At 71.4% G+C, this 54355-nt stretch carries 57 protein-coding genes and 5 pseudogenes (1 of these 62 cut by a window edge); 38 read left to right on the forward strand and 24 right to left on the reverse strand.

What is annotated here, in order from left to right:
- Positions 1-347: 347 nt before the first annotated feature.
- A complete protein-coding gene (locus ABZ823_RS18360) occupies positions 348-917 on the reverse strand; it encodes a DinB family protein (RefSeq protein ID WP_361660830.1) in 570 nt (189 codons plus the stop codon).
- A gap of 230 nt (positions 918-1147) precedes the next feature.
- On the opposite strand from ABZ823_RS18360, the gene ABZ823_RS18365 reads away from it, so the two are divergent.
- Complete coding sequence (locus tag ABZ823_RS18365) at positions 1148-1828, forward strand: PadR family transcriptional regulator (protein ID WP_361660833.1); 681 nt, start codon at positions 1148-1150, stop codon at positions 1826-1828.
- Between the two features lie 74 nt (positions 1829-1902).
- Here the strand turns inward: ABZ823_RS18365 and ABZ823_RS18370 are convergent.
- A pseudogene (locus tag ABZ823_RS18370) lies at positions 1903-2146 on the reverse strand (SRPBCC family protein); the annotation flags it as partial.
- Between the two features lie 206 nt (positions 2147-2352).
- On the opposite strand from ABZ823_RS18370, the gene ABZ823_RS18375 reads away from it, so the two are divergent.
- From ABZ823_RS18375 to ABZ823_RS18385, 3 genes are all read left to right on the forward strand, one after another.
- On the forward strand, positions 2353-3030 hold the full coding sequence (locus ABZ823_RS18375) for a Clp protease N-terminal domain-containing protein (RefSeq protein ID WP_361660836.1): 678 nt from the start codon (positions 2353-2355) through the stop codon (positions 3028-3030).
- A gap of 52 nt (positions 3031-3082) precedes the next feature.
- Complete coding sequence (locus ABZ823_RS18380; RefSeq protein WP_361660840.1) at positions 3083-4081, forward strand: EamA family transporter; 999 nt, start codon at positions 3083-3085, stop codon at positions 4079-4081.
- 179 nt (positions 4082-4260) lie between these two features.
- Positions 4261-5211 (forward strand): EamA family transporter, encoded by a 951-nt coding sequence (locus ABZ823_RS18385; RefSeq protein ID WP_361660843.1) that lies wholly within the window; start codon positions 4261-4263, stop codon positions 5209-5211.
- A 213-nt stretch (positions 5212-5424) separates the two neighbouring features.
- On the opposite strand, the gene ABZ823_RS18390 is transcribed toward ABZ823_RS18385, so the two are convergent.
- Complete coding sequence (locus ABZ823_RS18390) at positions 5425-6105, reverse strand: pyridoxamine 5'-phosphate oxidase family protein (RefSeq protein ID WP_361660846.1); 681 nt, start codon at positions 6103-6105, stop codon at positions 5425-5427.
- 36 nt (positions 6106-6141) lie between these two features.
- Here ABZ823_RS18390 and ABZ823_RS18395 point away from each other — a divergent pair, with 36 nt between their 5' ends.
- Positions 6142-7473: an aminotransferase class I/II-fold pyridoxal phosphate-dependent enzyme gene (locus ABZ823_RS18395; RefSeq protein WP_361660849.1), complete on the forward strand. Its 1332-nt coding sequence runs from the start codon at positions 6142-6144 to the stop codon at positions 7471-7473.
- Here the strand turns inward: ABZ823_RS18395 and ABZ823_RS18400 are convergent.
- Positions 7470-8432 (reverse strand): DMT family transporter, encoded by a 963-nt coding sequence (locus ABZ823_RS18400; RefSeq protein WP_361660852.1) that lies wholly within the window; start codon positions 8430-8432, stop codon positions 7470-7472. The genes ABZ823_RS18395 and ABZ823_RS18400 overlap by 4 nt on opposite strands.
- A 74-nt stretch (positions 8433-8506) precedes the next feature.
- On the opposite strand from ABZ823_RS18400, the gene ABZ823_RS18405 reads away from it, so the two are divergent.
- Entirely contained in the window at positions 8507-9415 is a 909-nt protein-coding gene (locus tag ABZ823_RS18405) for a LysR substrate-binding domain-containing protein (RefSeq protein WP_361660854.1), read from the forward strand.
- A 33-nt stretch (positions 9416-9448) separates the two neighbouring features.
- Here ABZ823_RS18405 and ABZ823_RS18410 read toward each other — a convergent pair whose 3' ends face one another.
- Complete coding sequence (locus ABZ823_RS18410) at positions 9449-9916, reverse strand: pyridoxamine 5'-phosphate oxidase family protein (protein WP_361660857.1); 468 nt, start codon at positions 9914-9916, stop codon at positions 9449-9451.
- A 64-nt stretch (positions 9917-9980) separates the two neighbouring features.
- On the opposite strand from ABZ823_RS18410, the pseudogene ABZ823_RS18415 reads away from it, so the two are divergent.
- A pseudogene (locus ABZ823_RS18415) lies at positions 9981-10604 on the forward strand (isochorismatase family protein).
- Here the strand turns inward: ABZ823_RS18415 and ABZ823_RS18420 are convergent.
- Entirely contained in the window at positions 10591-11097 is a 507-nt protein-coding gene (locus ABZ823_RS18420; protein ID WP_361660860.1) for a Rieske (2Fe-2S) protein, read from the reverse strand. The pseudogene ABZ823_RS18415 and the gene ABZ823_RS18420 overlap by 14 nt on opposite strands.
- 220 nt (positions 11098-11317) lie before the next feature.
- On the opposite strand from ABZ823_RS18420, the gene ABZ823_RS18425 reads away from it, so the two are divergent.
- From ABZ823_RS18425 to ABZ823_RS18460, 8 genes are all read left to right on the forward strand, one after another.
- Positions 11318-12082, forward strand: coding sequence for a HipA family kinase (locus tag ABZ823_RS18425; RefSeq protein WP_361660864.1), 765 nt, complete (start codon positions 11318-11320; stop codon positions 12080-12082).
- The gene (locus tag ABZ823_RS18430) at positions 12079-12495 is read left to right on the forward strand and encodes a DUF3037 domain-containing protein (RefSeq protein WP_361660867.1); all 417 of its coding nucleotides are present in this window, start codon (positions 12079-12081) and stop codon (positions 12493-12495) included. The genes ABZ823_RS18425 and ABZ823_RS18430 overlap by 4 nt, the downstream gene beginning before the upstream one ends.
- Positions 12496-12657: 162 nt before the next feature.
- On the forward strand, positions 12658-13419 hold the full coding sequence (fabG, locus tag ABZ823_RS18435) for a 3-oxoacyl-ACP reductase FabG (protein ID WP_361660870.1): 762 nt from the start codon (positions 12658-12660) through the stop codon (positions 13417-13419).
- Between the two features lie 19 nt (positions 13420-13438).
- Positions 13439-14200: an SDR family oxidoreductase gene (locus ABZ823_RS18440; protein WP_361660874.1), complete on the forward strand. Its 762-nt coding sequence runs from the start codon at positions 13439-13441 to the stop codon at positions 14198-14200.
- 191 nt (positions 14201-14391) lie between these two features.
- Positions 14392-15972, forward strand: coding sequence for an ABC transporter substrate-binding protein (locus ABZ823_RS18445; protein ID WP_361660877.1), 1581 nt, complete (start codon positions 14392-14394; stop codon positions 15970-15972).
- Between the two features lie 91 nt (positions 15973-16063).
- Positions 16064-16747, forward strand: coding sequence for a uracil-DNA glycosylase (gene ung, locus ABZ823_RS18450; RefSeq protein ID WP_361660880.1), 684 nt, complete (start codon positions 16064-16066; stop codon positions 16745-16747).
- Between the two features lie 169 nt (positions 16748-16916).
- Positions 16917-17474 (forward strand): hypothetical protein, encoded by a 558-nt coding sequence (locus ABZ823_RS18455; protein WP_361660883.1) that lies wholly within the window; start codon positions 16917-16919, stop codon positions 17472-17474.
- Positions 17475-18207: 733 nt separating this feature from the next.
- On the forward strand, positions 18208-19119 hold the full coding sequence (locus ABZ823_RS18460; RefSeq protein ID WP_361660886.1) for a Gfo/Idh/MocA family oxidoreductase: 912 nt from the start codon (positions 18208-18210) through the stop codon (positions 19117-19119).
- Here ABZ823_RS18460 and lnt read toward each other — a convergent pair.
- The 4 genes from lnt to ABZ823_RS18480 form a co-directional block, all read right to left on the reverse strand.
- Positions 19037-20611: an apolipoprotein N-acyltransferase gene (gene lnt / locus ABZ823_RS18465; protein WP_361660889.1), complete on the reverse strand. Its 1575-nt coding sequence runs from the start codon at positions 20609-20611 to the stop codon at positions 19037-19039. The genes ABZ823_RS18460 and lnt overlap by 83 nt on opposite strands.
- An 89-nt stretch (positions 20612-20700) precedes the next feature.
- A complete protein-coding gene (locus ABZ823_RS18470; protein ID WP_361660891.1) occupies positions 20701-21183 on the reverse strand; it encodes a nuclear transport factor 2 family protein in 483 nt (160 codons plus the stop codon).
- 186 nt (positions 21184-21369) lie between these two features.
- Positions 21370-21963 carry a hypothetical protein gene (locus ABZ823_RS18475; protein ID WP_361660894.1) on the reverse strand — a complete coding sequence of 198 codons (594 nt, stop codon included), beginning with the start codon at positions 21961-21963 and terminating at the stop codon, positions 21370-21372.
- A gap of 585 nt (positions 21964-22548) precedes the next feature.
- Positions 22549-23340, reverse strand: a complete 792-nt coding sequence (locus tag ABZ823_RS18480; RefSeq protein WP_361660897.1) for an IclR family transcriptional regulator — start codon at positions 23338-23340, stop codon at positions 22549-22551.
- A 246-nt stretch (positions 23341-23586) separates the two neighbouring features.
- Here ABZ823_RS18480 and ABZ823_RS18485 point away from each other — a divergent pair, with 246 nt between their 5' ends.
- The 3 genes from ABZ823_RS18485 to ABZ823_RS18495 are packed head-to-tail and all read left to right on the forward strand — an operon-like array spanning position 23587 to position 27737.
- Positions 23587-24927 carry an MFS transporter gene (locus ABZ823_RS18485; protein ID WP_361660900.1) on the forward strand — a complete coding sequence of 447 codons (1341 nt, stop codon included), beginning with the start codon at positions 23587-23589 and terminating at the stop codon, positions 24925-24927.
- 10 nt (positions 24928-24937) lie between these two features.
- Positions 24938-25732 carry a fumarylacetoacetate hydrolase family protein gene (locus ABZ823_RS18490; protein WP_361660902.1) on the forward strand — a complete coding sequence of 265 codons (795 nt, stop codon included), beginning with the start codon at positions 24938-24940 and terminating at the stop codon, positions 25730-25732.
- 16 nt (positions 25733-25748) lie between these two features.
- The gene (locus ABZ823_RS18495) at positions 25749-27737 is read left to right on the forward strand and encodes a PfkB family carbohydrate kinase (protein ID WP_361660905.1); all 1989 of its coding nucleotides are present in this window, start codon (positions 25749-25751) and stop codon (positions 27735-27737) included.
- Between the two features lie 121 nt (positions 27738-27858).
- Here the strand turns inward: ABZ823_RS18495 and ABZ823_RS18500 are convergent, their stop codons facing one another.
- On the reverse strand, positions 27859-28038 hold the full coding sequence (locus tag ABZ823_RS18500; protein WP_361660908.1) for a hypothetical protein: 180 nt from the start codon (positions 28036-28038) through the stop codon (positions 27859-27861).
- Between the two features lie 470 nt (positions 28039-28508).
- Between ABZ823_RS18500 and ABZ823_RS18505 the strand changes: the two genes are divergently transcribed.
- Positions 28509-28679: a hypothetical protein gene (locus ABZ823_RS18505; RefSeq protein WP_361660911.1), complete on the forward strand. Its 171-nt coding sequence runs from the start codon at positions 28509-28511 to the stop codon at positions 28677-28679.
- A gap of 97 nt (positions 28680-28776) precedes the next feature.
- Here the strand turns inward: ABZ823_RS18505 and ABZ823_RS18510 are convergent, their stop codons facing one another.
- Both ABZ823_RS18510 and ABZ823_RS18515 read right to left on the reverse strand, forming a co-directional pair.
- The gene (locus ABZ823_RS18510; protein WP_361660913.1) at positions 28777-29325 is read right to left on the reverse strand and encodes a carbonic anhydrase; all 549 of its coding nucleotides are present in this window, start codon (positions 29323-29325) and stop codon (positions 28777-28779) included.
- Positions 29326-29767: 442 nt separating this feature from the next.
- Complete coding sequence (locus tag ABZ823_RS18515; RefSeq protein ID WP_361660916.1) at positions 29768-31354, reverse strand: Na+/H+ antiporter; 1587 nt, start codon at positions 31352-31354, stop codon at positions 29768-29770.
- A gap of 386 nt (positions 31355-31740) precedes the next feature.
- Here ABZ823_RS18515 and ABZ823_RS18520 point away from each other — a divergent pair.
- A pseudogene (locus ABZ823_RS18520) lies at positions 31741-31926 on the forward strand (cupin); the annotation flags it as partial.
- Between the two features lie 41 nt (positions 31927-31967).
- Here ABZ823_RS18520 and ABZ823_RS18525 read toward each other — a convergent pair.
- Positions 31968-32450, reverse strand: coding sequence for a helix-turn-helix domain-containing protein (locus tag ABZ823_RS18525; RefSeq protein ID WP_361660919.1), 483 nt, complete (start codon positions 32448-32450; stop codon positions 31968-31970).
- Between the two features lie 114 nt (positions 32451-32564).
- Here ABZ823_RS18525 and ABZ823_RS18530 point away from each other — a divergent pair, with 114 nt between their 5' ends.
- Positions 32565-33737 carry a thiolase family protein gene (locus tag ABZ823_RS18530; protein WP_361660922.1) on the forward strand — a complete coding sequence of 391 codons (1173 nt, stop codon included), beginning with the start codon at positions 32565-32567 and terminating at the stop codon, positions 33735-33737.
- Positions 33738-33946: 209 nt separating this feature from the next.
- Here the strand turns inward: ABZ823_RS18530 and ABZ823_RS18535 are convergent, their stop codons facing one another.
- Entirely contained in the window at positions 33947-34801 is an 855-nt protein-coding gene (locus ABZ823_RS18535) for a TVP38/TMEM64 family protein (protein WP_361660925.1), read from the reverse strand.
- Positions 34802-34922: 121 nt separating this feature from the next.
- Between ABZ823_RS18535 and ABZ823_RS18540 the strand changes: the two genes are divergently transcribed.
- The 5 genes from ABZ823_RS18540 to ABZ823_RS18560 all read left to right on the forward strand — a co-directional run bounded on the left by ABZ823_RS18540 (position 34923) and on the right by ABZ823_RS18560 (position 39688).
- Positions 34923-35579 (forward strand): DNA alkylation repair protein, encoded by a 657-nt coding sequence (locus ABZ823_RS18540; RefSeq protein ID WP_361661304.1) that lies wholly within the window; start codon positions 34923-34925, stop codon positions 35577-35579.
- Between the two features lie 300 nt (positions 35580-35879).
- On the forward strand, positions 35880-37049 hold the full coding sequence (gene tuf / locus ABZ823_RS18545; RefSeq protein ID WP_361660928.1) for an elongation factor Tu: 1170 nt from the start codon (positions 35880-35882) through the stop codon (positions 37047-37049).
- Positions 37050-37253: 204 nt separating this feature from the next.
- Entirely contained in the window at positions 37254-38099 is an 846-nt protein-coding gene (locus tag ABZ823_RS18550; RefSeq protein ID WP_361660931.1) for a fused MFS/spermidine synthase, read from the forward strand.
- Between the two features lie 81 nt (positions 38100-38180).
- Entirely contained in the window at positions 38181-38618 is a 438-nt protein-coding gene (locus tag ABZ823_RS18555; protein WP_361661307.1) for a DUF4442 domain-containing protein, read from the forward strand.
- Between the two features lie 419 nt (positions 38619-39037).
- Positions 39038-39688: a DedA family protein gene (locus ABZ823_RS18560; protein WP_361660933.1), complete on the forward strand. Its 651-nt coding sequence runs from the start codon at positions 39038-39040 to the stop codon at positions 39686-39688.
- Between the two features lie 27 nt (positions 39689-39715).
- Here the strand turns inward: ABZ823_RS18560 and ABZ823_RS18565 are convergent, their stop codons facing one another.
- A complete protein-coding gene (locus tag ABZ823_RS18565; RefSeq protein ID WP_361660936.1) occupies positions 39716-40249 on the reverse strand; it encodes a gamma carbonic anhydrase family protein in 534 nt (177 codons plus the stop codon).
- Between the two features lie 105 nt (positions 40250-40354).
- On the opposite strand from ABZ823_RS18565, the gene ABZ823_RS18570 reads away from it, so the two are divergent.
- Positions 40355-41119 carry an acyltransferase gene (locus ABZ823_RS18570; protein ID WP_361660939.1) on the forward strand — a complete coding sequence of 255 codons (765 nt, stop codon included), beginning with the start codon at positions 40355-40357 and terminating at the stop codon, positions 41117-41119.
- 2 nt (positions 41120-41121) lie between these two features.
- Here ABZ823_RS18570 and ABZ823_RS18575 read toward each other — a convergent pair whose 3' ends face one another.
- On the reverse strand, positions 41122-41979 hold the full coding sequence (locus ABZ823_RS18575) for an EamA family transporter (protein ID WP_361660942.1): 858 nt from the start codon (positions 41977-41979) through the stop codon (positions 41122-41124).
- A 93-nt stretch (positions 41980-42072) separates the two neighbouring features.
- On the opposite strand from ABZ823_RS18575, the gene ABZ823_RS18580 reads away from it, so the two are divergent.
- Both ABZ823_RS18580 and ABZ823_RS18585 read left to right on the forward strand, forming a co-directional pair.
- Positions 42073-42645: an XRE family transcriptional regulator gene (locus ABZ823_RS18580; protein ID WP_361660945.1), complete on the forward strand. Its 573-nt coding sequence runs from the start codon at positions 42073-42075 to the stop codon at positions 42643-42645.
- Positions 42646-42685: 40 nt separating this feature from the next.
- Positions 42686-43240, forward strand: a complete 555-nt coding sequence (locus tag ABZ823_RS18585; protein ID WP_361660948.1) for a YbaK/EbsC family protein — start codon at positions 42686-42688, stop codon at positions 43238-43240.
- Between the two features lie 29 nt (positions 43241-43269).
- Here ABZ823_RS18585 and ABZ823_RS18590 read toward each other — a convergent pair whose 3' ends face one another.
- On the reverse strand, positions 43270-44451 hold the full coding sequence (locus ABZ823_RS18590) for a cation diffusion facilitator family transporter (RefSeq protein WP_361660951.1): 1182 nt from the start codon (positions 44449-44451) through the stop codon (positions 43270-43272).
- A gap of 62 nt (positions 44452-44513) precedes the next feature.
- Between ABZ823_RS18590 and ABZ823_RS18595 the strand changes: the two genes are divergently transcribed.
- Complete coding sequence (locus ABZ823_RS18595) at positions 44514-44903, forward strand: metalloregulator ArsR/SmtB family transcription factor (RefSeq protein WP_361660954.1); 390 nt, start codon at positions 44514-44516, stop codon at positions 44901-44903.
- A gap of 145 nt (positions 44904-45048) precedes the next feature.
- Here ABZ823_RS18595 and ABZ823_RS18600 read toward each other — a convergent pair.
- The 4 genes and pseudogenes from ABZ823_RS18600 to ABZ823_RS18615 form a co-directional block, all read right to left on the reverse strand.
- Positions 45049-45264: pseudogene (locus tag ABZ823_RS18600) on the reverse strand (polyphosphate kinase 2); the annotation flags it as partial.
- Between the two features lie 64 nt (positions 45265-45328).
- Positions 45329-45562: pseudogene (locus ABZ823_RS18605) on the reverse strand (hypothetical protein).
- Positions 45563-45581: 19 nt separating this feature from the next.
- Positions 45582-46736: an inorganic phosphate transporter gene (locus tag ABZ823_RS18610; protein WP_361660956.1), complete on the reverse strand. Its 1155-nt coding sequence runs from the start codon at positions 46734-46736 to the stop codon at positions 45582-45584.
- A gap of 250 nt (positions 46737-46986) precedes the next feature.
- Positions 46987-47544, reverse strand: coding sequence for an NADPH-dependent FMN reductase (locus ABZ823_RS18615; RefSeq protein ID WP_361660959.1), 558 nt, complete (start codon positions 47542-47544; stop codon positions 46987-46989).
- Positions 47545-47694: 150 nt separating this feature from the next.
- Here ABZ823_RS18615 and ABZ823_RS18620 point away from each other — a divergent pair, with 150 nt between their 5' ends.
- The 6 genes from ABZ823_RS18620 to ABZ823_RS18645 all read left to right on the forward strand — a co-directional run bounded on the left by ABZ823_RS18620 (position 47695) and on the right by ABZ823_RS18645 (position 52377).
- Positions 47695-48363 (forward strand): TetR/AcrR family transcriptional regulator, encoded by a 669-nt coding sequence (locus tag ABZ823_RS18620; RefSeq protein ID WP_361660962.1) that lies wholly within the window; start codon positions 47695-47697, stop codon positions 48361-48363.
- Between the two features lie 49 nt (positions 48364-48412).
- Positions 48413-48964 carry a DinB family protein gene (locus tag ABZ823_RS18625; protein WP_361660965.1) on the forward strand — a complete coding sequence of 184 codons (552 nt, stop codon included), beginning with the start codon at positions 48413-48415 and terminating at the stop codon, positions 48962-48964.
- 192 nt (positions 48965-49156) lie between these two features.
- Entirely contained in the window at positions 49157-50167 is a 1011-nt protein-coding gene (locus tag ABZ823_RS18630; RefSeq protein WP_361660968.1) for a cation diffusion facilitator family transporter, read from the forward strand.
- Positions 50168-50250: 83 nt separating this feature from the next.
- Positions 50251-50706 carry a MarR family transcriptional regulator gene (locus ABZ823_RS18635; RefSeq protein ID WP_361660971.1) on the forward strand — a complete coding sequence of 152 codons (456 nt, stop codon included), beginning with the start codon at positions 50251-50253 and terminating at the stop codon, positions 50704-50706.
- The gene (locus ABZ823_RS18640) at positions 50703-51557 is read left to right on the forward strand and encodes an ATP-binding cassette domain-containing protein (RefSeq protein WP_361660975.1); all 855 of its coding nucleotides are present in this window, start codon (positions 50703-50705) and stop codon (positions 51555-51557) included. Before ABZ823_RS18635 ends, ABZ823_RS18640 begins: the two co-directional genes overlap by 4 nt.
- Positions 51517-52377 (forward strand): ABC transporter permease, encoded by an 861-nt coding sequence (locus ABZ823_RS18645; RefSeq protein ID WP_361660978.1) that lies wholly within the window; start codon positions 51517-51519, stop codon positions 52375-52377. The genes ABZ823_RS18640 and ABZ823_RS18645 overlap by 41 nt, the downstream gene beginning before the upstream one ends.
- Positions 52378-52426: 49 nt before the next feature.
- Here ABZ823_RS18645 and ABZ823_RS18650 read toward each other — a convergent pair whose 3' ends face one another.
- Both ABZ823_RS18650 and ABZ823_RS18655 read right to left on the reverse strand, forming a co-directional pair.
- Entirely contained in the window at positions 52427-52588 is a 162-nt protein-coding gene (locus ABZ823_RS18650; protein WP_361660981.1) for a hypothetical protein, read from the reverse strand.
- A 454-nt stretch (positions 52589-53042) separates the two neighbouring features.
- A complete protein-coding gene (locus tag ABZ823_RS18655) occupies positions 53043-53450 on the reverse strand; it encodes a CoA-binding protein (protein WP_361660984.1) in 408 nt (135 codons plus the stop codon).
- Positions 53451-53615: 165 nt separating this feature from the next.
- Here ABZ823_RS18655 and ABZ823_RS18660 point away from each other — a divergent pair, with 165 nt between their 5' ends.
- Together ABZ823_RS18660 and ABZ823_RS18665 are read left to right on the forward strand one after the other, a co-directional pair.
- Positions 53616-54299, forward strand: coding sequence for a hypothetical protein (locus tag ABZ823_RS18660; protein ID WP_361660987.1), 684 nt, complete (start codon positions 53616-53618; stop codon positions 54297-54299).
- A protein-coding gene (locus ABZ823_RS18665; protein ID WP_361660990.1) for a histidine phosphatase family protein crosses the window boundary here: on the forward strand, positions 54296-54355 show its start. The gene runs 483 nt beyond the window's last position; the window shows 60 of its 543 coding nt (coding positions 1-60); the start codon lies at positions 54296-54298; the stop codon falls past the right edge of the window. Before ABZ823_RS18660 ends, ABZ823_RS18665 begins: the two co-directional genes overlap by 4 nt.

Genomic DNA, 54355 nt, shown 5'->3' on the forward strand with positions numbered 1-54355 from the left:
GGCGTTGAAGCCGGGCAAGAGCGAGAAGAACGCCCAGGGACTGCCCGCGATCGTGCTGACCCTCGGCAAGGACTTCAAGGGCGCCGGGGCGCCCCGACCCGCAACGAACCCCTTGAAACACCACGCTGCCCAGTCTGTTCAGGCCCTATGCCAGAAGGAAGCCACAGGTCACAGCGCCGGACATGCTCCCAACGCTGCCGCCAGAAGGCATATCGCCGACGGAAGACGACGCTGTCCTGTCCCGAAGAAGAACGTGGGGAAGGTTGAAAGGCCTCTCGGCGGCAGCAGCCACGGAGCGTCACGGAGTCCACGTAGGTTTCCGAAGCTCGATCGCCGGTTACCGAAAGTCATATTCGGCGCGGTACGGCTCCGTCCTGCCAGCGGTAGAGGTCGCGCAGCAGGGAAATCTCGGCGCCGTGATGGATCAGCTCCCTGTTGACGTGCAGGACCCTGTTCTCCATGGGAAACCGCTCGGGACCCATCGCGGGCGGGTTCTCCAGGTCGGCGTCCGAGAGCTCGCGGACCCCCGCGTTCCATCGCCCGTACATGTCATCGAGCTGTTTCAGCGCCTCGTCAGCGGTCCCCGCGTAGGCGAACGCCTCGGAGTCGAAGTCCCGGCCGCCGAAGTACCACTCGACTCGATAGGCCAGGCACGAGACGATGATGTGCCCAAGGCGCCAGGCGATCGTGGTCACCGGCGCCGGTTCCGGCACCAGGTCGGGGGACGCGTAGTCCAGCGTCCATTCCCCCGAACCGTCCGACATCGGTGCGGCCGACATGCCACGTGGGCGGATGTTCCAGCAGCCGCGCACCGGCTCCCAGAAGTACTCCTCGTCAGTAAGACCGTCCAGCCGTGGCCGCAGGTTCTTGCGCCAGTACCAGTCCAACTGCTCAGCGAGCCGCTCGCTTCTTGTCATTGCCGCACACTACAGACCCGTCGAGCAGAGTGATCGTCGCCGTCTGCGGTCATCCTCGACTGTCACAAACCCCGCAGACAGTCATCCCTAACTGGCACAGAAGTCAATTGATCGGCCTTCGCTGGCAATCGATCAACACCCACTGACACAGGTCAGCTGGGCCGGAGCAGCGAAGGCGTTGCCATGCGAGTTGTTCCGATATATCGTTGAAGCATCGCGACCGATCTACGATGGATGGAGTGATTGCGATGCGTTCCCGTGGAGAGGACTACGGATTCGAACGGCACGGACATCGTGGCGGCCACGGTCGTCACGTTCGGGGTGCTGGCTCCGGCTTCGAGCAGCGCGCGGCCTTCGGGCCTTTCGGGCCGGGCGGTCCCGGGGGACCCGGCGGTCCCGGTTTCGGGGGGCCCGGCTTCTTCGGTCCCGGCGGCCCCTGGGGTGGCCGAGGCCGGGGCGGACACCGCGGCAGGGCACGGCGCGGTGATGTACGGGCGTCGATCCTGGCGCTCCTCAAGGACCGGCCCATGCACGGCTACGAGATGATCCAGGAGATCGCCGAGCGCAGCGGCGGGGCGTGGAAGCCCAGCCCGGGCTCGGTCTACCCCACCCTCCAGCTGCTGGAGGACGAAGGGCTCATCGCCAGTGAGAGCGAGGGCGGCAAGAAGCTCTTCTCGCTCACCGAGGCGGGTCGCGCCGCAGCGGACGAGGGCCCGGACGCCCCGTGGGAAGAGGCCTCGCGCGGCGTCGACTGGGAGGCGCTGCACGAGATCCGGCAGGCCGGCTTCGGTCTGATGGAGGCCTTCGGCCAGGTCTGGAAGACCGGCAGCAAGGAACAGCGCGACAAGGCCCTCGCGGTCATCAACGAGGCTCGCAAGAAGCTGTATCTGATCCTCGCCGACGAGAGCTGACGGCACGGCGGGTCACGGCTCGTGCGGGCGCCGCGTGGCACATGACCGCGGGGTGCCCGTGTGCCGGCCGGATTCAGGACACCAGTGCCCCGAGCCGGCAGTGACTCCTGGAGCGCCGCCGTCGCCGAGTCCTTCGGCTTGCCCGCCATGAGGGAGACCGCCGCGCCGGTGAACTCGCCCTCGATGCGTACCGAGGTGGCCTCGCCGTCCGATGTCAGCGTGTAGCGCCTGGCGACGTCCACGGTCATCGGGGCCCTTGCCGCGGACGGCCAGGACGCGCCCGGGTACGGGTTCGTCGATGATCCGGGCGACCTCGGCGCAGCCACGGTGTCGCGGAAGATGGCGGCGGCGCCCGGAACGTTCAATGCTGATGCTCCGTCAGGTAATCGGCGTGGTTCGCGCAGTGGCAGGGGCAAGGCGGCGCGCGGTTCGTCAGGGAGAACGGCACGATCTCATCCGTAAGGAGGAGAAGCCGGTCAGCCGTCCCCAACCTGTGTCGGATGCGAAGATGCTGCCCGCCGGGGATGACCCGGGCCGCCGGGACTGATGGGGTGGGGGATGTGACACCCCGTCATTCCCAGCGGGCGGCCGCCGAGCCCGCCGCGCAGCGTACACACCTCGATGCCAGGCTCACCGCCGAGCTGGCGGCGGTGGTCGCGGGTGCCCGCAGAAGGGCGGTGCGGGACGGTGACCGGCAGACCGACACAGCGCATCTGCTGCACACGCTCCTGGAGTCCGACGCCGAGGTGAGGGCCGTTTTCGACGGCCCGCAGCTCGCACGGCTGCTCGGCTATCTGGTCCAGCGGACCATCGGCTACGGCATGCGCTGGCAGAGCACGGTCGAGGACTCCGGCGCCCTGCCGGTGCTCGGCGAACCGGAGTGCTGGTCGCCGGCGGCGGCGAGCGCTCTGAACGAGGCCTGCGTGCGCGCGGACCGGCGGCGCGCCGCACGTGCGCGGGGGCTCGACCTGCTCGCGGCGATCCTGGCGGACCCCGAGTCGCGGGCCGTCGAGGTCCTCCGCCGCGCGGGCGTCGACGTACGGGCCCTGGACGCGCGGATCGAGGCGGGGGCCGCGGTGGGGGAGCACACCGCCGCGCCTCCGGCGGCGGGGGGTGCCCGGAGGGGGGAAGGGGCGCTGCCGCCCCCGCGGGTGCCGCCCTGCCGGGGGTCCCGCCCGGGCGCCCCGACGTCCAGCCCCTGAGACAGGTCCTACCGGGGGTGACGGTCATGTCGTCGCCTGTCATCATGTGCCGATGCATACGTCTCAGGGGGCCCGGGGCAACCGTGGCCGGGGCGCCGGCCTGGGGCTCGCCCTTGCGTCGGCGCTCGCCTTCGGTGGATCCGGTGTCGCGGCCAAGCCGCTGATCCAGGCGGGTCTCGACCCGCTCCACGTGGTGTGGCTGCGGGTCGCGGGCGCCGCGCTCGTGGTGCTCCCGCTCGCCGTGCGCCACCGCGGGCTGCTGCGCGAGCGCCCCGCCCTGCTCACCGGTTTCGGGCTGCTCGCCGTGGCCGGCGTGCAGGCCTGCTACTTCGCCGCCCTGTCCCGAATCCCCGTGGGTGTCGCCCTGCTCATCGAGTACCTCGCGCCCGCGCTCGTGCTCGGCTGGGTCCGTCTGGTGCAGCGGCGGCCCGTGACGCGCTCGGCGGCGATCGGCGTGGTCCTCGCGGTCGGCGGGCTCGCCTGTGTCGTGGAGGTGTGGTCGGGGCTGAGCTTCGACCCCCTCGGAGTGCTGCTCGCGCTCGGCGCCGCCTGCTGCCAGGTCGGCTACTTCGTCCTGTCCGATGAGGGCAGCGAGGCGGGCGAGAAGGCCCCGGACCCACTCGGCGTCATCGCGTACGGACTGCTCGTCGGGGCCGCCGTGCTCACCGTCGTCGCCCGCCCGTGGAGCATGGACTGGTCCGCCCTCGCCGGCACCGCGGACATGAACGGCACCTCGGTCCCGGCCGTCCTGCTGCTGGCCTGGATCGTGCTGATCGCCACGGTCCTCGCCTACGTCACCGGCGTGCTGTCCGTGCGCCGCCTCTCCCCGCAGGTGGCAGGCGTGGTGGCCTGCCTGGAAGCGGTCATCGCCACCGTCCTCGCGTGGGTGCTGCTCGGCGAGCACCTCTCCGCGCCGCAGCTCGTCGGTGGCGCGGTGGTCCTGGTGGGCGCGTTCATCGCCCAGTCCTCGGCTCCCGCGAAGGGTTCACCGGACCCGGTCGCGAGCGGGAGCGCCGAAAGGGAGTTGTCGGCCCGGGGTACGGCCGCCTAGGGTGTCGATCATGCATTCCGACGCACTCGTTCTTCCGCCCCCGGCCGCCTGAGGGCGGGCCCTCCGGAATCCACACCCGGCACGCCGCCGGGCGGAACGGTGCTGCCCGCAGAAGAAGTCCACGGCCCCGACGCCTCGGGGCCCTTCCCGAACTTCTGCGTATCTGCGGAGACCACAACATGCCAAATGCCGTCTCCGGCCTGCCCGTCGGGCGAGGCCTGCTGTATCTGATCGTCGCCGGTGTCGCCTGGGGCACCGCGGGCGCTGCCGCCTCCCTGGTCTACCGGGCCAGTGACATGGGGCCCGTCGCCCTGTCCTTCTGGCGCTGCGCGGCAGGGCTCGTCCTGCTGCTCGCCGCCCGACTGCTGCGCCCGCGCCCCCGCACCGCCGTGCCGGAACCATTCGGGCGCAGGGCGCTGCGGGCGGGAGCGACCGGCCTCGGGCTCGCCGTCTTCCAGACCGCCTACTTCGCGGCGGTCTCGGCCACCGGACTCGCTGTGGCGACCGTCGTGACCCTCGGCGCCGGCCCCGTGCTCATCGCGCTCGGCGCCCGGCTCACCCTGGGGGAGCGGCTCGGCCGGGGCGGAGTGACCGCCGTCGTCGGTGCGCTCGCCGGGCTCGGGGTGCTCGTACTCGGCGGCGAGGGAGCGACCGTGCGACCGTGGGGCGTGCTGCTCGCGGTCGCGTCGGCGGCCGGCTACTCGGTCATGACCCTGCTCACTCGTCGGTGGGGCAGAGACGGCACGGCCGACGTGTCCGGCACCACGGTGTCGGCGTTCGCGGTCACCACCCTGATTCTGCTGCCGTTCGCCCTGGCCGAAGGGCTGGTGCCGCACACCGCCGAACCGGTGCGCCTCGGGTGGACGGTGGCGTATATCGCGGCGGTCCCCACGGCCCTGGCCTACGCCCTGTACTTCGCGGGCGCGGCCGTCGTACGGTCCGCCACGGTGTCCGTGGTGATGCTGCTCGAGCCGGTCAGCGCGGCAGTGCTGGCCGTCGCCCTGCTCGGCGAGCGGCTCACGGCGGCGACCGCCGTCGGCACCGCGCTGATGCTCGGCTCGGTCGCGGGACTCGCCCTGGCGGAGGCGCGCGGGGCAGGGGTGGCGGAAGAGGAGCCGGTCCTCGTGTGACGGGACCGGCACAGGACAAGTCATCGGCCGGCGGGGCGAGGCCGCCGACGGGACGACCGGTCCGGCGGGCGTGTGGGTGCGGGGGACCGGTGGGGGCCCGCACCCCCGCCGGTCAAGCCCCGCGTCCGCGCTACGAGTACTCGCGGGCCGCCGCCTCCCCAGACCGCTCCCCGCCGGCGTGACCGTGCCACGTGTCGTGGGGGTGGATCGGCGTCACAGGGCTGTCAGGTAGTCCGGCAGTGCGATGCCGGACGGCAGATCGGGGTCGGCCTGCGGGGCGCCGTACTCCCTGCGGACCGGGATCACGCCTGCCCAGTACGGGAGGGAGAGGTCCTCGGGCTCGTCCTTCACGCCTCCGGTGCGCACCTTGGCGGAGACCTCCTCCAGGTCCAGCCGGATCACGGCCGTGGCGGCCAACTCCTTCTTGTCGGCGGGACGCGAGTCCCGCGAGCGGCCCGGGACGACATGGTCCACCAGCGCGTCGAGGGCCATCCGCCTCTCCTGGGGGTCGGTGACCTGGTGGGCGATGCCGTGCACCACCACCGACCGGTAGTTGACCGAGTGGTGGAAGGCCGAGCGCGCCAGGACCAGACCGTCGACGTGCGTCACCGTCAGACAGACCGCGAGGCCGCCGTCCGTCGCGCCCGACATCCGCAGCGGACGTGAACCCGTAGAGCCGTGGACGTAGAGCCGCTCGCCGACCCGGCCGTACAGCGTGGGCAGGACGACCGGCGCGCCGTCGCGGACGAAGCCGAGATGGCAGACATAGCCCTCGTCGAGTATCGCGTGCACCAACTCCTTGTCGTGCGACGCCCGCTCCGCGGAGCGCGTGGGGACGGTGCGGTCGGTCGGAGTGTAGGCGGCGGGCGGCGACGTCGGCTCGGTCCCTCGCATGGACTCTCCTGATTGAACTAGTGCATAATCTTCTTTGTGCTAGGAGAGTATCGGATCGAGGGGCGACGCGCAGCGGAGATTGCGGCGAGCGTCGAGCGCGCGGTGGGCGCCGGGGACCTGGAGCCGGGTCAACTACTTCCACCCCTGCGGGAGTTGGCGGTCGAGCTGGGTGTGAATCCCAACACCGTCGCCGCCGCGTACCGCGTGCTGCGCGAACGTGGGGTCATCGAGACCGCCGGACGGCGCGGAAGCCGGGTGCGGTCGGCACCGGCCACGACCGGCCGGGACCACATCCATGTGGACGTGCCCGAGGGGGTGCGTGATGTGTCGAGCGGGAATCCGGACCCCGCGCTGCTGCCGCCGCTGGCAGAGGCGTTCGCGGCCGCGGCGGCCCGGGGCGACCGCGCACCGGTGCTGTACGGAGACGTCGCCGTGGAGCCGGAGCTGGCCCGCCTGGCACGAGCCGGTCTCGATGCCGACGGGGTGCCGGACGGGCCGCTCGCCGTGGTCTCAGGATCGCTGGACGGCGTCGAACGCGTCCTGGCGGCCCATCTCAGGCCTGGGGATACGGTCGCGGTCGAGGACCCGGGCTGGGGCAGGACCCTCGACCTCGTCCCGGCACTCGGGCTGCGCACGGTCGCAGTCCGCGTCGACGACGAAGGGCCGCTTCCGGACGGCCTGCGCGCCGCCCTGGACGCCGGGGCCCGCGCTCTGATCGTCACGGACCGGGCGCAGAACCCGACCGGTGCCGCGGTGAGCGCCCCACGCGCGCGTGCCCTGCGCTCCGTGCTACGGGAGTACCCCGGGACCCTGCTGATCGAGGACGACCACGGTCACGGGATCGTCGACGTGCCTCTCCATCCGCTCGCCGGGGTCACCCGGCACTGGGCCTTCGTGCGCTCGGCCGCCAAGGCCTACGGACCCGACCTGAGGCTCGCCGTCCTCACCGGCGACCGTGTCACCGTCGACCGGGTCCGGGGGAGGCAGCGGCTGGGCCCGGGGTGGGTGAGCCGGATCGTTCAGCGGGCCCTGGTGCGGCTGTGGGCCGACGGTGCGGTGGACGCACAGGCGGTGGCGGCCGCGTACGGGAGGCGTCGCGACGCACTCATCGGCGCGCTGGCGGCACGGGGTGTCGCGGCCCAGGGGGTCAGCGGGATGAACGTGTGGGTGCCGGTGCCGGACGAGACCGCCGTCGTCGCGCGGCTGTTGCACGCGGGCTGGGCCGTCGCACCCGGCGCCCGCTTCCGGATGGGCGCGCCGCCCGGCATCCGGATCACCGTCTCGACGCTGACGGAGGACGAGACGGGGCCGCTGGCGGACGCGGTCGCCTCCGCCCTCGGTCCGGGTCCCGCCCGCAGTTACGTCTAGGGAGTTTCGTTTGGATCGGTTGCCGCGGGCCTGGTCCGCGCCTGGGTCAGTGCCGCGCCCGCCAGCACGATCAACGCTCCGACCGGAGTGGACCAGGTCAACGACTCGCCAAGGATCGCCACGCCCGCCGCGGTGGCGAGGACGGGGATGAAGTACGTGACCATCTGGGCCGTCGTGGGGCCGACCTCCGCGACCAGGCCGTACTGGACGAGGACGGCCACCCCGGTGCCCAGTGCGCCCAGGGCCGCGACCGCCAGCAGCGGGACCAGCGGGAAGCGGCTCGGCAGGGTGGTGAACAGCGGGGTGACCACGGCCAGTTGGACGGTGGCGAGGAACAACTGGGCGCCGGTCAGCGAAAGGTGGGAGTGACCGGTGCCGGCCAGGGTGCGGCGGACGTAGATCCAGCCGACGGGGTAGCTGAGCGAGGCCAGCAGGGCCATCGCCGTGCCCCTCACATCCAGGCCGTGAAAGCCCTGCCAGGCACCCAGCACCGTCAGCACGCCCAGAAAGCCGATGCCGAGCCCCGCGACCCGGACCCGCGTCGGCCGGTCCTCGGAAAGCGCGACCAGTGACAGGGCCATGCCCCACAGGGGCGAGGTGGCGTTGCAGATCCCGGCGAGCGTGGACGGGATCGTGAGCTCGGAGTAGGCGAAGAGGGAGAACGGCAGCGCGTTGAGCAGGAACGCCGCGACCGCGAGATGCCCCCAGGTGCGGGCGCCGCGCGGCAGCCGCGCGCGTGTGACGGCCATCGCGGTGGCGAGCACCGCCGTCCCGAACACCAGGCGGCCGAGGGTGACCTGGAAGGGGGCATAGGCCTGCGTGCCGACCTTGATGAGGAGGAAGCTGAAACCCCAGATCAGCGAGAGGACCCCGAAGCGGATCCGCCAGTCGAGGGCGGTACGGCGGCGGGGCGCGGCGGTGGGGTCGGTGACGGCTCGTGGAGTGGCGACGGTGCTCATGGCGGTAACGATGACCGAAGCAATCTCGTAGCACAATCGAGATTTCGCACGGGATATCTCGTAGCATCTCTTACATGTTGAACCTTGAGCGCCTGCGCACCCTCGACGCCCTGGCCCGTCACGGCTCGGTGAGCGGGGCGGCCGAGGGGCTGCACGTGACGACCTCGGCCGTCTCCCAGCAGATGGCCAAGCTGGAACGCGAGGTGGGACAGCCGCTCCTGGCCAGGAACGGCCGGGGCGTGCGGCTCACGGACGCGGGCCGGCTCCTCGCCGATCACGCGGCACGCATCCTGTCGCAGGTGGAGCTGGCCCAGGCCGATCTGGAGGCGCAGCGCGGACAGGTGGCCGGCGAACTGCGCCTGTCGGCCTTCCCGACCGCGGCGCGCGGGCTGTTCCCGACCGCGCTCGCCGCACTGCGGTCCGAGCATCCCGCCCTGCGCCTGCGGTCGTTCGAGCTGGAGCCCGAAGCCGGGATCGCCGGCGTCGTGCGCGGCGATCTCGACCTCGCGGTCGTCCTCGACTGGTACAACAAGCCGATGCCACTGCCCGAGGGGCTGGTCAAGGCGGCGATCCTGGACGATCCGGCGGATGTGGCGGTGCCCGTGGGGCATCCGCTCGCCGACCGGCCGGAGGCCGACCTCGGGGAGTTCGCCGACGACGAGTGGATCACCTGGGGCGAGGGAGAGTTCTGCCATGAGTGGCTCGTCTTCACCCTGCGCTCCAGGGGCGTCGAACCCCGCATCGGCCACCGTGCCGCCGAGACCCACACCCAGCTTGGGCTGGTGGCCGCCGGGCTCGGCGTGTGCATCGCCCCGCTGCTCGGGCGCGCTCCGATGCCGGCCGGCGTGGTGACCGTGCCCCTGCGTCAGCGGGTGCGCAGACACGTCTACGTGATCTGGCGCGCCGACGCCGACCGCCGCCCGTCGATCCGGGCGGCCGTGGAGGCGCTTCGGGTGGCGGGGCAGACCGTGTCGGCCGGGTGACCGGGCGCCGGGGGGAGGGGGGCGCCGGGCGGGCTACCGCGAGCCCAGCTTGCGGAAGTCCCAGGAGACGATCCTGCTGGGGGTCAGTCGCAGCCAGGCGTGGCGGCCGTCGTACGGCATCTCGTCCAGCCCGAAGTTCTTGCGTGCGAACAGGGTCTCCGGGAGGTCGAGTTCGGCACACAGCTCCCCGGTACGGGGGCTCTCGCCCACGAACTCGATCGTGCCGGACAGCTCGGCGCCCCGCAGTTGCTCGTACTCCTCGCCCGTGTCCACGACGATGGCGACCCGCGGATCCCGGCGCAGATCGGCCCAGCGCTTGCTGCGCACCACGGAGTACAGCCACAGCGAGGCGCCGTCCCACGCGAACCACAGGGCGCTGACGTGCGGGGTGCCGTCGGCCGACACGGTCGCCACCCGGCAGGTGCGCTCGGCGGTGAGGAAGTCGTCCAGCTCGCCGGGCGTCATCATGATCTTCCGACCTCGGCGCTGAGTGTCGGCCATACGCTCCCCCTCTTCTTCACCCACGTCGTGCCAAAGAGCTCCTCTGACATCACGTCAGAAAAGAATGAGATGTCTTCCGTCAGCCCGCAATGGCCGTCGCCGCCCGCCCCGCCCGCCCGTTGTCGGCCGTTGCCAGTTCGCTGAGCTGTTCGTACGGCGGCAGGTGGCCCGGCCGTTCGCCGCCGCGCACCAGGGCGGGGTCCAGGTGATCCACGCGATCGCCGAGCGCCGCACCGACGGCCGGGGCGCGAACCGCAACGCGCGCCTCTTCCGCGCGGCCGGGCGGCTCCCGGTACGCCAACTGGCCGGTACCACGGCGGTCCGCGTCCCGCCCCCACCGAGGTGGCGGAGGAGGACTTCGTCGTACGCCGGCTGCACGGCCTGTCGCCCCTCGCGGGCACCGAGGTGGACGCGCTGCTGCGCAACCCCGGCTGCCGCACCCTGATCGTCACCGGGGTCTCGCCAATGTGGCGATCCGCACACCGTCTTCGACGCCGTCGACCGCGGCTGCACCACGGTCGTGCCGGCGGACGCCATCGCGGGGGTGCCCCCCGACTACACCCCCGCGGTGATCCGCAACACCCTCGCGCCGGTCGCCACGGTCGCGACGACGCACGAGGTGCCGGCCTGTCTCGTCCGAGACACCGGGCACCATGGCCTGAGCGGACACGGGATCAGGCGAGCTTGATCTCGTCCCCGGACACGATGATCTTCGCGGCCGGCAGCGCCCGGGTCGCCGGACCCTTCTTCACACTGCCGTCGGTCGCGTCGAACTCGCTGTTGTGACACGGGCAGGTGATCACGCCGTTGGCGATGTCCTTCACCGGGCAGCCCTGGTGGGTGCACTTGGAGGAGAACGCCTTGAACGTGCCCGCCGTCGGCTGGGTGACCACGACGCCCTGGTCGGCGAAGACCTTGCCGCCGCCCTCGGGGATGTCGGAGGTCTTCGCGAGCACCTCGCCGCCGGAGCCGGCCACGGCGCCGCCCCCGCCCGTGCTGCCGCTGGTCGCCGTGGTGTCGCTGCTCGCCGTGCTGTCGTTCTGCGTGCCGGTGGAGCTCGAGGAGCTGTCGTCCGAGCCCCCGCACGCGGTCAGCGCGACGGCGAGTCCGGTCGCGCCGAACGCCGCCATGACCGTGCGGCGGGCCGGTGCCGAGACGGGTTGGAGCGATTCGCTGGTCATGCTGACGTTCCCTTCCACGGATGATCCCTGGCTCTGCTGGGTGGTACGGCTGCTCTGCTGGGTGGTACGGCCTGCGGACTGTCGCCGTTCAGATGGTGCCGCGATCTTCACCGCTTCGAGATCAGGCGGGCGCAGGACACGGCTGTGTTCCACTGTCAGGGGGACTCCGGGTCCGGCAACCAGCCGTCGGCCACCGTCGGCGCGCCAGTAACCTGGGGCGATGCTCAAGGAAGTCATCGCGACCCGCTACATCACGCCGCTGCGTGAGGGCGGCTCGCTGCCGGGGCTCGTCGAGGCCGACGACCGCGGGACCTATGTCATGAAGTTCACCGGCGCGGGGCAGGGTCGCAAGACCCTCGTCGCCGAGGTCGTCAGCGGCGAGCTCGCCCGCCGGCTGGGCTTCAGGGTGCCCCGGCTGGTGACGGTCGACCTCGACCCCGTCCTGGGACTCGGGGAACCCGACCAGGAGGTGCAGGACCTTCTCAGGTCCAGCGGCGGGCTCAATCTCGGCATGGACTTCCTCAGCGGCGCGATCGGCTACGACCCTCTCGCGTTCGGGATCGGCCCCGAGGAGGCCGGGCGGATCGTCTGGTTCGACGCCCTCGTGGGCAATGTCGACCGCTCCTGGCGCAACCCCAACCTGCTGATGTGGCACGGCGACCTGTGGCTCATCGACCACGGTGCCACCATGATCTGGCACCACAACTGGCCCGCCGCCGAAGCCTCGGCCGCGAGACATTACGACGCCTCCGAGCACGCCCTTGCTCCCTTCGCGCCCGATCTGGCGGGCGCGGCCGCCGCGTTGGTACCCCTGGTCACCGAGGAGATGCTGGCCGAGGTGACCGCCGAGATCCCGGACGAGTGGCTCACCGGCGAACCCGGCTTCGAGACACCGGACGCGCTGCGCCGCGCGTACGCCAGGCCCCTGCTCGCCCGCGCCGCCGTCGTCCACGAACGCATCAAGGGAATCGAGGAGACGCGGTGAGCGAGCGCCACATCATCAGGGGCGGCCGGGTGAGCGACCGGGAGGTCTTCGAGTACGCCCTGCTCCGGGTCGTGCCGCGGGTGGAACGCGGGGAGTGCATCAACGCGGGAGTCCTCGTCTACTGCCGGGCCAAGGCCTATGTCGGCGCCCGCACCCACCTCGACGAGGCCCGGTTGCTGGCCCTCGACCCCGAAGCGGACGTGGCGAGCGTGCGGGCCGCGCTGCGCGCCGTCGAGAGCGTGTGCGCGGGCGGGCCGTCGGCAGGTCAGGCGGCGCGCGACGACGCCGGACGGCGCTTCCGCTGGCTGATCGCGCCCCGCTCGACGGTCGTCCAGCCCGGGCCGGTGCACACCGGGCTGACCACCGACCCGGCGGCCGAGACCGAGCGGTTGCTCGACCTCCTGGTGAGGTAATGGATCACACGTACCGGGTGTGCCGTTGACACCGGGTGCCAGGGCTTCTAGCGTCACGTCTGCTGAAGGTACTAAGCGGTCGCTCACCTTTAGGGGCGTATCGCGGGAGCCGCAGACGTTCCGAAGGTGTTCCAGGCTTTCCAAGGGCGAGGAGAACCAGCAATGTCCACCACTGAGCAGCGTGTAGCCGTCGTCACCGGCGGTGCGCGCGGCATCGGCGCCGCCACAGCCGTACGACTGGCCGCCGAGGGCCGTGCCGTCGCGGTGATCGACCTCGACGAGGCCGCGTGCAAGGACACCGTGGAGAAGATCACCGCCGCGGGCGGCAAGGCCATCGCCGTCGGCTGCGACGTCTCCGACGAGGCGCAGGTCGAGGTGGCCGTCGCGCGCATCGCCGAGGAGCTGGGCGCGCCGACGATCCTCGTCAACAACGCGGGCGTGCTCCGCGACAACCTGCTGTTCAAGATGAGCGTCTCGGACTGGGACACCGTCATGAACGTCCACCTGCGCGGCGCCTTCCTGATGTCGCGCGCGGTGCAGAAGCACATGGTCGACGCGAACTTCGGCCGGATCGTCAACCTGTCCTCGTCCTCCGCGCTCGGCAACCGCGGTCAGGTGAACTACTCCGCCGCCAAGGCCGGTCTCCAGGGCTTCACCAAGACCCTGGCCAAGGAGCTCGGCAAGTTCGGCATCACCGCCAACGCCGTCGCCCCCGGCTTCATCGCCACCGAGATGACCAAGGCCACCGCCGAGCGGGTCGGCATGGGCTTCGAGGACTTCAAGGCCGCGGCCGCCACCCAGATCCCCGTGCAGCGCGTGGGCGAGCCCGAGGACATCGCCAACGCGATCGCCTTCTTCACGGGTGAGGCGGCCGGATTCGTCTCCGGCCAGGTGCTGTACGTGGCCGGCGGACCGCTCGACTAGGGCCCGGGAGCACACGGACATGACTGAACTGCCCGAACTCTCCGGCAAGGTCGCCCTCGTCACGGGCGCCAGCCGCGGCATCGGCTACGGCGTCGCCGAGGCGCTCGTCGCCCGCGGCGACCGGGTCTGCATCACCGGACGCACCGAGGAGGCCCTCAAGGAGGCCGTCGAGAAGCTCGGCGCCGACCGCGTCATCGGTGTCGCGGGCAAGGCCCACGACGAGGCCCACCAGGCGGTCGCCGTGGAGCGCACCATGGAGGCCTTCGGCCGCGTCGACTTCCTGGTCAACAACGCCGGCACGAACCCGGTCTTCGGCCCGATCGCCGATCTCGACCTGAACGTGGCGCGCAAGGTGTTCGAGACCAACGTCGTCTCGGCGCTCGGCTTCGCCCAGAAGACCTGGCACGCCTGGCAGAAGGACAACGGCGGCGCCATCGTCAACATCGCCTCGGTGGCCGGGCTGTCCGCCTCGCCGTTCATCGGCGCCTACGGCATCAGCAAGGCCGCCATGATCAACCTGACGGTGCAGCTCGCCCACGAGTTCGCGCCCAGGGTGCGGGTCAACGCGATCGCCCCGGCCGTCGTGAAGACGAAGTTCGCGCAGGCCCTGTACGAGGGCCGGGAGGCGGAGGCCGCGGCGGCCTACCCGCTCGGCCGGCTCGGTGTGCCCTCGGACATCGGCGGAGCCGCCGCGTTCCTGACGTCGGACCAGTCCGACTGGATCACCGGCCAGACGCTCGTCGTCGACGGCGGGATCTTCCTCAACGCCGGAGTGGGATGAACTGAGCCACCGACACGGGCGCCCGTTGACAGAAGGGGCGCCCGTGTCGCCGCGCACGAGACATACAGACCGATGACAACGTCGTCATGGACGCGCTGATCACAACCCCTCTGCGAACCCGGTCCGGTCGGCCCGAGGCTGCGGTAGGGTCTGCCGCCAACCCCTGGAACGGCAGATCGAGGAGTGCGCGGGTGTTCAACCGGAACCGTTGTCTGCGTCGGCTGGCGGCGATCACGTCCCTTTCTCTGGTGACCGGCTGCGGTGCGCTCTCCTCGGGTTCCTCCGACGACAAGGGGCCCATCGTCGTGGGCACCACGAGTGCACCCAGCACGCTGGATCCGGCCGCCTCCTGGGACGGATCCTGGGAGCTGTTCCGCAACATCTACCAGACCCTGCTGAGTTACCCGACCGGTGCGTCGGTGCCCGAGCCCGACGCCGCCGACCACTGCTCCTTCACCGACGCGACGAACCGCGCCTACCGCTGTGTGCTGCGCAAGGGCATGACCTTCTCCGACGGGAAAGCGCTGGACGCGCGCGCCGTGAAGTACTCCATCGACCGGATTCGCGCGATCAAGCTGCCCGGCGGTCCCGCGGGCCTCCTGGGCAGCCTCGACCGCATCACCACCCAAGGCGGCCGGGAGATCGTCTTCCACCTCAACAAGCCGGACGCCACGTTCCCCTTCGTGCTGGCCACGCCCGCCATGTCGATCGTCGACCCCGACGACTACCCGGCCCACTCGCTGCGCAAGGACGGCAAGGTCTTCGGCTCCGGCCCCTACATCCTGAAGTCGTACGACGAGGGCAAGCAGGCCGAACTCGTCCGCAACACCCGCTACCAGGGGTTCGCCCAGCTCCGCAACAACGCGGTCACCATCCGCTACTTCCAGGACTCGGGCGAGATGGTCTCCGCGCTGCGCGGCAAGCAGATCGACGTCACCTACCGTGGTCTCGCCGCCCCCGACATCGTCTCCCTCCAGAACAAGGCGTCCAAGGAGTCGCTCCAGCTGATCGAGGGCGCGGGCACCGAGATCAGCTACCTGGTCTTCAACCCGAAAGACCCCTGGGCGGGCAAGCTCGCCGTGCGCCGCGCCGTCGCCCAGATCGTCGACCGCCCGGCGATCGCGCACAAGGTGTACAAGGACACCGTGGACCCGCTGTACTCGATGGTGCCCAAGGGGCTCACCGGACACACCACGGGATACTTCGACGACTACGGGGACCCCAGCATCCCCAAGGCGCGGAAGATCCTCCAGGAGGCGGGCATCACCGGCCGGGTTCCGCTCACCCTCTGGTACACCACCGACCGCTACGGCTCCGAGACGGCCCCCGAGTTCCAGGAGCTCAAGAGCCAGCTGGAGAACTCCGGCCTGTTCACCGTCACCCTCGAGAGCCGCCCCTGGAAGACCTACGAGGCGGGCTACCGCAAGGGCGAGTACCCGGTGTTCGGGCGCGGCTGGTTCCCCGACTTCCCGGACGCCGAGAACTTCATCGCCCCCTTCGTGGGCGAGCAGAACGCGCTCGGCACGCCTTACCCGGCGCCGAGGATCACCGGCGTACTGCTGCCGGAGTCCCGGCGCGAGAGCGACCGTGCGAACGTGGTCAAGGAGTTCGAGCAGGCCCAGCAGATCCTGGTCGACGACGCCCGGCTGCTGCCGCTGTGGCAGGGCAAGCAGTTCGTCGCGGCCAGCGAGGAGATTTCCGGCGGGGAGCAGGCACTGGACCCGTCGACGATCATGACGATGTGGCAGCTGTCACGCAAAACCAGCTGGTAGACCGGGCCCCGGGCAGGGTTCGGGCGCCGGTTGTCAGTGGTCGCCTGTAGGTTCATGACCTGGAAGTGACCGCACATCGGAGGAAGTTGACGTGACCGACATCGCCATGCTGCCGGAGTCCTGGCGGGGCGTTCTGGGCGACGAATTGCAGCAGCCCTACTTCAAGGAGCTGACGGAGTTCGTCGAGGACGAGCGTGCCAAGGGTCCCGTCTACCCTCCGCGCGAGGAAGTCTTCGCCGCACTCGACGCCACGCCGTACGACAAGGTGAAGGTGCTCATCCTCGGCCAGGACCCGTACCACGGCGAGGGCCAGGGCCACGGTCTGTGCTTCTCCGTGCGCCCCGGGGTGAAGACCCCGCCCTCGCTGCGGAACATCTACAAGGAGATGCACGAGGAGCTGGGCACGCCGATCCCGGACAACGGCTATCTGATGCCGTGGGCGGAGCAGGGCGTGCTGCTGCTGAACGCGGTGCTCACGGTGCGGGCCGGCGAGGCGAACTCGCACAAGGGCAGGGGTTGGGAAAAGTTCACGGACGCGGTGCTCCGGGCTGTGGCCGGCCGGCCGGATCCGGCGGTGTTCGTGCTGTGGGGCAACTACGCGCAGAAGAAGCTGCCCCTCATCGACGAGACGCGGCACATCGTCGTCAAGGGCGCGCACCCCTCGCCGCTGTCCGCGAGGAAGTTCTTCGGATCGCGGCCGTTCACGCAGATCAACGAGGCGGTGGCCCGGCAGGGACACGAGCCGATCGACTGGACGATTCCGAACCTGGGATGAGACGGCGCGGGGGGCCGGTCGCGGTCCTGATCCTGGTCCGGGCCAGTCCGGCCACCGGTCGTCCCGTGTCGTCACCGGCTTGGCCCAGCGCCCTGCGGAGCCGCCTGAGCGGGATTGTCGGCGGGGGCGGCTAGCGTCGTGGTGACGGGCGATGAGCGTGGAGGACGCGGTGACGAAGCGACAGGGGCAGGCGGCGCCGGACGCCGTGATGAGCCGGATCGGTCAGGTCGTCATGCTGCACCACGGCGGCGACCGCGAGGAGGCCCGGGACCGCTTTCTGGTGCTGTGGGCCGAGATCGGCGAGGACGGCGACCCGCTGCACCGCTGCACGGTGGCGCACTACATGGCGGACACGCAGGACGACCCGTCGGACGAGCTGGCCTGGGACCTCAGGGCGCTGTCGGCGGCCGAGGAACTCAGCGACGAACGCCTCGCCGGGGACGACGGGGCGCTCGCCGTCCGCGCGTTCTACCCCTCCCTCCATCTGAACCTGGCCGCGGACTACGTGAAGCTGGGGCGCTGCGATGCCGCCCGCGCCCATCTGCACCGGGCACGTGGCGCGGCCGGCGCCCTCGGCGACGACGGGTACGGCGAGGGCGTCAGGGCGGCGATCGCCCGCCTGGAGCGACGGCTCGCGTCGGAGGCACCGACGAACAGCCCGCCGGAGCCCGGCCCCCCTAAGGGCCCGGGCGGAGAGACCCTGGGACCGCCGAGACGGCGGTCCTGAGCGCCGGGCAAGCACCGTCCTGACGTGGCGGGCCGAGGGCCGTACGGGCCGTGCGGCGCCGCGTCCGCTCACCGGCCGTAGGTGTTCCGGCAGATTTCGGCCTCCGGGCTGCCCGGCTGCCACCCGCCGTATCTGCGGCCGAGTGCGCACACGTCCGAATTCCTGGGGAGCCCTTCGGGGACCGCCGGCGGAGCCTCGGTGCGCCGTCCGGGACGGTCTTGCCTCGGGTGCGCGGGTGCCGACCGGGGGAGCGGCGCGGCCGTCCGCACGGTACCGGGGACCGGCTGACGGGTGCGGTGCGGAGCGGCGTCCGGCGGCGACGGGGGGCGGGAGGGCCCGACCATCTCCAGCGCCTCCCGCGCCGGGGCCTGGACCAGGCGGGGCTCCGCGCTGCCGTCGGCTCGCGGCGCCGAGGGCGCCGAGGGCTCACGCGGCGAGGGCGGCCGCTGGACGGCCACACAGCCGGTGAGGGCCGAGACGGCCACGGTGGCCAGGAGCGTTGCAGCAGTCGTCGTTCGATGCACCCGCGCAACTCTGGTGGTTCCGGAGGGCTTTGGGGCGCGGACGGACGGAGGATGCCCCGCACGGGTGACGTCGGTCCCCCCGGTGGCCCCGCCGCTGTCTCCCGGAGCGGATCGGCCCGTCCCCGGTGCGGTCGGCGCCCGCGTGCCGTGCGGTACCGCGGCCGTATGCTTCCGACGAAACACCCGTAGGCAACCCCAGGAGACGCCCCGTGAAGGTCGGCTGCATCGGACTCGGTGACATCGCGCAGAAGGCGTACCTGCCGGTGCTCGGGATGCAGCCGGGAATCGAGCTGCACCTCCAGACCCGGACCCCCGCGACCCTGCACCGCGTCGCCGACAGTCTGCGTCTGCCCCCGCAGCAGCGGCACGTCGGTCTGGACGCGCTCCTCGACCAGAACCTCGACGCGGCATTCGTGCACGCGCCCACCGTCGCGCACCCGGAGATCGTCGCCCGGCTCCTGGAGGCGGGCGTGCCCACCTATGTCGACAAACCCCTCGCCTACGAACTCGCCGACTCCGAAAGGCTGGTGCTGCTCGCGGAGGAGCGCGACGTCAGCCTGGCGGTGGGCTTCAACCGGCGTTACGCACCCGGGTACGCGCAGTGCGTCGATCACCCGCGCGAGCTCATCCTGATGCAGAAGAACCGTATCGGGCTGCCCGAGGAGCCCCGCACCATGATCCTCGACGACTTCATCCATGTCGTCGACACGCTGCGGTTCCTGGTCCCGGGGCCGGTGGACGACGTGACGGTACGGGGCCGCCTCGAGGAGGGTCTGCTGCACCATGTGGTGCTCCAGCTGGCCGGCGAAGGGTTCACCGCGCTCGGTGTGATGAACCGGCTCAGCGGCTCCGCCGAGGAGATCCTGGAGGTCTCCGGGCAGGACACCAAGCGCCAGGTGCTCAACCTCGCCGAGATCATCGACCACAAGGGTCAGCCGACCGTGCGGCGGCGCGGGGACTGGGTGCCGGTGCCCCGGCAGCGCGGTATCGAGCAGGCCGTGCTCGCCTTCCTCGACGCCGTCCGCGCCGGCAAGGTGCTCAGCGCCCGTGACGCACTGGCGACCCATGAACTGTGCGAGCGGGTGGTGGCTGCGGTGCAGGAGCGCCCCGTCGCGCTCTGAGAGCCCGGACACCTTCCGTCGCGCACAGCGCGGCGATCACCAGCAGGGCCCCGTGCACCGGCCAGTCGCCGAAGCGGACGTAGGGCGTGACGCCATGGGCCAGAGGGACGTCGTAGACCATCGACGCGCTCCGGTCGGTTCCCAGCCAGGAGCCGACGCCCTCGCCGCTCGGGCCGTACACGGCGGAGACGCCGGTAAGGGTGGCGTGCACCATCGGGCGGCCGGTCTCCGCGGCGCGCAGCGCGGCCAGTGAGGCGTGCTGCTCCGGCGCCCAGCTGCGCTGGAACGTGGACGTCGAGGACTGGGCGAGCAGCAGCTCGGCGCCGTCCTCGGTGAGATGACGGCTCATGTCCGGGAACGCGGACTCGAAGCAGACCATCGGGCCGACGCGCAATCCGTGACCGGCGTTCATGACCACCTGTTCGGTGCCGCGCATACGGTCCTCGCCGGCGGCCCTGCCGACCGAGGTGGCCCAGCCGAGCACGGACCGCACCGGTATGTACTCCCCGAACGGGACGAGCCGCATCTTGTCGTAGCGGTCGCCCGTCGGGCCGTGCGGGCCGATCAGCACGGAGCTCTTGTAGATGCCGGGACGGTCGGCGCGGCGGGCGTCGACGTTGACCAGGACGTCGGCCTTCACCAGCCGGGACAGGCCCGCGACCCGGTCCGCCAGGTCGGGCCGCTGCGTGAGGTCGAAGCCGACGCTGCTCTCGCCCCACACGACCAGGTCCACGTCCTGCCCGGCGAGCCGGCGGGTCAGCTGCTCCTCGCGCTCGAACCGCCTGGTGCCGCTGTCAACGCCGTCGACGACCCCCGGCTGGACGACGGCTATGCGCACCCGCCCGTCGACGTCCGGGCGCGGCGACCAGGCCCACGCCGCCGACGCGGCGGCGGCCGTCACGACGAGCCCGGCCACGGCCGGGACGCGCGCCGCCCGCACCGCCACGAGCATCGCCAGGGCGACGTTGGCGCCGACGACCAGGAAGCTCAGCAGCCATACCCCGCCCACCGAGGCCAGCCGCAGGGCGGGCTCCACCTGCCACTGGCTGGAGCCGAGCAGCCCCCAGGGGCCGCCGAGACCCTGCCAGGAGCGGACGAGTTCGACCATCAGCCAGCCGGACGGCAGGACGAGGAGGGCGGCGCCGAACCGTCCCCGCGAGGGCACCCCGCCCAGGAACCGGCGCACCAGCAGACCCCAGGGCGCCCACAGCGCCCCGAGCAGGGCCGCTATGACGAAGGTGAAGACGTTCAGATTCGGCAGCAGCCAGTGGTGAACCGCGGTCATGAAGCCGAAGCCGCCAAGCCAGCCGTCGTAGGCGGCCCGCCTGGCGGTCGGCGCGGACCGGGCGAGCAGGATCCACGGGACCAGAGCGACGTACGCGAACCACCACCAGGACGGCGCGGGGAAGGAGAACACCGGCAGCGCACCGGCCAGCACGGCGGCGGTACCGCGCCACCAGCGGGCGGCGAGCCAGTCGTCGGGCATCCTCATGCGGCGCATCCCTCCCCGGTGCATGTCTCCAGTGTGCGCGCCGGGGAAGATCTACGACAGAGGGCATGGGGGCGCGGCGCCGGGCGCGCTCAGGTGGCCGGATCGCTGGGCTGCCCGTGGACGCTGCGCCACTTCTCCTGGACGACCACCTCGCGCAGCCGCCACCCCTCCTCCGTCCGCAGGAGCGCGAACGCGTACCGGCCGCCACAGACGAAGTCCGGAGCGGACGGGCCTCCGTCCGTGCCCGCGCTGAGCATCGGGTTGACGTAGTCGGCGCTGATGCGGGCGGTGTCGCCGATGTCGTGCGCCAGGGCGTCGAAGCGGACGCGCCGGTTGACGATCAGGTGCTGGCGCACCGGAAAGAGCCGCATGGCGTTCGCCAGCCATCCGGCGACCTGAGCGGCGTCGCCCTCGATGCCACCGGCCGAGCGGTAGTCGGCCCGCCCGTCCGCGGTGAACAGCTCTCGGTACACCTCCCAGTCACCGTCGTCCACGGCCACGGCGTACTCGGTGACGAGTCCGTCGACGGCCAGGCGGTCCATCACGGTCGCGAGCTCCACGCGCTGGGTCATCGGCTCAGTGTTGGGGACGTGGCATGGGCAGCCAAGGGGTGTGCACGGAGTTTCGGGCCGCCCAGGTCACGGGCGGCCCGAGCGGGTCGGGACTTTGGGACGGGTGCCGGCGTGGGAAGGGAGAACGCGGCTCATCCGCCGGTCCTTGGCGTCGGGGTGGCGCCGTGGCGTCGGGATGGTGCCGCGTCACCAGTCGTCTTCGCGGGAGACCACCCGGAAGCTGCCCACGACGCCGTCGTCACGGAACATGGCCGCGCGGAAGAACTCGTCTCCGTTGGAGAAGTCGCCCTCGTTGGCGGTGCTGGTGACGGCGCCGAAGGTGCTGCCGTAGGGGCCGACGGTGGCGACCGGGGAGCCGTTGTCACAGGTGAAACCGCGGTAGACCTCAACGATTTTGTCGCTGTCGTTGTCGATGCTGAAGCTGCTGGACCCCAGCCCGCTGGCGGCGGTGACGCAGCCCTCCGTGGCTGCGGAGTACGTCCGTTCGTTGAAGTGGATCCGGCCCCGTTTCTCGTGGTCACGGCCGTGGTCCTGGCCCCTGTCACCACCGTCGTCCCTCTTGCCGTGTGTGTCGCCGCCCTCATGGGCGGTCGCGGCGGCGGGGGCGGCCTGCTGGGCGTGCTGGGCCGGACGGGCGGCATGCGCGGCCTTCGCGGCCGCGTGCTTCGCGGGCGGGGCCGCCTTGGAGGACTCGGCGGTCGAGGCGCGAGTGATACCGGTGGTGGCGAGGACCGCTGTGCTCACTACGGCGGCGGTCACGGCGAACGTACGCTTGGGCATGTCACATCTCTCTGTCGCAGAGGCGCCGGCCGGGCAGCCGAACCTGCGATGAACGTACTGATACCACCTCATGACTGTCATGTCGGACATCTTCCAGGTGTGATGTCCCGGGGCCGATCGGACGTATGTCCGGCGTGGCGCGTCGACGGCGGTACCTGACGGCCTTTCATCGCGTCATCCCCCGGGCGTACGACGCGCCGATGCCGTGGAGCGCGCTCGGCGTGGTGCCGGGATGGGCCGGGTGTTACGCGCGCCCCTGGCGCGACGACGTACTCGCGGTCGGCGGCGGGTGCCGATCGCACACGGTGGCCCTGAGACTCGAGCCGTAGATCGTGATCTTCACCTCCGGGATGCGGCTTGCCTGGATCCGGCGCCTTCACCAAGGTGATCAACGACGCCGATTCGGGTGAGTAGCAGCGGCAGTAGGCGAGTTCACCGGTGGTGAGGTTACGGCGGGTCAGCAACTGGAGGTGGCCCGGCGCCGGGTCGGCAAGACCAGGCGAAGTGAAGCCGGACGCGGAGTAACGCTGACCGGTCTGCTGCCGTCTGGCTGTTCTCGGCGGAGCAGGCCGAAGGGTGTTCGGCTCAGCGAGGGGGCAGGACGGCAGCCAGCTCTCGGGACGCGTCCTGGAGCAGGGGTACGAACTCACGCAGCCGTTCCATGGTTATCCGGTAGGCCGGGGCCGCGGTGGACAGGGCCGCGATGGTGATGCCGTCGACCCCGATCACCGGCACGCCCACGGCGCGGATGCCGAGTTCGTGCTCTTCGTCGGCGACGGCGTAACCGAGTTGGCGTACCCGTGCGATCTCCTCGGCGAATGCGTCCTCGTGGATGATCGTGTTCGGGGTGAAGCTGGGCAGTTCCAGCTCGCTGACGAGTTTGCGGCTCTCTTCCGGCGACTGGAAGGCCACGAGGCACTTGCCCATGGCGGTGCAGTGCAGGGGGCCGCGATTGCCCGGCTCGCCGGTGATCTGGACCTGCTGGGGGCCCTCGACATAGTGCACGTACAACTGATCATGCCCGTCCAGCACCGACATCAGCGTGGGCTCGCGCGTCGCGGCCGTGACGCGCTGCATGACCGGCAGAGCCACACCGGCGAACCCCCGGCCGTGCGAGACCCGCTGGCCCAGCTCGAAGAGCCGGATTCCGAGACTGTACCGCCTGCTGCCGTCGTCGCTGCGGACGAAGCCCTCGCGCTGGAGCGACTTGAGCAGCCGATGGGTGGTACTGACCGGGTATCCGGCAGTCTGGGCCAGTTCTGACAGGCTTGTCCCGTGTGGGTGTTCGGAGAGCAGGCCGAGCAGGCGAAGGGCTTTGCCCACCATGTCCGAGCCGGTTTTGTCGGCGGCTTCCGCCGGTGCCCGATGAGATGTCACTGCCTCGACCCTCTCCCTCTGTCCGGGCCCTCTCCGACCCCACGCTTCCACGCCCCTCGCGGCAGCCGGACAGCACCGTAACCGGTCGGGCACCGTGATGTGACGGTCGCGTGACGAAGGGATCAGTGCGGGCTCTTGACGCGGCACGGCCAGGAGCGGAGACTCACTGCTCACCGCATTGTGGAAATCTTTTCCACTATACGGGAAAAAGCAGCGTCGCTGTTACATTCCCCCAAGGACATCCCCATGACCGAGCCGCACTCAGGCGCAGCCGTCCGGCAGGACGCCGCCTCCGTCAGCAACCCCGCTCCGTCCGAGCTCGGACGACAGCGCTGGAGACATCTGCTGCCGATCGTGTTCATCACGTACAGCCTCGCCTACCTCGACCGGTCGAACTTCTCCATCGCGGTCGCCGGTGGCCTGAAGGCCGACCTCGGCCTGAGCAGCGGTCTTGCCTCCCTGGTCGGAGCCTCGTTCTTCCTCGGCTACTTCCTTTTCCAGATCCCGGGCGCCCTCTACGCGGAGCGGCGAAGCGTCAACACGCTGATCTTCTGGAGCCTGATCGCCTGGGGCACCCTCGCCTCGGTGCAGGCGGCCCTCACCTCGGCCACCGCGCTGATCGTGGTCCGGTTCCTGCTCGGCCTGGTCGAAGGCGCCATCCTGCCCGCCATGGTGATCCTGCTCAGCCGCTGGTTCACCAAGCGCGAACGAGGTCGCGCCAACAGCGTGCTCATCCTCGGCAACCCGGTCACCGTCCTGTGGCTCACAGTGGTGTCGGGCTACCTGATCGATCTCACCTCCTGGCGCGGCATGTTCCTCATCGAGGGCCTGCCCGCCATCGCCTGGGCCTTCGTCTTTCGCGCCAAGGTGGCCGACAACCCCGAGCGCTCCACCTGGCTGGACCCGGCGGAGAAGAGTGCCGTCACGGCCGCGCTGGAAGCCGAGCAGCAGCACATCACCCCGGTCAACAGCTACGTGGAGGCGTTCCGCTCGCGCAACGTGGTCATGTTGAGCGTTCAGTACCTGCTGTGGAGCCTTGGCATCTACGGGTTCGTCTTCTGGCTGCCGTCGATCGTCAAGGCCGGGTCGGGTGCCGGGATCGGCGCGACCGGCCTAATCTCCGCCGCGCCCTACGCGCTCGCCGTGATCCTGATGATCGTCAACTCGCGTCTCTCCGACCGCGCCGAGAGCCGCAACCGCTTCGTCTGGCCCTGGCTGGCCCTGGGCGCGGCCGCGTTCTACGGCTCGTACCTGCTGGGAGCGTCACACTTCTGGCTGTCCTTCGTGCTGCTGGTCATCGCGGGTGGCGCGATGTACGCACCCTACGGACCGTACTTCGCCAACATCTCCGAACTGCTGCCGCGCAGTGTGGCCGGCCCCTCCGTGGCGCTCATCAACTCCTTCGGCGCCCTCGGCGGGTTCCTCGGCAGCTACCTGGTCGGCTGGGTCGACAGCGCGACCGGTACCAAGGGAACCTCGTTCCTCGTACTCGCCGTGGCACTGCTGCTGTCCGCCCTGATCATGCCGTTCGTCCGGGCCCGTGGTACCGCCTCCGCGGCCACCGCGCCCGTCCGCCCGGCCGCGTGAAGGCCCGTACATGCGCATCGTGAGATTCCGCCCGCAGCGCACAACGGCCACCGGCGAGGAGCCGGTGGCCGGCTACGGCCTGGTCGAAGGCGACGTCCTGCACCAGATGACCGACCCCTTCAAGGGAAAGACGCCACGACCCACCGGACGCACCCTCCCGCTGGACTCTGTGCTGCTGCTGGCTCCGACCGAGCCCGGGCTGGTCATAGGAATGGCGCGCAACGGCGAACCGGACGACCGCCGCTTCCCGCCCAACGCCTTCCTCAAGCCACACGGGTCGGTGATCGGCCCCGGCGACCCGATACCGCTTCCCGGGCACGTGGGCCGGGTGGACGCGGAGGGAGAGCTTGCCGTCGTCATCGGCCGCACCGCCCGGAACCTGGCAGTCGGCGATGCCCTGGACGCCGTGCTCGGCTACACACTCGGCAACGACGTGACCGCTCGCGACCTGCAGGCCGGTGATCCGCTCCAGGCCAAGGGCTACGACGGCTTCACGCCGCTCGGGCCGTGGATCGAGACCGACCTGGATGCCGGCGCCGTGGACCTCGCGGTCAGCATCGGCGGCCGATCCCTGCCCGTCGGCTCGACCGCCCGGCTCGCCCGGGGCGTGAGCGAGATCCTCGCCTACCTCACCTCCTTCCTCACCCTCCATCCCGGGGACGTCGTCCTCGCCGGTGCCCCCGGAACCTACGGGCCGGTGACGGCGGGCGAGACGGTCACCATCAGCGCTCCCGGCCTGGGCGTACTCACCAACCCGGTGGTCCCGGCCCGGACAGCCCCTCGCACTCCCGAGCGCCCTCGGTAATTTCGTAAGGACACCAGTGACACCCCAAACCCCCCACCTCGACGTCGTCACCTTCGGCGAGGCCATGGCCATGTTCGTGGCCGAGGAGCCCGGACAGCTCGCATCCGTCGCGCACTACCGCCGGGCCCTCGCCGGCGCCGAAGTGAATGTCGCCGTCGCGCTGTCCCGTCTCGGCCACCGCGTCGGCTGGCTCGGCCGTGTGGGAGACGACCCCCTCGGAAAGTACGCCGTCTCCCAGATCGCCGCGGATAACGTGGATGTGGGTGCGGTCGTCACCGACCCTGAGGCCCCCACCGGGTTCCAGCTGAAGAGCAGGACCGACGGACAAAGGGACCCGCTGGTCGTCTATTACCGCCGTGACTCGGCCGGCAGCCGCCTGCAGCCGAGCCCCGAGGCCGACGCCCGACTGACGTCCGCCCGCCACCTGCACATGACCGGCATCTTCCCGGCCCTTTCCGCACAGGCAAGCGCCTTCACCGAGCACTCCCTCGAGGCCGCCAGGGCCTCCGGCGCGACCATCTCCTTCGACCCCAATCTGCGCCCGTCGCTGTGGCCCGACCGCGAGAAGATGGTCGAGGTCCTCAACAACCTCGCGATACGGTCCGACTGGGTGCTCCCGGGCCTTGCGGAAGGTGAGCTGCTCACCGGGCGCACCACTCCCCGAGGAATCGCCGACTTCTATCTCGAGCGGGGCGTCTCGCTGGTCGCCGTCAAACTCGGAGCCGACGGCGCCACGCTGTTCACCCGGGACGAGGAGTGGCGGGTGCCCGCGTTCAGGGTCATGGTCGTCGACACCGTCGGAGCGGGCGACGGGTTCGCTGCCGGACTCATCAGCGGCGCCCTGAACGGCCTGTCCCTCCCCGCCCGCCTGGAGCGCGCCGCCGCGGTGGGAGCCCTCGCCACGACGAGCCCGGGGGACATGGACGGCATGCCCACCGAGCGCGCTCTCGACGCGTTCCTCACCGAGCAGAGAGCTGCCGGCCACGAGGGCCCCGAGCGGATCGAAAGCGACCGCACCACTGAACCTGCCGCTCGAAAGGACGGCACCGCGGCACGAAAGCAGGCCGCCGGCGCGGAGGAAACGATGAGGGTCTTGGTGCCGTGGCCACAGATCGACGAGCTCATGGGCGGCTGGCCGTCCAACCTGAAGGTGGAGATCTACGACGGTGAGCAGGCCCCGCCCGAGGACCTCTCCGACATCGCGTTCTATGTCATGCCCTACGCGAAGGGCAACGCGCCGCGGGATCTGATCCCCCGCATGACCGGCCTGCGCGCCGTGCAGAGCCTCAGCGCCGGGGTGGAGAAGCTGCTCCCGTTCATCACGCCGGGCGTCGTCCTGTCCAACGGCCGGGGCCTGCACGACGCGAGCGTCGCCGAACACGCACTAGCTCTCGTCCTGGCCGCTCAACGGGACCTGCCCCGCAGGGTCCGCGACCAGGATGCGCACCGCTGGGCGCCGCACTTCACCCGGTCACTGGCCGATACCTGTGTGGTGATCGTCGGATACGGCTCGATCGGGGCGGCGATCGAACGGCGACTACTCGCCTGCGAGGCCGAGGTCGTCCGCGTGGCGAGCCGCCGCCGTCCCGCCGAAGGCGTGCACGGCGTCGCCGAACTGCCTCAGCTGCTGCCCCACGCCGACACCGTGATCCTCACGCTGCCGGAGTCCCCGGCCACCATGGGCCTGATGGACGCCGAGCTGCTGGCGCTGCTCCCCGACGACGCGCTCGTGGTCAACGTCGGCCGCGGACGGACCCTCGACTCCGCGGCGCTACGGGCGGAGACCGCAACGGGCAGGCTGCGTGCTGCTCTTGACGTCACCGACCCTGAACCGCTGCCGTCCGATGACCCGTTGTGGGACTGCGAGAACGTGTTGATCACGCCCCATGTCGGCGGCGGATCGGCCACGTTCTATCCACGCGCCGAGCGCTTCGTCGCCGAGCAGCTGCGACGGTTCGCCGCCGGCCGCCCGCTCCTCAACGTCGTTACGACGACGAGCACATGAGAATCGGGTTACCGGGTTACGCCGACCAGGAGGTATGCCCGGTGCTCCCCGAACGCCGTCGGCGACGTCAAGCGCCTTCCGCCGGGCCGTTGTTGCCCGATGGTGTCCCGTCAGGGGCGCTTCAGGCCGCCTCGATGACCTCCGCGCGTATGGCCGCAGCCCACTGCACGACCAACAACTCGTATTCCGCGCGCTCTTGAGCCGACAGGGAGCCGCCCGCACGCATCCACAGCGCGCGGATCCGCTCGTTTAAGTCGTCGGCAGGCCGCACGGAACCAGGGCTCTTGGAATCGGGGGACATACGGGCCAGCCTAGGGGCAAGCAGTGACAGCGCGCCACCACGCGATTGCGCACACGGTATGTGGTTGGTCACGGTCGATTCCGTGGGCGGAGGTGGAGGATTGCGAGGAGGATCGGAGGTCACCCGCCGACCCGGCCGTGTGCCGGGCTGAGCAGGGCTGTCGTCGGGCGCGTCGGCATCGCTCCGCTTCGCCGGGGTGGCGCCGAACTCGGCCGGGCCGACGACCTGCTGCTCCCGGCGACGTGCGCCCGGGCGGCGAGCGCCGTCTGTCGGGACGAGTCGGCGACCAGGTGATTGGCCCCCGCGTGGCCCGCCTCCCCAGGACCGGCAGGCCGACGCCTCGAGAAGCGCCGTCGCGGGGTAAACGGAACCTACGCCTCCATCGACCAAAACGGAAGCCCCAATTCCTATTGACCCTCGACGTGCACAGACGCAACCTGAATCCCCCCGCACCGCAAAGGGAGCACAGCATGGCCCGCGCCACCGATACTCACCGCGTCGTCGAGTACTGGACGGACAGAGACACCCATGTGATCTTTCCCGTCGAACGAAGCGAAGAAGTCGACCGCATGACCGACGAGCAGCTGATCGCCAAGTACGGGGACCCGGAGGACGGCGCAGTCGCGCGCATCGTCCCGTAGGCCACTCCACCACCGGGCACCCCTCGGGCCCGGCCACGTCCGCCGCGGCGCACACCACAGGCGGCCCCTCATGGCCGGAGCACCTCGTCCGGCCGGTTCAGGAGGGCGCGCCGACGAGGACTTCCACCTTGCCGGTGTCGAGCGAATAGTAGGCGCCGACCACGGCAAGGGCGCCCTTACCCACGAGTGGGGCAAGGTCCTGGTTGGAGCGCAGGGCGGTCGCGGTCAACGTGACCTGGGCGCGGATCATGGTCTCGACGGGGGTGGTGCCGCCTTCCCGGACCGCCTGCTCGTATGCGGGCCGCAGAGCCTTGACGATCGCTTGCAGGTTGCCGGGCAGCGGCTTGCTCTGGCGAATCGACTTGTACGCGGCCTCGACGGCGCCGCAGCGCTGGTGCCCGAGGACCACGAGGAGCGGGGTGCCGCTCGTCATGGGCCCGTACTCGACGGAACCCGTGACCACCGGGTCGACCGCCTGCCCGCCCGTGCGCATCACGTAGAGGTCACCCAGCCCGGTGTCGAAGAGGAGTTCAGGCGGTACTCGGGAGTCGATGCACGAGAGAATCGCCCCGAAAGGCTCCTGCTCCTGGGCCACGAACTGACGCCGGTCAGGATCCCGGTCCGGGTGTTGCGGGTCTCCCCTCACCCAGCGCTCATTGCCTTCCATCAGCCTCGCGAACGCCGCGGCGGGAGTGGTCGGCCGCGCTCTCGGCGCGATGCCGGGCCCCGAAGTGGCGGCACTCGTCGCTGAGCACCCCGCAAGCGCGACCGTCGCGCCGCCGAGTGCGCCGACAAGCACAGCTCTGCGATCCGGGCGTCCTGCTGTGTCCATCGGTCGTTCCCCTCGAGGGCATCCGCGTCTTGACGGGGGCAATTGTTGAGCCGGTGGTGGGTGACCCGGCGGCAGGCGCAAGCGGGAGTGGGCCACTTTGCCACCGACGGCCCACAGAGCCGGCTCGGGCGGCGGCTCGAGCATCTGATACCGAGGCCCGCAGCGTCTCCCACCCCACCGTCCTGGCCGCCCGCGTGTCCGGCATGGTCGGCTGAGCGGCCAAGTCCGCCTCGCGTTCCGACCCGGTGGACAGGGGTCAACCGCGGTCGCGGAGACTGGCTTCTTCCAGGTCGAGTTCGCGCTGGATGCGGCGCCGGGTGGCGTTGCTGATCTTGTTCGCTTCGTAGAGGCGCTGGAGCTCGGCCGCCTCAATGGCGATGAGTGTCCGGCGGATCTCGCGGTAGGCGTCGGCAGGACGGGCGTCGGGGTCGGTGTGGTGGGCGTCTTCGGTCTGGTGGATGCGCGCTTCCAGATGGCGGCGGGCCTGTTTCACGGCGGCCTCGGCGGCGGCACCCAGTTCGGAGAGCTGATCCAGATCGCCAAGCTGTTTGAGCTCGTCGAGAGCGACGTGGGCAATGCGTCGGCGGGTCCGGGCCTCCTCTCGGGCGGTGTGCTCCGGTTCCAGCGCGATGCCGGAGCGGCGGACGACGGGGGCGAGGGTGAACCCCTGGAAGACGAGGGTGACCGCGATGGTCCCGGTGGTGAGCGTGAGGATGAGCGCCCGGTGCGGCAGCGGGGCCCCTGTGTGGGTGGTCAGGGGGATGGAGAGCGCGGCGGCCAGCGGCATGACGCCTCGGGTGCCCGCCCAGGACAAGACGGCGGGAACGCGCCAGGACAGGCGACTGTCGCCCTCCCCGTGCCGGGAGTGGATCAGGGCGGACAGCGGGAAGATCCACAGCAGGCGTATCGCCAGTACCGTCAAGGCGATCACCGGCACCCACAGGGGCCAGCCGTGCTCGTCGCGCGCGAGCTGACGGACGGCGGAGGGGAGCTGGAGGCCGATGAGGGCGAAGACGACGCTCTCCAGCAGGAAGGTCACGGTGTCGTAGACGGCGTGGATCTGGAGGCGGATGGGGGCGTTGCTGAGCTTGTGGCCGGTGCTGCCGACGACGACCCCGGACACGATGACGGCGGTCACGCCGGAGGTGTGCGACTGCTCCGCGACGACGAAAGAGGCGTACGGAGTGATCAGCGCGATGACGGTCTCCAGCATGGGATCCTCGGTCCGTCTGCGGATGAGGGTGACCACTCCGGCGACCGCCGCGCCGATGAGGGCTCCTCCACCCGCAAGGATCAGGAACTGCTCGACCGTCCCGGGCACGGTGATGACGCTGCCGGAAACCGCGGTGGCCACGGCGACCTTGTACAGGACCAGGGACGTGGCGTCGTTGAACAGGCTCTCCGCCTGCACCATGGCCTGCACGCGCGGTGGGAGCGACAGGCGCCGGCCGAGCGCGGTGACGGCCACGGGGTCGGTGCTGGCCAGGACAGAGCCGAGGATGAACGCGGTCGCCGCGGTGAGCGGGGTGATCGCTCGGGCGACGTACCCGACGGCGATGGCCGAGGCGAGGACCAGGCCGAAGACCAGGCCGGTCACGGGCCGCCACACAGTGCGCAGGTCGCGTACGGAGATTTCTCCGGCCGAGGCGAAGAGCAGCGGCGGCAGCACCAGCACGTTGATGATGTGAGGCGGCAGGCGAACCTCGGGAACCCAGGGCATCAGCCCGACGACCAGACCGGCCACCACGAGGAGCGAGGGGGCGGGCAGGCTCCAGCGCCGGGCACCGGTCGCCACGGCTGTGGCCAGGACCACGAGCAGCAGGATGACGATCAGGCCGGTCATGGAGCGTCCCCGGTGGGTTACGGTTTGTCATCCCCCTCTGACCAGGTCTTTATCAACGTAACCGACCTCAGGCGGTGGTGCAGCCGACAGCGAGGCGCGACCCTCCGGGGTCGGCTGTCATCGCGGCGGCGCACCTGCCCATGGTTCAGGCCCGCGCGCCGGCGGGGCTAGGAGGTTTCGTTTGGATCAGCCCGGGTCCGCGACGCCCGGCGCGGCACCTGGCCGCGTTGTCGGACCACCCGAGTACGTCCGGTACGCGGGCGGCCCTCCGCCTTGCGGCGCCGCCGCTACCGGGTGGTGGTGGCGGACGGCGCCTGGGAGCGCGCGGACGTCGCCAAGTACCTTCAGGAGCACCCGTGGTGAGCGCGGTGGCCGCCGTGGAGCAGGTACGGCCGCCGTCCGTCCGAATGGCGTGAAAGGTGGCGGCGCGGTGCCCGGGCCGCCACCGCGGCGACGAGGGCCCGGCTGGACCGTCTGGAGCGCGGTGAGTCTCCCACCTCGCCGACGCGGTCGTCCACGTGGAACGACCGACCGCCTACGGGAGGTCGGGGAGGGGCGGGCGGCCGAACGTCTCCGAGGCGACGCCGTGGACGGGAGCGCGGAGCACGGCGCCCTACGTCAGGGCCTGGGCGGCGGCCGGTCCGGACACCGTCCAGCCGGGTGCCTGGGGGTGTGCCGTCAGGTCCTCATGACGGACCTCCCCGCCGCAGGCGGAGCAGGTGAGGAGCGGCAGCAGCTCGTGGCCGCAGATGTGCTCGATCACCATGGGGCGATCGTCGTCTCTCCGGAGATGGCGGTCGCCCCACGCCATGAGGGTCATCAGGACCGTCTCGAGCTCCAGGCCCGCCGTCGTGGCCCGGTACTCGAAGCGCTGCGGGCGCTCGCTGTACTTCCTCTTCGTCAGGATCCCGCCGTCCACCAAACGCTTCAGACGTGCGGCGAGGACGTCGCGCGGGGCGCCGATGTTGCGGACGAGCTGGTCGAAGCGCCCGTTGCCGAGGTAGACCTCGCGCAGCACGAGCAGGGAGTACTTCTCGCCGACAAGGGCCAAGGTGTCGGCGATGGAGCAGGGGCGCGGGTCTTTGGAGGCGGCCATGTTTCCAGTCTAGGTGAGGGTTTGAATTTCAAACTCCGAGAGTTATGGTGGGTCCAGATTTCCTACTCACCGGTAATCGCCGCACCGGCACCACCGGGCAAGGAGGCCCGCACCATGCGTGACGCTGTGATCGTGGAAGCCGTACGCACCCCGGTGGGCAAGGGAAAGCCCAACGGCGCCCTCGCCCACGTCCATCCCGTGGAACTTCTCGCGCACACCCTGCGCACCCTGGCCGAGCGCTCCGGCATCGATCCCGCGCTCATCGACGACGTCATCGGCGGCACCGTCGACCAGGTCGGCGAGCAGGCCATGAACATCACCCGGTACGCCGTACTGTCCGCGGGTTTCCCGGAGACGGTGCCCGCGACCACCGTGGACCGTCAGTGCGGCTCCTCCCAGCAAGCGGTGCACTTCGCCGCCCAGGGCGTGCTGTCGGGCGCCTACGACATGGTCGTGGCCTGCGGCGTGGAGTCCATGAGCCGCGTACCCATGTGGTCGAACGTGCCCGCCGGAAAGGATCCCTTCGGGCCGGGAGTCGCCGCGCGCTTCCCGGAGGGCCTCGTCCCGCAGGGCATCAGCGCCGAGCTGATCTCCGCGAAGTGGTCGATCACCCGTGAGCAGATGGACGCCTTCGCCGTGTCCTCCCACCACAAGGCCGCGGCAGCTTGGGACGCCGGGCTGTTCGACGCCGAGACGGCTCCCCTGGAAGGCCTCACGCGCGACGAGTCCATGCGGCCGTCCACCACCACCGAGGTCCTCGCCGGGCTCAAGCCCGCCTACTACGACCCGGGCCTCGCCGAGCGCTTCCCGCAGATCGAGTGGAACGTCACCGCCGGCAACGCGAGCCCGGTCAACGACGGCGCCTCGGCGGTGCTCATCACCACCAGCGAGACCGCGGCCCGTCTCGGCCTGCGCCCACTCGCCAGGCTGCACAGCTTCGCGGTGACGGGCTCCGACCCCCTGCTGATGCTCACCGGAGTCATCCCCGCCACGGAGAAGGTGCTGCACAAGGCGGGGCTGACGCTGGGTGACATCGATCTCTTCGAGGTGAACGAGGCCTTCTCCAGCGTCGTCCTGGCCTGGCAGCAGGAGACGGGCGCGGATCTCGCCAAGGTCAATGTCCACGGCGGGGCCATCGCCCTCGGCCACCCGCTGGGGGCGAGCGGAACACGGCTGACGACCACCCTGGTGCACGCGCTGCGCGCGCGTGGGGCGCGGTACGGCCTCCAGACGATGTGCGAGGCGGGCGGGCTGGCCAACGCGATGATCCTCGAAGCGGTCAGGTAGTCGCCTTCCCGGCGGTTCGGCGGTTCGGCGGTTCGGCGGTTCGGCGGGCCTGGCGGTCCGGCGGCCCTGCGCGCCCGAGGCGGCCGGGCTGCCTCGCCGGGCCTGTGTCGCGGACCGGTGGCTTGCCGGGCTTGTGTGGCGCGGACCGGTGGCTTGCCGGGTTTGTGTGGCGCGGCGGTCGCCTCCCGGCCGGTGCTTCGGACCGGTCCCTACCCCGCCCGTTCAGCGCCCCCGTCGGCCTGGTCGTCGCCCCTGAGGTGGTGGCGCTTGCGCCAGGCCACCACCGCGCCCGCCACGGCCGGCACCGCGATGAAACCCATCGCGATCAGGAAGGCCGGTGAGGTGGGCCGCGAGGCGCGGGCACCGGCGACGACATACGCGGCGGTGTTCGGGACCGACCCGAGCGCCGTCGCGAGCAGGTACGGGGCCCAGCGCATCCGGGAGACCGCGGCGCAGTAGTTGGCCGCCCAGAACGGCACCCCGGGGAACAGCCGGGCCGCCATCATCGAACGGAAGCCGTGCCTGCTGAGCTGCCCGTCCGCCGCCTTCAGCCAGCGGCCGCGCAGCAGCGGACGCAGCGCGTCCTGCCCCAGCACCCGGCCGAGCCCGAAGGCGATCCCGGCGCCCAGCACCGTGCCCGCGAGGGCCGTGCCCGTGCCCAGCTGCGAGCCGAACAAGGCGCCCGCCGCGAGATTGAGCAGCGGGCGTGGCACGAACGCGACCGTGCACAGCCCGTATGTCACCGCGAAGACGACGGCCGCCGTGGCGCCGCCGAGTTGCGGCGGCCAGCCGTGCGTGAGCATCTTCTGCGGCTCGAACGCCAGCACGCAGGAGGCCGCTGCCGCGAGCAGCACCATGAGCAGGGACAGACGGGACCACGGGGACAGCAGCACTCTCGTGCAGCGGGCGGTGAAACCCAGTGGCGCGGCGACGGCGACGACGACGGCCGGCGCGGCGGTGAACCCCGCGCGGGTGCGGGGGGCGTCCGAGGCGGTGAGCTCCGTGGCGGCGGCCCGAGGAGAGGCCGTGGCGGTGCCCCCAGAGCGGTTGGTGGCATCGAGCATTCGGCGACAGTAACCGACCGATGTGTGTGATCGCCGTATGGTTCCTCTCGTGGAGGCCACAGGATCGGGAACAACAGCCGCGACGTCCGTGCCGCCGCCGAGCGCCCTCGCGGACGCCGTGATGGAGCGGCTGACCGTCGCGTACGCCGCCGCGGCCGATCCGGAGCGGGCCGCGGCGATGCGCGCCTACATGAAGGACGTCGCGCCCTTCCTCGGCCTGACCACGCCCGTCCGCCGGGCCCTGTCCCGCACCGTCCTGGCCGGCACGCCCCGCCCCGACGAGGCCGACTGCACGGCGATCGCCCTGCGCTGCTGGGTGCTGCCGGAGCGCGAGTACCACTACTTCGCCGTCGACTACCTGCGCCGCCATGTGAGGCAACTCTCCTCCGGCTTCCTTCCCCTGACGCGTCATCTGGTCTCCACCGTCCCCTGGTGGGACACCGTCGACGCGCTCGCCTCCCACGTGGTGGGAGGACTCGTCACCGCCGACCCCGGGCTGCGGGACACCATGGACGCGTGGATCGAGGACGACCACCTGTGGATCGCCCGGACCGCCCTGCTCCACCAGCTGCGCCACAAGGAGGCGACCGACACGAATCGCCTCTTCGCCTACTGCGTACGCCGCTCGGACCACCCCGACTTCTTCATCAGGAAGGCGATCGGGTGGGCCCTGAGGGAGTACGCCAAGACGGATCCGGAAGCCGTACGGGAGTTCGTGGCCCGGGAAGGGGCACGGCTGTCCCCGCTGTCGGTGCGGGAAGCGCTCAAGAACCTCTGACCGGCTCGTGGACGGGCCCGGCGGGAAAACCGTTCGACGTGGGCGGGCTGGTCGACCATGCTCTACTGCATGTTCCGGTACGCCTTCGTCCTCGCAGCATCCGCCGCAGCGGATGCGCCGAAGGCTGCCGTCCCGCTCCTCCTGGCCGCCGTCGACGGCGCCCGAAGCTGACCCTTCCCGGATCGTCCGGCGGACCCCGCAGGGGGAGGGTCGGCAAGTCCTTGGGGTCCCCGTCCCGGCCGGATCGTCCGATGCCGGGGCCGTCACTCGGTACCACTGAAGAGGCTTCGAGGTACAGCCATGCCCAAGACGGCATACGTGCGCACCAAACCGCATCTGAACATCGGCACGATGGGGCACGTCGACCACGGCAAGACCACCCTGACCGCCGCGATCACCAAGGTCCTGGCCGACCGCGGCACCGGAACCTTCGTCCCGTTCGACCGGATCGACCGGGCCCCGGAGGAGGCGGCGCGCGGCATCACCATCAACATCGCGCACGTCGAGTACGAGACGGACACCCGGCACTACGCGCATGTGGACATGCCGGGCCATGCCGACTACGTCAAGAACATGGTCACCGGGGCCGCCCAGCTCGACGGGGCCATCCTGGTCGTCTCGGCGCTCGACGGGATCATGCCGCAGACCGCCGAACACGTGGTGCTGGCCCGCCAGGTGGGCGTCGACCACATCGTGGTCGCCATCAACAAGGCCGACGCGGGCGACGAGGAGCTCACCGACCTCGTCGAGCTGGAGGTCCGCGAGCTGCTGAGCGCACAAGGCTATCCGGGAGACTCCGTCCCGGTGGTCCGTGTCTCCGGGCTCAAGGCCCTGGAGGGCGACCGACGTTGGACCTCGGCGATCGACGCGCTGCTCGACGCGGTGGACACCTATGTGCCCATGCCCGAGCGGTACCTGGACGCGCCGTTCCTGCTGCCGGTGGAGAACGTGCTCACCATCACCGGGCGCGGCACGGTCGTCACGGGCGCGGTCGAGCGCGGCACGGTGCGGCTCGGCGACCGGGTCGAGGTGCTCGGCGCCGGTGTGGACACGGTGGTCACCGGACTGGAGACCTTCGGCAAGCCCATGGAGGAGGCGCAGGCGGGGGACAATGTGGCGCTGCTGCTGCGCGGGGTGGCGCGCGACGCGGTCCGGCGCGGGCACATCGTCGCCGCGCCCGGCAGTGTCGTGCCGAGCCGTCGTTTTTCGGCACAGGTGTACGTCCTGTCGGCACGCGAGGGCGGTCGCACGACTGCGGTGTCGACCGGATACCGCCCGCAGTTCTACATCCGCACCGCGGACGTGGTCGGCGACGTCGACCTCGGCGGGACGGCGGTCGCCCGGCCCGGCGACACGGTCACGATGACGGTGGAGCTGGGCCGTGAGGTCCCGCTGGAGCCCGGCCTCGGCTTCGCGATCCGCGAGGGCGGCCGGACCGTCGGCGCGGGCACGGTGACGACCGTGGGCTGAGCCGCGGGCGCCGCCGGCGGCCGCCGATCCGACAGCCGCCGACCCGACGGCAGCCGGGTCGGCGGCCGGGTCCGGAACCGAGCGGGGTGGCTCGATGGCGTCCGGGGCACGGCGACGGTGGGGCCGGGGTGCGGTTCCGTGCGCGGGAGGGGTGGGTGGATTCGGCCGTCCGGTCCCTCCCCCCGGGCCCGGCACAATGGAGTCGTGACCGAGCCGATACCCGTGACGCGAGCCGTGGATCATGGGACCGCCAAGCTGATGCCCGACGTGGACCGTGATCGTGCCTGGCTGCTCACGGTCGACGGGGCGCCGCAGTCGTACGTGGATCTGGAGGCGCCTACGCATCTGGAGTTCGAGTACGCGCGCCGGCTCGGCCATGCCCTGGACACGCTGGCGGAGCCGGGACGTTCGCTGGACGTGCTGCACCTCGGCGGAGGCGCGCTCACCCTGCCGCGCTATGTCGCCGCGACCCGGCCGGGCTCACGGCAGCACGTGGTGGAGGCCGACCGGGGCCTGCTGGACCTCGTCGTGGAACACCTCCCCCTGCCCGAAGGCGCCGACGTCACACTGCACCCGGCCGACGCACGCGCCTGGCTGGAAGCCGCCCCGCCGCGCTCCGCGGACGTCGTGATCGCGGACGTCTTCGGCGGCTCCCGCGTGCCCGCCCACCTGACGACGATCGCCTACGCCCAGGCTGCCGAGCGCGTGCTGCGCGCGGACGGCGTCTATCTCGCGAACCTCGCGGACGCCACGCCCTTCGCCTTTCTCCGCTCTCAGCTCGCCACGCTCTCCGTGGTGTTCGAGGAACTGGCGCTGATCGCCGAGCCGGCTGTGCTGCGTGGCCGCCGCTTCGGCAACGCGGTGCTCGTCGCCGCCCACCAGCCCCTGGACACGGCCGCCCTGGCCCGCCGCACGGCCGCGGACGCCTTTGCGGCCCGGGTCGAACAGGGTGCGGTGCTACGGGAGTTCATCGGCACCGCCGAGCCCGTCCAGGACGAGGATGCCGTCCCGTCACCCGAACCGCCCGCCGGGACCTTCACCATCGGCTGACCGGGCCGGCCACGGATCATCGCGCGCCCCTGGCCCTGGTGGCTACTCGCGGGTAACATGTCGCCCATGAGCGCAGACCAGATGTCGATCGGCGAGATGCTCGCCGCCACGGTGCCGATGGCCAGGACCCTGAACCTGGAGTTCCTGGAGACCACCCCGGAAAAGGCCGTCGTGGCCTTGCCCGACCAGAGCGACTTCCACAACCACGTCGGCGGGCCGCACGCGGGGGCGATGTTCACGCTGGGCGAGTCGGCGAGCGGCGCCATCGTGCTGGCCGCGTTCGGGGACCAGCTCTCGCGGGCCGTACCGCTCGCCGTCCGCGCCGAGATCGCTTACAAGAAGCTGGCGATGGGCCCGGTCACCGCGACCGCCACCCTCGGCCGCCCCGCCGCCGACATCCTCGCCGAACTGGACGCGGGGCAGCGCCCCGAGTTCCCCGTATCGATCGCCATCCAGCGCGGGGACGGCGCGGTCACCGGTGAGATGACCGTGGTCTGGACCCTGCGCCCGAACGGCTGACGCAACAGCCGGACCCCATGCCGCGCCGCAGCCCTCGCCGGACCTCTGGCTCTACCAGGGCCGTCCGCGTCCTCGGCGGCTACCGGGGGCTCTCCCCGCGGGCGGGGCAGCGGCTTCGCGTGACCGTCCGGGTGCTGTCCTCCTGGGACGCCCGGTGCCACGACCGGGTCTCGGCACCGGCCGCCGCACCGTCTGGGTGGGGGCGCCCTCACCACGGGATGCCCGGCCGCGGGCGACCGCGGAGGTGAACTGAAGTCGGCGTCCCCGGTCCGGGACACACCGGGCGCGGCTGCCCGCCGCGAGCACCGGTGCGCTCTGCGGGACGCCGCCGTGACGGGGTGAGCAGGTACGCTTCCCGGGGGCCGTCCGAGCGGGCGTGCGCCCGGGAAGACGCGGACGCGACTGGGGAGGATGGGGCGTTGCACGTCCAGGAATGGCTCGACACGGTACCCGCGACCGCCGTCTACGCGGTGGTGGCCCTTGTCATCGGCGTGGAGAGCCTGGGCATCCCGCTGCCGGGTGAGATCGTCCTGGTGTCGGCGGCGCTGCTGTCCTCCCAGCACAGCGACGTCAACCCGGTGGTCCTCGGGGCCTGCGCCAGCATCGGTGCCGTCGTCGGCGACTCCATCGGCTACGCGATCGGACGCAGGGGCGGACGTCCGCTGCTGGCCTGGCTGGGGAAGAGGTTCCCCCGGCACTTCAGCGAGGGCCATGTCGCCACGGCCGAGCGGTCCTTCGAGAAGTGGGGCATGTGGGCGGTCTTCTTCGGCCGTTTCGTCGCCCTGCTGCGGATCTTCGCCGGACCGCTGGCCGGCGTGCTGCGGATGCCGTACTGGAAGTTCCTGACCGCCAACTTCCTGGGCGGTGTGGTCTGGGCGGGCGGCACGACCGCGGTCATCTACTACGTCGGTGTCGTCGCCGAGTCGTGGCTGAAGAAGTTCTCGTGGCTGGGGCTGGTGGCGGCGGTCCTCCTCGGCCTCGCGTCGATGCTTGTGGTCAGGCGCAAGGCCGGGAAGGCTGCGGCGCAGCGCGAGGCGGCCGAGCCGGAGACCGTCCCGGCCGCAGACTAAGCGCGCCGGGCCCGCCGCCGCTCCGGCTCAGTCCTGCCGGTGCGCGTCGCGGTGGGCCTTCGCCAGCTCCGCGTACATCGTGCCGTTCAGAGTGATGCCCTCGCGCTCCTCGGCGGTCAGCTCCCGCTTCACCTTGGCGGGCACACCGGCCACGAGGGAGCCCGGGGGCACCCGCATGCCCTGCGGCACCAGGGCCTGGGCCGCCACCAGGGAACCCGCGCCGATCACCGCTCCGTTGAGGACCGTGGCGCCCATACCGATCAGGCAGTCGTCCTCGACGGTCGCGCCGTGCACCACCGCGTTGTGCCCGATGGAGACCCGCTCGCCGACGGAGACCGGGAAGCCCGGGTCGGCGTGCAGGGTGCAGTTGTCCTGGACGTTGCTGCGCGCGCCGACGGTGATCCGCTCGACGTCGCCCCGCAGCACCGCGCCGTACCAGACGCTCGCGCCCGCGTGCAGCGCGACGCCGCCGATCACCACGGACGTGGGGGACACGAAGGCCTCCCCGTCCACCTCCGGCTCCCTGCCGCCGATGCCCGCGATCAGCGCCTTGTGCGTCATTGCCGTCTCCTCGTGGTCGTCCACGGGCACCGTACGCCATCCGTGGGGCGAAGATCACAGCGGTACGGGCTCATGAGCGCACCCGCCGCTGAGTACCGTGAGCGGGTGCCCAGGAGCAAGAACACGTTCTCGTCATGGCGCCGCGCCTTGGCGCAGCGCGCCGTCCACGCGGGCTGGGCCTGGGCCCAGCGCGCGGGCTCCGTGACCGCGGAGCACCCCGGGCGCTTCCGCTTCGGTGCGATGGGAACGGGTACCAGGCTGGCGTTCCCGCTGGGCACCGTCTTCGGCGAGCCGTGGATCCACGTCGGCGCCCACTGCATCATCGGCGAGCAGGTCACCCTCACGGCCGGGCTGATGCCCGACCTCGACCTCGGGCCGGAGCCGATCCTGCGCATCGGTGACGGTGTCGTTCTCGGCCGCGGCAGCCATGTCATCGCCGACACCTCGGTCACGATCGGGAGCGACTGCTACTTCGGTCCGTACGTCTATGTGACCTCCACCAACCATTCGTACGACGACCCGCACGAGCCCATCGGCAAGCAGTGGCCACGGATGGACCCGGTGGAGATCGGCCCGGGGTGCTGGGTCGGGACCGGCGCGGTGATCCTGCCGGGCGCACGGATCGGGCGGAACGTGGTGGTGGCGGCCGGCGCGGTGGTGCGCGGGTACGTGCCGGACCATGCCGTGGTGGCCGGGGCTCCGGCCCGGGTCGTGCGGCGCTGGACGCCCGACGACGGCTGGCAGCCGCCGCTCAGGACACCGGCCCCGGTGCCGATACCGGACGGTGTCACGCCGGAGCAGCTGGCGGCGCTGTCCGAGCTCGACGAGGAGGACATCGCCCGGCTCGCGGAGCTGGACGCCGAGTCCTGACGTCAACCGGTGGCCAGCAGGAGCGTGCCGAGCAGAGCGAGGCCCGCTCCCGCCGCCTGCACCGCGCGCAGCCGCTCGCTGAGGAAGCCGCGCGCGGCGAGCGCCGTGACCACCGGGTAGAGCGAGGCGAGGACGGCCGCCACCGTGACCGGGCCGTGCTGGGCGGCGACCGCGTAGGTGCCGTTGGCGGCGACGTCGGCGAGACCGACGAAGGCGAGCGCGGGCAGGGAACCCCAGGGGAAGCCGTCCAGTGGAAGGGCCGGGGCGCCGCGCCGCACCGCCGCGGACAGGGCGGCGCCGCCCCCGAGGACGTTGGTGACGCGCTGTACGAAGAGGGCCAGGAACAGTCCGTTGACCGTGGTCGAAGCTTCCGCGACCAGCGCGAACACGGTGCCGAACCCCAGGGCCGCTACGAGGGTGAGCAGGATCGCCTGCCGTTGCACCGGCGCTCCCCGCAGTTGGGGGCCGCCCGCGAGCACCACCCCGGCGACGGCGACGGCGATCCCGGCGCCCTGAAGCAGTCCGGGGCGCTCGCCGAGCACGAGCGCCACGCCGACGGGAACCGCCACGCTCAGGGTGGCGAGCGGGGAGACGACGCCCATGGGCCCCAGGGCGAGTGCCTTGTAGAAGGAGAGCAGGGCGATCGGGCCGATCAGGCCCGCGGCGAACGCGAACCACAGCCGTGGCCCCGCCTCGCTCCAAGCGCCCGTGACCACCACGACGGCGCCCAGCACGGACGCGGCCACGCTCTGCGAGACGACCACCACGGTCAGGGCGGGCAGCCGCCGGGTCAGCAGCCCGCCGCCGAAGTCGGCCAGCCCCCACAGCAGACTGGTGGCCAGGGCGAAGAGTGCTGTCACGGGTGGCCTCGCAGTACAGTTCGGTGAACAACCAGGTGCACCACACCATAGTTCAGTTTTTTTAACCCTGTCATACAGAATATTGGACGCAAAGTGTCGGACCTCGACCTGCTGACCCAGTCCCTGGCGCGCAACGTGAAGCGCTGGCGCGCGGAACGCGGCTTCACCCTGGACGCCCTCGCCGCCCGCGCCGGAGTGAGCCGCGGCATGCTCATCCAGATCGAGCAGGCGCGGACCAACCCCAGCATCGGGACGATCGTCAAGATCGGCGACGCGCTCGGCGTCAGCGTCACCACGCTGCTCGACTACGAGCAGGGCCCCAGGGTCCGCATCGTCACGGCCGAGCAGGCCGTCCGCCTCTGGCACACCGACACCGGCAGCTACAACCGCCTCCTCGCGGGCACCGAGGCCCCCGGCCCGCTGGAGATGTGGGACTGGCGGCTGATGCCGGGGGACCGCAGCCCCTCCGACCCGCATCCGGCCGGCACGGTCGAACTCGTCCATGTCACTGCAGGCCGGCTGACGCTCACCGTGGACGGCGTGGAGTACGACGTCCCCACCGGTGCCAGCGCCTCCTTCGAGGCCAGCACCCCGCACACGTACGCCAACGACGGCGATGTGCCGATGGATATGGTGATGGCGGTATCGGTACCGCCCGTCCGCTGAGACACCGGGGCGGCCGTGGCGGGGCTGTTAGCGTGCCGTCATGCGCGCACCCATCGGAGCCTTCGACCAGGCCGCTCCCGCCCCTGACTGCCTCGGTGAACTGATCCGCCCGGTGGCCGACGCCGTACGCCACTGGAGCGGCAGCGTGCCCGCCGACCAGATCGTCTACGTCGACACGGAGCCCCAGTGGGCCGATACGGCGGTCTTCCTGGAGCACTACGGCGAGGAACTGCTCGACCGGTCCGCCAACTGCGTCGTGGTCACGGGCAAGCGGGGCGGCGAGACCACGCTGGCCGCCTGCGTGGTCCTGTCCGCCACCCGGGTCGTCGTCAACGGTGTGGTCCGCCGCCGGCTCGGCGCCCGCAAGGCGTCGTTCGCGCCGATGGACGTGGCGACGGGGCAGACCGGTATGGAGTACGGCGGCATCACGCCGATCGGGCTGCCCGCCCAGTGGCCGGTGCTGGTCGACTCGGCGGTCGTCGACCTGCCGTACGTCCTGGTCGGCAGCGGCAGACGCCGGGGGAAACTGCTGGTGCCGGGCAAGGCGTTCGCGGAGCTGGCCAACGCCGTGGTCCTTGAGGGACTGGGCGTCTGAGGGGCCGGTCCCGGTCGGGCACCTCCCGGTCAGGGCCGGGCGGGGGAGTGGTGGGCCAGGGCCCGATGCGGATCCGCCCAGCCGGGTGCCGGCGCCGGGTCGGCGTGGACCAGTGCCGCGGTCAGCCGCGGAACCGCGTGCAGCAGGGCGTGCTCGGCCTCGACCGCGATGTCGTGCGCCCGGCGCACGCTCACCTCACCGTCCACCATGACCGCGACCTCCGCGCGCAACCGGTGGCCGATCCAGCGCAGCCGCAGCTCGCCGACCTCCTGCACGCCCGGAACCCGGCGCAGCGCCCGCTCGGCCCGGTCCACCAGCACCGGGTCGACGGCGTCCAGCAACCGCCGGAACACCTCACGGGCCGCGTCCCGGAGCACCAGCACGATCGCGGCCGTGATCGCCAGCCCCACGATCGGGTCGGCCAGGTGCCACCCGAGCGCCGCGCCGCCCGCGCCCACCAGGACCGCGAGTGAGGTGAATCCGTCCGTGCGCGCGTGCAGCCCGTCGGCGACCAGCGCCGCCGAGCCGATCGCGCGGCCCACCCGGATGCGGTGGCGGGCCACCCACTCGTTCCCCAGGAAACCGAGGACGGCCGCGGCGGCGACGGCGGGAACGTGCTGCATGGGGCGGGGGTCCATCAGCCGTTCCACGGCGCTCCAGGCGGCGATTGCGGCCGACGCCGCGATCGTCAGCACGATGGCGATCCCGGCGAGATCCTCGGCTCGGCCGTACCCGTAGGTGAAACGGCGCGTGGCCGCGCGCCGGCCGAGGACGAAGGCGATGCCGAGCGGCACGGCGGTCAGGGCGTCGGCGGCGTTGTGCACGGTGTCGCCGAACAGCGCGACCGACCCGGAGAACACGACCACGACGGCCTGGGCCAGCGCGGTCGCCCCGAGCACGGCCAGCGAGACCCACAGCGCCCGCATGCCTCGAGCGGAGGACTCCAGGGCGGAGTCCAGCTTGTCGCCGATCTCGTGGGAGTGGGGGGTGAGGAGGTGGCGGACGCGGGAGAGCGGACCGTGGGGGTGCGGGTGGGCGTGGGCGCGGCCCCGCCCGTGGGCGCGGGCTCGCTCGTGATCGCCCCCTTGCCCTTGCTCGTGCCGCTGGTGAAGGGCGTGCGGGTCATCGTGGCTGTGCCTGTCGCTGTGCGCCCGTGCCCCGACGTGGCCCGGTGCCCCGCCGTGCCCGTGTCCCTCGTGCTGCTGGCCCATAGGAAGATCCCTTCCCCGCGCGACAGTGGACGCGATCGCACCCACGGCGCCATTATGTGCGTATGAGCGCACGCATGCACCTATCACCTGCGCAGAGTACGCAGCCGCGCACCGGCGGCGCGGCCGGCGGGCACCCCCGCTCTCCCGGTGAGGAGCAGTTCGCGCTCGCCGCCGAGCTGCTCGCCCTGCTCGGGGACCGCACCCGCCTCGCCCTGCTGCATGCCCTGGCCGGGGGCGAGGCCGACGTCTCCACGCTCACTCAGTCGTGCGGCGCGGCCAGGCCCGCGGTCAGCCAGCATCTGGCACGGCTCAGGCTCGCGGGCCTGGTGGACACCCGCAAGGAGGGCCGCCGAGTGATCTACGCGCTGAGCGACGGCCATCTGCGCCGGGTCGTGGACGAGGCGCTCAGCCTTGCCGACCACCGGCTGACCGACCGCCCGGCGCACGGCTGAGGGTCCGTTCGGCGCAGAGGCCCGGTACGCAGTCGACGACGGTCCAGCACGCCATGCCGCCTTCCCTTCGGGCAGACGCCCTGGGCAAGGAGGCGCGAGGCCGTCGCCGCGACGTACCGCTGAGCCCAGCGCCCGCAAGGCCCGCTCAGGGGGCGCTGTCGTCCTCACCCGCCTCCAGGAGGTTGGCCGCCGCACCCACGATGCCGGGATCGGGCGTGCCGACGACCTCCGTGTCCTTGTCGGTGTAGTCGAAGCGGGCCAGGACGCTGCGCATCGCCTCGACGCGCGCCCGCTTCTTGTCGTTGCTCTTGACCACGGTCCGCGGCGCGTAGTCGGTGTCCGTGGCGCGGAACATGGCGACCGGTGTAGTCGACCCGCAGGCCGTCGGTCACCAGAGGTGTCATCGTCATCCGTCTCCGCCTGCCTCAGTGGAACTGCGGCACGATCAGGTAGATCCCGTATCGACCACGGCCGCGCAGGCCAGGAAGCAGAGCCCGGCCTGCGCGACGGCCAGGGCGTGGCCGCCGCCGTCCCTCTCGCGGGCGGACTCGGCCTGGGCGAACCCGAGCACGCCGAGCGCGAAGACGACGACCACGGCGACGGTGACGCCGATGCCGGACCGCGGTGACCTGGCCGAGGGCGGTCCAGTCAAGATGCATGGCTCGAACTCTCCCTGGCTCAGACGGCGCTGCCGACGCGCGCGGGCGCGGTGCCGCGGATGGTGACCTCGTGGGTTTCGTTCACGTTGTTCGCGTGGACCGGGTTGCGGCGCGAGGCGAGCACGATGAAGACGGCGACGGCGGCGGCGACCAGGGCGATGACCACGGTTCCGGCGTTCCCGCCGTGCTTCACGACACCCGCGGAGAGGCCGCCGACCAGCGCGGCTGCCGGCAGCGTGATCAGCCAGGCGATCACCATGCGGCCCGCGGTGCCCCAGCGCACCTCGGCGAGCCGCCGGCCGACGCCCGCGCCGAGGATGCCGCCCGAGCAGACCTGCGTGGTGGACAGCGCGAAGCCGAGGTGGGCGGAGGTGAGAATGACGGTGGTGGACGCGGCCTCGGCAGCGAAGCCCTGCGGCGACTGAATGTCCGTCAGGCCCTTGCCCATCGTTCGGATGATGCGCCAGCCGCCGAGGTAGGTGCCGAGGCCGATGGCCAGACCGGCCGACGCGATCACCCAGACGGGCGGGCCCGCGTCGTGGCCCAGCGCGCCGGCCGAGATCAGCGTCAGCGTGATCACGCCCATGGTCTTCTGCGCGTCGTTGGTGCCGTGGGCGAGGGAGACGAGCGAGGCGGAGGCGATCTGGCCGAGCCGGAAGCCCTTGGTCACCGACTCCTTGCGGGCTCGGGCGGTGATCCGGTACGCGAGATAGGTGGCCAGCAGCGCCGCCACACCGGCCACGACGGGCGAGGCGAACGCCGGGATCAGAACCTTCTCGAGAACCTTGTCGAAGTGCACGCCATGGCTGCCCGCACCGACCCACACGGCGCCGACCAGACCGCCGAACAGCGCGTGCGAGGAACTCGACGGCAGGCCGAGGAGCCAGGTCAGCAGGTTCCACAGGATCGCGCCCACCAGCCCGGCGAAGATCATGCCCGGGGTCACCAGGGTGTCGTCCACGATGCCGCCCGAGATGGTCTTGGCGACCTCGGTGGACAGGAAGGCGCCGACGATGTTGAGCACACCGCTGAGCAGGACTGCGGTTCTCGGCTTGAGGGCGCCCGTGGCGATGGAGGTGGCCATCGCGTTTGCGGTGTCATGGAATCCGTTCGTGAAGTCGAAGGCCAGCGCCGTGACGATGACGACGGCCACGAGGAACGTGATGTGGTCCATCCACCGATGAAAGCAACCGAAGACGTATTTCCGGGGAAGCGCGGGCAACGGCGAGGCGTGCGTCCTATGGGTGAACGATCGCCGAACGTACGTGCGTTGAGCACGTCCATGGAATCGGTGTGCGCCGCGTGCGCGCGGTGTCCCGGCCCCTCGCGAGCGGATATGACCGCGGCCGTGGGCCAGGGCCTCTCGGTCCCGGCCCACGGCCTGGTCACGCTTCGGGCCGGCGCTGGAGCCGGAGCCCGGAGGGTCAGACGCCGGCGGGCGCGGCCTGGGACAGCTGCTCGATGACCTTGGTCAGGCCCTCGACGACCTCGGAGTCGTCCGCGGGGTGGGTCTCGGCGAAGCGAGTGACGGAGCCGGGGATGGAGAGCTTGGCCTCCTCGACGACCGTGGCGCCGGCGATGCCCACGGCCTTGCGGGTCTCGTCCTGCGCCCAGACGCCGCCGTACTGGCCGAACGCGGTGCCGACGACGGCGACCGGCTTGCCGGTCAGGGCGCCGGCGCCGTACGGACGGGACAGCCAGTCGATCGCGTTCTTCAGTACGGCCGGGATGGTGCCGTTGTACTCGGGCGAGAAGAGCAGCAGCGCGTCGGCCTGGGCGGCGGCGGTGCGCAGCGCGGTCGCGGCCTCGGGAACGCTGCCCTCGACGTCGATGTCCTCGTTGTAGAAGGGCACCTGGCCCAGACCCTCGTGCAGCACGACCTCGACGCCCTCGGGGGCGTGCTTCACGGCCGCCTCGGCGAGCTGACGGTTGTGGGAACCGGCGCGAAGGCTGCCGACCAGGGCGAGAATGCGTACGGACATGGCGAAACTCCAGGATGAAGAGATCGATAACAAACGGACCGTCCGAGTCCGTTGAATGATGTACCACCATAACCGGACCCCGGTCCACTTCATGGCCTACCGTAACCGGACCGTGGTCCGTTTGTCTTCCTCGCGCGGTATTCTGAAGCCATGACCGAGCCGTTCGCGCCATTCCCCGCGCCCGAGGACGACCAGGGCGGCCCCACGGACCTCGCCCTGCGGCCGCCGGGCGAGACGCCCCAGCTGCGCGCGGACGCCGCACGCAACCGCACCCGGTTGCTGGAGGTCGCCGCCCGACTGGCCGCCGAGCGCGGCATCGCCAACGTCACCATGGAGGACATCGCCTGCGGGGCGGGCGTCGGCAAGGGCACCGTCTTCCGGCGCTTCGGCGACCGCACGGGCCTGCTCGTGGAGCTCCTCAGTCATTACGAACAGCAACTCCAGGCCGCCTTCGTCTCGGGACCGCCGCCGCTCGGCCCCGGTGCGCCCCCGCAGGAGCGGCTGTACGCCTTCGGCTCGGCCGTCATCCGCCACGAGCACACCCACCGGGACTTCTATCTGGAGGCCCACATCGAGCCCGGCCGCCGCCGGACGGGCCCCGCATACCGTTTCCGACTGGCCCACGTCTGCATGCTGCTGCGTGAGGCGCGGGTGGACGGCGACACCGAACTCGTGGCCCACCTGCTGCTCGGCTATCTGGAGACGGTGCTGGTCGACCATCTGCTCACCGCCCGAGGGATGTCGCTCGAGCGCGTGGAGGCCGGATGGCGCGATCTGATCGACCGCTACACGGGCCGATGCCCCCGATGTACGGGCTGAGATCCACTGTCCGGCACACGGGCGTTCCAAAGCGCACCATGATGGGCCCATGACCCCTGCGCGCAGAAGAGCCGACATGTTCGTCCCCGCCGAGCGCGACCCTCGCACCCTCGGCCCCGCCACCGGCGACGAACGCACCCTGCTGGTCGCTTTCCTCGCCGCCCAGCGCGTCACGCTGGAGCTCAAGTGCACGGACCTCGGCACGCGGCTCTCGCAGCGATCGGTGGCGCCGTCCACGCTCTCGCTGCTCGGACTGCTGCGGCACCTCGCCGATGTGGAACGCCGCTGGTTCCGCCGCGTCCTGGCCGCCGAGGACGCCCGGCCCCTGTTCTCCTCGCCGTCCGACCCAGACCGCGACTTCACCGGCGCCGTGCCCGACCCGGCGGTCGTGACCCGGGCCTGGGACGCCTGGCGTGCCGAGATCGCCTTCGCCGAGGCGTTCGTCGCCAAGGCGCCGCATCTCGACCTCGAAGGCCACGACGCCTGGCGTGGCACCGTGTCGCTGCGCTGGGTGCTTGTCCACATGATCGAGGAGTACGCCCGCCACAACGGTCACGCGGACCTGCTGCGGGAGCGGATCGACGGGGCCGTCGGGTTGTGACGTGGCGGCACGGCCGGGGCGACGGACCGCTTGGCCGCCGCGACCCGCAGCATCCCTGATCGGCTCGCGGTTTATGCAGGTCAGCGACGTATTATCGGACATGACAACGGTCACCGATGCAGCCTTTGCCTCGAGGTGCCGCCATGCGTTTCACTGCGGTGAGGCGCCCGATCGAGGGGGAAGGCGGAGCAGATGAGCGGCCACGGTCACGGGCACGGACCCGGGAGTCACGCGGGGCACTCCCACGGTGTGTCGGCGGGTGCCGACCGCCGCTGGCTGGGCGGCGCGCTCGCCGTGATCACCCTGTTCATGGCGGCCGAGGTGGTCGTCGGTGTCCTCGCCGGCTCCCTGGCCCTGCTCTCCGACGCGGCCCATATGCTCACCGACGCCGCCTCCATCGTGCTCGCGCTCATCGCGATGCGACTGGCCGCCCGCCCGGCCCGTGGCGGATACACCTACGGCCTCAAGCGCGCGGACATCCTCTCCGCCCAGGTCAACGGCCTCACGCTGCTGCTACTCGGGGCCTGGCTGGCGTACGAGGCCGTACGACGGCTCATCGACCCGCCGCAGGTCGCGGGCGGCCCGATGCTGGCCACCGCGCTCGCCGGAATCGTCGTGAACGTGGCCGCTGCCTGGTGCATCTCCAAGGCCAACCGCGCCTCCCTCAACGTGGAGGGCGCCTACCAGCACGTCCTGAACGACCTGTTCGCCTTCATCGGCACCGCGGTCGCCGCACTCGTGGTCCTCCTCACGGGTTTCGAGCGCGCCGACCCCATCGCCACCCTCCTGGTCGTCGCGCTGATGGTGAAGGCGGCCTACGGACTGCTGCGCGAGTCGGGTCGTATCTTCCTGGAGGCCGCTCCGGCCGACATCGATCCGGACGCGCTCGGCGACCGGCTGGTCGCCCGGCCGGACGTCGTCGAGGTGCACGATCTGCACGTCTGGCAGATCACCTCCGGCCAGGCCGCGCTGTCCGCGCACATCCTGGTGGAGCCGGGCGGCGACTGTCACGCCGTCCGCCGCGACCTGGAGGACGTGCTGCGCCAGAGCTACGGCATCACCCACACCACCCTCCAGGTCGACCACGCCCCCGAACGGGTCCTGCAAGTGGCGCTCCCCGGTGACCGCACCACGGCGGACGACCCCGGGCACTGCGACGCCCCGCACGGCCCGGTGCACCGTGAGGAGCCGCACCACCACTGACGGGGACGAGCGGCTGATGTGCCCCTACCCCCTTGACCTTCTCTTTCCCCCAATACCTCTGACACAGAGGTAATCTTGGGAGTGTGGGGTCCGAAAGCTTCGCCGACGACCTGGCCACCGCTCTGGTGGCGGTACAGCGGCTGATGAGACGGCGGCTGCGCATCGGGGCCGGGCCTCCGCGCCTGCGCGGTGCGGAGGTCGAACTGCTGCGCCTGGTGGTGGCCCGCCCGGGCATCGGGGTGTCGGACGCCGCCAAGGAGCTGTACCTGGCGGGAAACTCGGTGTCCACGCTGGTCAACCAGCTGGCGCGAGACGGCTATCTCGTCCGTGAGACGCACCCCGCCGACCGGCGGGCCGCGCGGCTGCTGCCCACCGAGGCGGCGGAGGCGCGGCTGCGCGACTGGCACGAGCGGCGCACCGCACTCGTACGCCGTCAGCTGGCCCGTCTCGACGAAGAGGACCGCGAGGCGCTTCAGGCGGCCCTGCCCGCCCTGCGCAAGCTGGCGGAGAACCTGCACGAGGAGGGCGAGGAGACATGACGAACAGCGCGACGGACGGCGAGGCCCCGACGATGGACGCCGTCAGCTGTACCGGACTCCGCTACTCCTTCGGGGAGACGACGGCGGTCGACGGGCTCGACCTCTCCGTCCGTGACGGCGAGGTGTTCGGACTACTGGGTCCGAACGGCGCGGGCAAGACCACCGCGATCCGTTGTATGACCACGCTCCTGCCGGTCCCGCCGGGGAGGGTCCGCGTCTTGGGCCACGACGCGGCCCGCGAGCGCATGGCCGTACGGCGGCTGCTCGGTTACGTGCCGCAGCAGCTTTCCGCCGACGCGGGGCTCACCGGCCGGGAGAACGTCGCCCTGTTCGCCCGGGTCTTCGACGTCTCCCGCCGCGAGCGGGCCCGGCGCGTCGAACAGGCCCTCGCCGCCGTGGATCTGACGGCCGCGGCCGACCGTCTGGCGAAGACGTACTCCGGCGGGATGGTGCGCCGGCTGGAACTCGCCCAGGCGCTGGTCAGCGCGCCCCGGCTGCTGATCCTCGACGAGCCGACCATCGGGCTGGACCCGATCGCCCGGACGAACGTGTGGGAGCACATCAACGCCGTCCGCGCCGCCACCGGCATGACCGTCCTCGTCACCACCCACTACATGGACGAGGCCGACCAGTACTGCGACCGGGTCGCCCTGATGCACCGTGGCCGCGTCCGTGCCCTCGGCACCCCCGCCGAGCTGAGGAACGGCCTTCGGGAACGGCTCGGCACCCAAGGCCCGCTGCCGACGCTGGAGGACGTCTTCCGTGACGTCGCAGGCAGCGGCCTCGACGACCAGTCAGGAGACTTCCGCCATGTCCGAAGCACCCGCCGCACCGCCTCTCGCGTCGGCTGACGGCGCCTCACGGCCGGACCTGGGCCTGCTGTTGGACCCGCCCCGGGCACGCGCCGGCTGGAGGGTACTGCCTGCCCGGGTCGCCGCGATGTGCGCGGTGGAGCTGCAGAAGCTGCGCCACGACCGCACCGAGCTGTACACGCGCGCGATCCAGCCGGCACTGTGGCTGCTGATCTTCGGGGAGACGTTCACCCGGATCAAGGCCATCCCCACCGGAGACATCCCGTACCTCGACTATCTGGCCCCCGGGATCATCGCCCAGTCCGCGATGTTCATCGCCATCTTCTACGGCATCATGATCATCTGGGAGCGGGACGCAGGCATCCTCACCAAGCTGCTGGTCACACCGACCCCCCGGACGGCGCTCATCACCGGCAAGGCGTTCGCCTCCGGGGTGAAGGCGCTGATCCAGGCGCTGGTGGTCGTCGTGATCGCGGCACTGCTCGGCGTCGCGATGACCTGGAACCCCTTGCGGCTGCTGGGCGTTGCGCTGGCCGTCGTCCTGGGCTCGGCCTTCTTCTCCTGTCTGTCCATGACCATCGCGGGCATCGTCCTGACCCGCGACCGGCTGATGGGCATCGGCCAGGCGATCACGATGCCGCTCTTCTTCGGCTCCAACGCCCTCTACCCGGTGGCCGTCATGCCCGGCTGGCTCCAGGCCGCCAGCAAGGTCAACCCCCTCAGCTACCAGGTCGACGCGCTGCGCGGCCTGCTGCTGGGCACACCCTCCCACCTGCTGCTCGACTTCGGCGTGCTGCTGGTGGCCGCGGCTGTGGGCGTCACGTCGGCCTCGTCGCTGCTGGGGCGGCTGGCCCGCTGAAACAAGGCCGGATCCCCGGCCACCGCCGCGGAGAGCGGCGGCGGTCCCGTCACCTCTTCTTCCAGAACGCCATCAGATCCGCCAGGGCTCTGATGATCTCGGGGCGTTCCGACGCCTCCGCCTGGCGCAGGCTGATGACGAGCGCCAGGAGGATCATGACGACGAAGAGGGCGACGGCGTAAAGGAAGAGCTGCGGAGCAACTCCGGCCACTTGCTCGAGTACGGCCCACATACTGCCTCCCGGACGGTTCCGGCCGCTGCCTCCGGGAGACTTCGCCGGCGCGAGGACTCCACGGGGGCAGGCGGACGACTGTCATCACGCAGCGCCCGCCGGCTGCGAAACTCGGCCGCGTGGCTGCCAGGAGGGAAGGCGGATGCAAACCGAGGAGCCTTCCGCTGCCTGGTCGGCAAGGTGTGGCGCCCGTACGTCGAGCGGCTCGACGCCACTACCGTGTTGTGCTGCTCCGCGAGTTCGGCGGGGACGGCGTCATCGAGTCCGGCGAGTTCGGCGCCTGGGGCGGCTCCGTCTCGTCGATGCTGGCGGTGGCGGGGGGCAGACTCCTCGTCGCCGCCTGACCAGTTACTTGTCGGTATCAACCGTATCCGCGAGGCCCGCTCGAACACGTGTGACCCGCGAGTCCGTTCACCCGATGGGGCTCGGCGGACTACCGCAGGGAGGGAATCTCGATGGCCGGGCAGCGGTCCATCACCATCTCCAGACCGGCCGCGCGGGTGCGTTCGTACGCGTCCTCGTCGATCACACCCAGCTGGAACCAGACGGCCTTGGCGCCGATCGCGGCGGCCTGGTCGGCCACCGGGCCCGCCAGGTCGCTGTTGACGAAGACGTCGACGACGTCGACCGGGAACGGGATCGCGTCCAGCGACGGGTAGCCCTGCTCGCCGTGGACCGTCTCCGCCTTGGGATGGACCGGCACGATCCGTTTGCCGAAGCGCTGGAGCACCGCGGCGACCCCGTAGGCGGCACGGCGCTCGTTCCCGGACAGGCCCACGATCGCCCAGGTGTCGCCCAGCTCGGTGAGGATCTTGCGGATCGTTGCTGAGTCGCCGTACACGGCCGGTCTCCTTCGACGTCACGCGACGCGGCAGGCCCGCGCCGTCTGCTGTGGGCCAACAGTGGGTGGCACAGCGGGATTCCCCGCGCCGGGGAGCCCGGCCCACGGGACCGGAACGAGCCCCACCTCCCTGCGCCGGCGCCGTCGTCCGCCTACGCTCGCCCCGTGCTCCGTATCATCGACGCCCGCAGTGGCGAGTCCACCGACATCCGACCCGGCCTGGTCCGCGTCCACGCCCATGTCACCGGGGCCGACACCTCGGCCCTGCGGGTGCTGCTGGTGGCCGACGTGCTGGCCCGGGCCCTGGAACTCGGCGGCACGCCCGTGGTCACGGTCGCCGCCCCGTCCGCCGCCCTCCGGGAACGAGCCGACGCCCTCGGCATCCGCCCCGCGGAGCCGGACGCGCCGGGCCTCGGCCGGGCCCTGCACGTCGTCGGGGCGAAACACACGGCACCCGACGGGGTGCGCATCGAGGTCGCCCCGGCCACCGGACCCGCCGACACCGCCGCCCCGCCGTCGGCCGTGCGTCTCGCCCTGCTCGCCCGCCCTCGCCGCCGGCCCGCGGCCCTCGACACGGCCGCCCTGACCGCGGCGCACGACACACTCGGACGCTGGCGCCGGGTCGTCGCCGGCTGGGCGACCCACCGCTCGCGGCCCATCCCGGAACAGGTGCGGCACGAGTTGCGCACCGCCTGGGAGGACGACCTCGACGTACCGGCCGTCCTTCGGGTGCTCGAGCGCGTGGAGGGCGACCACGAACTGCCGGAGGGCGCGCGCTTCGAGACGTACGCCTACGCCGACCGGCTGCTCGGCCTGGACCTCGCACGCGAGATCGGGACCCGGGCGTGATCCCCCGTGCCGGGTCCGGCCCGCTGCGCAGGCTCGTCGTCCTGCGGCACGCCAAG

The sequence above is a fragment of the Streptomyces sp. NPDC047079 genome, assembly GCF_040643755.1.
Lineage (GTDB): Bacteria > Actinomycetota > Actinomycetes > Streptomycetales > Streptomycetaceae > Streptomyces.

Excerpts from the sequence above, each read along its gene's own strand:
- ABZ823_RS18360 (WP_361660830.1), bottom strand. The coding sequence starts at position 917 with ATGACAAGAAGCGAGCGGCTCGCTGAGCAGTTGGACTGGTACTGGCGC.
- ABZ823_RS18365 (WP_361660833.1), top strand. The coding sequence starts at position 1,148 with ATGGATGGAGTGATTGCGATGCGTTCCCGTGGAGAGGACTACGGATTC.
- ABZ823_RS18375 (WP_361660836.1), top strand. The coding sequence starts at position 2,353 with ATGACCCGGGCCGCCGGGACTGATGGGGTGGGGGATGTGACACCCCGT.
- ABZ823_RS18380 (WP_361660840.1), top strand. The coding sequence starts at position 3,083 with ATGCATACGTCTCAGGGGGCCCGGGGCAACCGTGGCCGGGGCGCCGGC.
- ABZ823_RS18385 (WP_361660843.1), top strand. The coding sequence starts at position 4,261 with ATGCCAAATGCCGTCTCCGGCCTGCCCGTCGGGCGAGGCCTGCTGTAT.
- ABZ823_RS18390 (WP_361660846.1), bottom strand. The coding sequence starts at position 6,105 with ATGCGAGGGACCGAGCCGACGTCGCCGCCCGCCGCCTACACTCCGACC.
- ABZ823_RS18400 (WP_361660852.1), bottom strand. The coding sequence starts at position 8,432 with ATGAGCACCGTCGCCACTCCACGAGCCGTCACCGACCCCACCGCCGCG.
- ABZ823_RS18405 (WP_361660854.1), top strand. The coding sequence starts at position 8,507 with ATGTTGAACCTTGAGCGCCTGCGCACCCTCGACGCCCTGGCCCGTCAC.
- ABZ823_RS18410 (WP_361660857.1), bottom strand. The coding sequence starts at position 9,916 with ATGGCCGACACTCAGCGCCGAGGTCGGAAGATCATGATGACGCCCGGC.
- ABZ823_RS18420 (WP_361660860.1), bottom strand. The coding sequence starts at position 11,097 with ATGACCAGCGAATCGCTCCAACCCGTCTCGGCACCGGCCCGCCGCACG.
- ABZ823_RS18425 (WP_361660864.1), top strand. The coding sequence starts at position 11,318 with ATGCTCAAGGAAGTCATCGCGACCCGCTACATCACGCCGCTGCGTGAG.
- fabG (WP_361660870.1), top strand. The coding sequence starts at position 12,658 with ATGTCCACCACTGAGCAGCGTGTAGCCGTCGTCACCGGCGGTGCGCGC.
- ABZ823_RS18440 (WP_361660874.1), top strand. The coding sequence starts at position 13,439 with ATGACTGAACTGCCCGAACTCTCCGGCAAGGTCGCCCTCGTCACGGGC.
- lnt (WP_361660889.1), bottom strand. The coding sequence starts at position 20,611 with ATGAGGATGCCCGACGACTGGCTCGCCGCCCGCTGGTGGCGCGGTACC.
- ABZ823_RS18470 (WP_361660891.1), bottom strand. The coding sequence starts at position 21,183 with ATGACCCAGCGCGTGGAGCTCGCGACCGTGATGGACCGCCTGGCCGTC.
- ABZ823_RS18475 (WP_361660894.1), bottom strand. The coding sequence starts at position 21,963 with ATGCCCAAGCGTACGTTCGCCGTGACCGCCGCCGTAGTGAGCACAGCG.
- ABZ823_RS18485 (WP_361660900.1), top strand. The coding sequence starts at position 23,587 with ATGACCGAGCCGCACTCAGGCGCAGCCGTCCGGCAGGACGCCGCCTCC.
- ABZ823_RS18490 (WP_361660902.1), top strand. The coding sequence starts at position 24,938 with ATGCGCATCGTGAGATTCCGCCCGCAGCGCACAACGGCCACCGGCGAG.
- ABZ823_RS18500 (WP_361660908.1), bottom strand. The coding sequence starts at position 28,038 with ATGTCCCCCGATTCCAAGAGCCCTGGTTCCGTGCGGCCTGCCGACGAC.
- ABZ823_RS18505 (WP_361660911.1), top strand. The coding sequence starts at position 28,509 with ATGGCCCGCGCCACCGATACTCACCGCGTCGTCGAGTACTGGACGGAC.
- ABZ823_RS18515 (WP_361660916.1), bottom strand. The coding sequence starts at position 31,354 with ATGACCGGCCTGATCGTCATCCTGCTGCTCGTGGTCCTGGCCACAGCC.
- ABZ823_RS18525 (WP_361660919.1), bottom strand. The coding sequence starts at position 32,450 with ATGGCCGCCTCCAAAGACCCGCGCCCCTGCTCCATCGCCGACACCTTG.
- ABZ823_RS18530 (WP_361660922.1), top strand. The coding sequence starts at position 32,565 with ATGCGTGACGCTGTGATCGTGGAAGCCGTACGCACCCCGGTGGGCAAG.
- ABZ823_RS18535 (WP_361660925.1), bottom strand. The coding sequence starts at position 34,801 with ATGCTCGATGCCACCAACCGCTCTGGGGGCACCGCCACGGCCTCTCCT.
- ABZ823_RS18540 (WP_361661304.1), top strand. The coding sequence starts at position 34,923 with ATGGAGCGGCTGACCGTCGCGTACGCCGCCGCGGCCGATCCGGAGCGG.
- tuf (WP_361660928.1), top strand. The coding sequence starts at position 35,880 with ATGCCCAAGACGGCATACGTGCGCACCAAACCGCATCTGAACATCGGC.
- ABZ823_RS18555 (WP_361661307.1), top strand. The coding sequence starts at position 38,181 with ATGTCGATCGGCGAGATGCTCGCCGCCACGGTGCCGATGGCCAGGACC.
- ABZ823_RS18565 (WP_361660936.1), bottom strand. The coding sequence starts at position 40,249 with ATGACGCACAAGGCGCTGATCGCGGGCATCGGCGGCAGGGAGCCGGAG.
- ABZ823_RS18585 (WP_361660948.1), top strand. The coding sequence starts at position 42,686 with ATGCGCGCACCCATCGGAGCCTTCGACCAGGCCGCTCCCGCCCCTGAC.
- ABZ823_RS18590 (WP_361660951.1), bottom strand. The coding sequence starts at position 44,451 with ATGGGCCAGCAGCACGAGGGACACGGGCACGGCGGGGCACCGGGCCAC.
- ABZ823_RS18595 (WP_361660954.1), top strand. The coding sequence starts at position 44,514 with ATGAGCGCACGCATGCACCTATCACCTGCGCAGAGTACGCAGCCGCGC.
- ABZ823_RS18610 (WP_361660956.1), bottom strand. The coding sequence starts at position 46,736 with ATGGACCACATCACGTTCCTCGTGGCCGTCGTCATCGTCACGGCGCTG.
- ABZ823_RS18615 (WP_361660959.1), bottom strand. The coding sequence starts at position 47,544 with ATGTCCGTACGCATTCTCGCCCTGGTCGGCAGCCTTCGCGCCGGTTCC.
- ABZ823_RS18620 (WP_361660962.1), top strand. The coding sequence starts at position 47,695 with ATGACCGAGCCGTTCGCGCCATTCCCCGCGCCCGAGGACGACCAGGGC.
- ABZ823_RS18625 (WP_361660965.1), top strand. The coding sequence starts at position 48,413 with ATGACCCCTGCGCGCAGAAGAGCCGACATGTTCGTCCCCGCCGAGCGC.
- ABZ823_RS18630 (WP_361660968.1), top strand. The coding sequence starts at position 49,157 with ATGAGCGGCCACGGTCACGGGCACGGACCCGGGAGTCACGCGGGGCAC.
- ABZ823_RS18640 (WP_361660975.1), top strand. The coding sequence starts at position 50,703 with ATGACGAACAGCGCGACGGACGGCGAGGCCCCGACGATGGACGCCGTC.
- ABZ823_RS18645 (WP_361660978.1), top strand. The coding sequence starts at position 51,517 with ATGTCCGAAGCACCCGCCGCACCGCCTCTCGCGTCGGCTGACGGCGCC.